Source organism: Saccharopolyspora spinosa NRRL 18395, assembly GCF_000194155.1.
GTDB lineage: Bacteria > Actinomycetota > Actinomycetes > Mycobacteriales > Pseudonocardiaceae > Saccharopolyspora > Saccharopolyspora spinosa.
This window is the reverse complement of record NZ_GL877878.1, coordinates 2199704-2243496: the sequence shown is the minus strand read 5'-3', so window position 1 is coordinate 2243496 and position 43793 is coordinate 2199704. Positions and strand designations below refer to the sequence as shown.

The following is a 43793-nucleotide window of genomic DNA, read 5'->3' as shown; positions in this document are numbered from 1 at the left end:
GGGGTTCGGGGTTGGGTGGGTGAGGTGAACGGACTGTTCGTGTCGTCTATTGGCGTGAAGGGTCCGTTCGCTTCGTGTGGTGGTGGTCTTGGGGTTCGGGGTTGGGTGGGTGAGGTGAACGGACTGTTCGTGTCGTCTATTGGCGTGAAGGGTCCGTTCGCTTCGTGTGGTGGTGGTCTTGGGGTTCGGGGTTGGGTGGGTGAGGTGAACGGACTGTTCGTGTCGTCTATTGGCGTGAAGGGTCCGTTCGCTTCGTGTGGTGGTGGTCTTGGGGTTCGGGGTTGGGTGGGTGAGGTGAACGGACTGTTCGTGTCGTCTATTGGCGTGAAGGGTCCGTTCGCTTCGTGTGGTGGTGGTCTTGGGGTTCGGGGTTGGGTGGGTGAGGTGAACGGACTGTTCGTGTCGTCTATTGGCGTGAAGGGTCCCACCACACAAGTCACCCAAAACGACCTTGCACCCGCCGCTTGACATCTATAGGAGCATCTGTTCGTGTCGTCTATTGGCGTGAAGGGTCCGTTCGCTTCGTGTGGTGGTGGTCTTGGGGTTCGGGGTTGGGTGGGTGAGGTGAACGGACTGTTCGTGTCGTCTATTGGCGTGAAGGGTCCGTTCGCTTCGTGTGGTGGTGGTCTTGGGGTTCGGGGTTGGGTGGGTGAGGTGAACGGACTGTTCGTGTCGTCTATTGGCGTGAAGGGTCCGTTCACTTCGCGCCACCGACGCCAGGCCAGGTGCACCACCGTCGCACATCGAGTTCCTGAGCGGCCTCTATCGCGTTGAAAAGTGCGCGCGGGGACTTTGTTCCCAGGGGTGCACCGGGTTGTTCTGTCTCGCTGGCAGGATGGGTTCTGTGTTGTTGATGGGACTCAGCGGCGGGATCGGTTCGGGGAAGTCGACGGTCGCTCGGCGGTTGGTGGAGCGCGGCGCGGTGCTCGTCGATTCCGACGTGCTGGCCAGGGAGGTCGTGCAGCCGGGCACCCCGGGGCTGACCGAGCTCGTCGAGCGGTTCGGGGACGACATCCTGGACTCCGACGGCGCGCTGAACCGGCCGGCGTTGGCGGCGAAGGTCTTCGCCGACAGCGACGCCCGCGCCGACCTCAACGCGATCACGCACCCCAAGATCCGCGAACTGACCGCCGAGCGGATCGCGCAGGCGCCCGCGGACGCGGTCGTAGTGCACGATGTTCCGCTGCTGGTCGAGGCCGGTTACGCGGCGAACTACCACCTGGTGGTCATCGTCGGTGCGCCGGAACCGGTCCGGGTGCGGCGGCTGATCGACCGCGGTCTGGCGGAGGATGACGCGCGTGCCCGCATCGCCGCGCAGGCCACCGATGAGCAGCGGCGCGAGGTCGCGGACGTCTGGCTGGACAACAGCTATTCGGTCGAGGAGATCAACGTTCAGGTCGATGCGCTGTGGCAGGACCGGCTGGTGCCGTTCGAGGAGAACGTTCGGCTGCGGAGGCCTGCACCGGAGCGGGCCCCGAAGCTGGTCGATGCGGATCCGGACTGGCCGCGGCAGGCGCGGCGGCTGATCGCCCGGATCGAGCGGGCGGCGGGCGACAAGGCGGTGCGGGTCGACCACATCGGCTCCACCTCGGTGCCGGGCCTTCCCGCGAAGGACGTCATCGACCTGCAGCTGACGGTGCGGTCGATGGACGACGCTGACGCGCTCGCCGAACCGCTGGGTGAGGCCGGTTTCCTGGTGCATCCGGACATCCGCAGGGACAACCCGCACACCTTCGCGCCGGACCCGGCGCTCTGGCAGAAGCGGTACCACAAGTCGGCCGATCCGGGCCGCTACGTGAACTTGCACCTGCGTGTCGACGGCTCCCCGGGGCAGCGCACCGCGCTGATCTTCCCGGCCTGGCTGCGCGCCGACCGGGCGGCCCGCGACGAGTACTTCGAACTCAAGCGGAAGGTCGCCGCAGAACACGCCAACGACGCAGACCACGGCGCATACGCCGACGCCAAGGAGCACTGGCTCGTCGAAGCCGTCCCCAAGGCCTGGCAGTGGGCCGAAACCACCGGCTGGACCCCGTGATCCGCAAAAGGTGGAGGGTGCCTCCGAGCGACGTGCTCGAAGGCACCCTCCACCCGGCATGGTGGGGCCATTTCGGGGGCTCGTCCCTTCACTGTCAGGATGCTGAGCGGACGACCTCGGCGATCTCGGTGTAGCCATGCTCTCGGCGTGCTAAGGAGCCGTTGCGGTCGCGGATGTTCACATCGGTACCCGCGTTCACGACCAACTGCGCGACTTCCTGGTAGCGCTCGCCCCCGCAGCTCAGGGCCTGCGAGTGGTTTCGGGTGCCAAAGCGCATCCGAACGCGCTCAGGGGTGCTGACCGGCTCCGGTCCTGGTCACCAGATCTGGAAGATGCCCCGGTGGGCGAGCCATTGGTTGATGTCCCGGTGGCGGGTGACCTCGTCCAGCGTGCGGTGCACCGTGCGCAGCGCGTAGTCGGCCTCGCTGAGCCGGATCACGCCGCCGCCCACCGCTGCGGCGAACTCGGTGGCGTGGGTGATCCGCGCGCGGCCGTGGTCCCCGACCTCCAGGCCGAGCAGCAGGTCGGTCGTCGTCCACGACCGGGTCTCGCGCTCGATGTGGACCGCGGTGAGCATGCTCGGCCCCGGGCGGGAATGCCTGCGGCGCGGGCGGTAGCGGGTCAGCCGCAGCCCGAGGTCGGGCAGCAGCCAGGTGATCTCGGCGTCGTGGTCCGGGGCCTCCGGCGTCGGGCACTCCACTGCGAGTCCCCAGCGCTCGACGTGGCAGACCTCCAACTGCGCGACGCTGCCGGAAGGTCGCCTGCGCTGCGAGCTGAAGACGTCGATAACTTCAACCAATTGGGGAGAAAACGCAGCGGTCACGACTTCAGACAGTAATGGCAAAGCCGGCCCCGAAGATCGACAGCACCGTTATTTGACGTAACTTTTCGGAGCTCATCGAGTATCGATTCGGTGCGTGCGCGGACTGTCACCGAGATGGCGGTAGCTTCCGCTGGTCGGGTGCGGGATCTTCGACGGGTTGCCCGCGCCACGACAGCTCGATCCCGTTGTCGTGCAACCACTTCGGCAGGTCGTACCGGTGCCGGGCGAGCCCGTCGACGGCGTTGCACGCGCGCCGCATCGCGCGCTCCGCGGTTTCCGCGTCCAGCAGGTCCGCCTGCACTGCGACCACGAATTCGTCGACGTCCAACAGCTCCGCCGCGCGCCGTTCCCGCACCGCGATGTCGAGGTAGAGGTCGACCGTCCGCCACTGCTGTTCGCCCGGCTCGATGTCCGCCACGTCGAGGTAGAAGTCCGTGTCGCCTTTGTGCTCGGGGTGCCAGTACCAGCGGGTCACGCGCAACCCGAGCTCCGGCAGTAGCCAGGATTCGAGTGCGGCGATGCGGGGGTGCCCCGGGGTCGGGCGGGCCAGGTACAGGCCGAAGGGTGCGCGCTCGTAGCGCGTCACGGTGCGCACGTGGCCCTTGGGGTCGGTGTTGGTGTTGGCGACCAGGTCGAAGACCTCGACCTTGGGCGGGTGGACGGGAAGGCCGAGCTGTTCGGCGATCTCGCGCTGGGTGGTCACCCTGCCACTGTATTCGGGCGGGCGCGACGTCCGAAGGTCGTCGCGCCCGCTATTCCTTCACCACTTGTGATCCTTCACCTCCGATCGGTCGGGGTCAGGTCGTCGCGCGGGTGGCGTAGGCCGGAGCCATCGTGCCGAGACCCGCGAGGATCAGGACCGCACCGCCGATCACGTTGCACAGCACGCTGCTGGTCGTGACGGCGGTTCCGCTCATCACGAACACGGCCACGATCGTCCACACACCCAGCACCGGAACGGTCCAGGCGATGCCGTGCGTGCGGTGGTAGGCGGCCGCGAACGAGAGCCCGAGAACGGTCGCGGTCAGGCCGGTGACCAGGTTGTTCACCATCAACGACGGCGTCACTGCGTGAAAGCCGGTGATCCACGGCGACAATGCGACGAACAGGCCACCAAGCACGGTGAAGCCGTCCGCCACCTGAGCGGTGGGAGTTTCCGCGGCCCGCTCGTAGCGCAGGCGCATCTCGGTGAGATCCGGATGCCCAGCGATAGGTGCGCTGCTCGACATCACACCACCTCCTGCACTGGGGTGACGTATCCCATTATCGGCCCTGGTGGCCGTTTGGGCACCCCGTGACGGAGCACGATGTCGGGGCGGGCTCGTACATTGGTTGTCGTGGCATTCGCGACTGAGCACCCCGTCCTGGCCCAATCCGAGTTCCGGCCGGTCAGCGACATCCCGCGGATCGATGGCCGGTTCCGCATGGTCAGCGACTACAAGCCGGCTGGCGACCAGCCGCAGGCGATCGAGGACCTGGAGCGGCGAATCAACTCCGGCGAGAAGGACGTAGTGCTGCTGGGCGCCACCGGCACCGGCAAGTCGGCTACCACCGCCTGGCTGATCGAGCGCATCCAGCGGCCCACCCTGGTGCTGGAGCCGAACAAGACGCTGGCCGCCCAGATGGCCAACGAGCTGCGCGGCTTCTTCCCGGACAACGCCGTCGAGTACTTCGTCAGCTACTACGACTACTACCAACCCGAGGCGTACGTCCCCCAGACCGACACCTACATCGAGAAGGACTCGTCGATCAACGAGGACGTCGAGCGGCTGCGCCACTCCGCCACGTCGAACCTGCTCAGCCGCCGCGACTGCGTGGTCGTCTCGTCGGTGTCCTGCATCTACGGCCTGGGCACCCCGCAGTCGTACCTGGACCGGTCCATCCCGCTGGAGATCGGCGGCGAGATCGACCGGGACGTGTTCCTGCGCGCGTTGGTGGACGTGCAGTACACCCGCAACGACATCGCCTTCGCCCGCGGCACCTTCCGGGTGCGCGGCGACACCGTGGAGATCATCCCGGCCTACGAGGAGCTCGCGGTGCGCGTGGAGTTCTTCGGCGACGAGATCGACCGGCTGCACTACCTGCACCCGCTGACCGGCGAGATCGTGCGTGAGGTGCGCGACCTGCGGATCTTCCCGGCGACGCACTACGTGGCCGGCCCGGACCGGATGGAGAAGGCCATCCGCGGCATCGAGGCCGAGCTGGAGGAGCAGCTGGGCAAGCTGGAGAAGCAGAACAAGCTGCTGGAGGCGCAGCGGCTGCGGATGCGCACCCAGTACGACATCGAGATGATGCGCCAGGTCGGGTTCTGCTCCGGCATCGAGAACTACTCCCGGCACATCGACGACCGCCCGGCCGGTTCGGCGCCGGCGACGCTGATCGACTACTTCCCGGACGACTTCCTGCTGGTCATCGACGAGTCGCACTACACGGTGCCGCAGATCGGCGGCATGTACGAGGGCGACGCGTCCCGCAAGCGGACCCTGGTCGAGCACGGCTTCCGGCTGCCCAGCGCGCTGGACAACCGGCCGCTGACCTTCGAGGAGTTCAGCGACCGGATCGGCCAGACGGTGTACCTGTCGGCGACGCCGGGGCCGTACGAGATGGCGCAGGCCGGCGGCGAGTTCGTCGAGCAGGTGATCCGCCCGACCGGGCTGATCGACCCCGAGGTGATCGTCAAGCCCACGGAGGGCCAGATCGACGACCTGGTGCACGAGATCCGGGAGCGCGCCGACCGCGACGAGCGGGTGCTGGTCACCACGTTGACCAAGAAGATGGCCGAGGACCTCACCGACTACCTGCTCGAACTGGGCGTCCGGGTGCGGTACCTGCACTCCGAGGTCGACACCCTGCGGCGGGTCGAGCTGCTGCGGCAGCTGCGCCTGGGGGAGTACGACGTGCTGATCGGCATCAACCTGCTGCGGGAGGGCCTGGACCTGCCGGAGGTCTCCCTGGTGTCGATCCTGGACGCCGACAAGGAGGGCTTCCTGCGCTCCGGCACCAGCCTGGTGCAGACGATCGGCCGCGCGGCCCGGAACGTGTCCGGCCAGGTGCACATGTACGCGGACCGGATCACCGACTCGATGCAGCACGCCATCGACGAGACCAACCGGCGCCGCGCCAAGCAGATGGCCTACAACGAAGAGCACGGCATCGATCCGCAGCCGCTGCGCAAGAAGATCGCCGACATCCTGGACCGGGTGTACTCCGAGTCCGAGGACACCGAGGAGTCGGTGGCCGTCGGCGGTTCCGGCCGCAACGTCTCGCGCGGCAAGAAGCCGACCGGGGAGGCCGTGGTCAGCGCCGGGCTGCTGGCGGACCGCGACATCAAGTCGATGCCGCGCGCCGAGCTGGCGGACCTGGTCCAGCAGCTCAACGACCAGATGATGAACGCGGCCCGCGAGTTGCAGTTCGAGCTGGCGGCGCGGCTGCGCGACGAGATCCACGACCTCAAGAAGGAAATCCGGGGCATGGACGCCGCAGGCATCAAGTGATGGTCATGCCTGCGTGACCGCCGCGAGCTCGCGCCACTCCTCCGATTGCCGCGTCTCGGTAAGGGAGCCCGCCGCCCGATCAGAATTCGACTTGGCGCGGTGTCGTCGGCGATCTGGACTACGGTGATCGCAGTCGTGCATTCGGTCAGGTCGACAACTGGGGAGTCGTCGTGCGAGTCGTCATCATCGGTAGCGGGATCGCAGGCACGGCTGCCGCATTGGCGCTGGACAAAGCCGGGATCGAGGTGAGCGTGCACGAGGCGCACCCGTGCAGCGGGGCGGACATCGGGGCGTTCCTGACGGTGGCGGCCAACGGGATGTGGGCGCTGCGCCAGATCGATGTCGTCCCGGAAGTGGGCTTCCCGTTGACGTCGCTGCGCCTCACCGGCAGCGACGGGGCGGAGTTGGGTTCGTCAGCTTTTGACGATGGCTATCGCTGCGTTCGCCGCGCCGAGCTGTGCGACCTGCTGCGCTCGGAGGTCCACCGCCGAGGTCTCCCCGTCGAGTACGGCGCGCGCTTCGTCGCCGCGGAGCACGACGGCGACCAGGTTGCGGCGCGGTTCGCCGATGGGCGGGCGGTCGCGGGCGATCTGCTCATCGGCGCCGACGGGCTGAACTCCGCGGTGCGCGCGTTGATCGACCCCGTGCCGAAGCGCTACGTGGGCCAGCAGGTCTTCTACGGCTACTCCGACAGCGCCGAGCCACCGCACGAGCCGGGGCGCATCGACATGGTCCGGGGCAGCGGCAGCGCATTCGGCTACGCGGTCTCGCCGCAGGGCCGGACCTTCTGGTTCAGCAGGTTGCCGGCGCCGCCGCTGGACGGCACGGAGGGCCCGGACGCCATGCGCGACCGGCTGCTTGCGGTCCTGCGGCCGGACGCAACCCCGACTGCGGACATCGTCGCGGCCACCGATGACGTGCTCGCCACGAATGCCCACGACCTGGTGCCGACGCCGCGCTGGCGCAAGGGCCGCATGCTGCTCATCGGCGACGCGGCGCACGCAGCGTCGCCAGCGACGGGCCAGGGCGCTTCGATGGCGTTCGAGGATGCGGTGGTCCTGGCCAAAGCATTGCGTGACCACGGCAGTCTCGACGCCTACGAGCGTCAGCGCAGGCGAAGGGTCGAGCGCAACACCGTCCGCAGTGCGCAGCAGAGCACCGCGCTGACGCCCGACCACGCGGAACGCCCTGACGAGGTCGAGCGACTGGGGCAGCGCCACGCCGAAGCGCCGCCCGACGGCGACCCGGCCGAATGGCTGGACTGGAACACCGAACTGCCTGTGTGAAGGCACTGCTGGCAGTCGCGCCATTTGTGGGGACGGAATCAGTGCAACGCCGATTTCGCCGGTTCGATCAATCGTTGCAGGTCGGGTTGGCTTGCGGTGCGATTGCGGCGCCAGATCATCCCGGTTGCGAGGTTCGGGTCGAAATCATCGAAAGGCAGCACCACAGTGTTCTCGACGCGATGCTTGTGCATTCCGCTTTCCGGTTCCGGTATCGAAATGGAGAATGCGTCCCCATTCGAGACCAATTCGCTGGTGCTGCCGTAGTTCGCCGTTGTTGAGCGTGATGCGCCGGTGGATTCCGGCCGCTTCGAGCCGGGCCAGCAGCTCTCCGCAATACGTCGGCAGCATCAGTGACGCTGCGCTGAGGTAGGTGTGGTCGACCAGTTCGGTGAGCGAGACCGAGCTGCGGGAACCGAACTCCACCGCTGCAGCACCGCGCCGAGCGGCTCGCGCACCAGTTCGAACACCTTGATGCCCTCGGCGTGCACCGGCAGGTGCGCCAGCGTCATCGCGAGTTCGCCATGCTGCACGTTCGCGAGCAGGTCGTTGCTGCCGTTCGGCCAGCACTTGATGTCGCACACGGCGGCGCACTTGTCCTCGAACGCCTTGAGCCGCAGCCGCATCGACGAATGCAGGCCGGGCCGAGCACGTCCTTGGCGGTCGGCAGCAGAGGCGCACCGGCGTCGGTCAGCCGCACGTGGTGCGAGTCCTGATCGAACAGCGCCGCGCCGAGGTCGTGTTCCAGGTCCCGAACGCTGACTCAGCGGCGAGGTCGCCATGTGCAGCTGCCGGGCGGCCTTGGAGAAGGACAGATTCTCCGCAACCGCCACGAAGTACCGCAGGTGGAACATTTCCATCGACCTGCAGGTTGCCCCGCCGATCGTGCGGTCGAACGCGGCCGGATTGGGTGGCGGATCTTCGAGGTGATAATCACCTAGACTTGATTGCTCGCTTGCCTGCACGGCAGAATGTTGCGCTATGTAACGGAATTTGCCTAGAACACGTGTCCTGTCACCTCAAAGGTGGTACCCATAAGAAGTAAGGAGGGCTAGTTTATCCTTACTTTTCGTAGTCAAACGGAAGCAATGGGTCACCGCAGATCGGAGATGCGCATGAACGCCGCCCTGCCGCTTCGGGGCCCCGTCCTCGATGGTTGTCGGCCTGGTCGCGTCAAGGTCGACGGATCTCCGGTGTCCGATGTGGTGCCGCCGCCGGCGCTTCCGCCTGCTGGCTGGGGATCGCTGGGGATCGTCCCCCCCGTCGTACCGGCTCGGCTGCCGGCAGCCGTTCACGGGCCGAGCGGTCGTCGGCCTTGGAGTCGCCTTTACGCCGTAAGACACTTCGCAACTCACCCGCGTGGAATCCGTCCTGCCGGGAATTTTTCGCGCCCCGACTTCTGGAAACCGACGAGCACCGAACCCCAGCCTGGTCGGCTCCCTCGTCGTGGTGCCTTGAAGATCGTGTGCTGAGCGGTCCTCAAAGGAGGGATCTATGGACTCGACCGACAAGGGCGCACCGCCCCACGATGCCGTGTCGGGAATGCTGGAGTTCCTGCGGAGGTACAGCCGGGGAGGCGTCGATTCGCGGAGGGTGGACGAGCGCCGTTCGTTCTCGACCTCCCTGGTGCCGGGCTTCGCGTCTGCCGGGCTGTTCGGCCTGCGGACGCACTCCGAGTGATGGCGCAGTTCGTTGCGATCGACGCGGGTCGAGTGGTTGTGACCATTGTGCACAACACCATTGGGGTTCCGCTGGTTCGGCACTTCGCTCCCGAGGCTCTGAAGATGGCCGCCCTGCCCTGGTTAGCGCAGGGCGAGCAAGCGGCACGTGACCCGCCGGCACCACGCCACCTGAGCAGCGCTGCACGGCTTATCCGGCGCAAATCGCCGCTTTCTATAGTCGTCGAACATTAAATTATTACTTGGGTTCGACTCAGGCAGGAGAATCGCGTCCATTGGCTCCGCCCCGTGACGAACTCCGGGAGCGGCATTTCCACGGGCCGGTTCTCTCGGGACATATTCTGACGTAATGTGTGCGCCCATGTACACCTTCCGGCGAGGTCGCACCAAGTCCACTGGAGGAGCAGTGACTTCAGACTTAAACGAACGCGCTTTCGATGGGGCCTCGAATGAAGAACTATCTTGGAATCCCACTGTTGAAAACGCAATGCTGTCCAGCAAGGCCGTCGAAATACTAGAGTTCCTGCGTTGGTACGCACGGGAACGACTAGATTCGCGACGAATGGACGAGCGTCGATCCATCGACCTCGGCGTGGTGCCCGATTTCGCCAGTGCGGGACTGCTGGGACTTCAAGTCCCACGCCAGTACCAGGGGCTGGAATTAAACTACCGAGACACCTTCCGGATCATGGAACAACTCGGGGCGATCGACTGCAACCTGTTCGTCATGACCGCTGTGCAAAACGCGGTGGGCATCCCGCCGATCATGCACCACGCTTCTGAACAGGTCAAAGCGGACGTCCTCCCGTTGCTCGCCCAGGGGAAGAGCCTGACCACGAGCGCGGCCAGCGAGCCGGGTATGGGTTCGAACCTGCGTGGCATGACCACCTACGCGACCAGGAACTGGGACGGCAGTTACACGATCAACGGCACGAAGCGGTGGATCAGCCTCGGGGCCGCTTCCAGGTACCTGAATGTGTTCACCCGGCTCTGCGACGAGCAGGGCAGGGAACTGGGATACACCGGCTTCGTCGTCGACACCGCCACCCCGGGCTTCACCGCCGGCCCCGAGCTGCTGACCTTGGGCCTGAAGGCCGTGCCGCAGAACATCCTGACCTTCAAGGACATGCGAGTACCTGCGGAGTGGATGCTCGGTACTGAAGGCGAGGGGATCGAAGCCGCGAACGCGGCATTCATGCTCGCGCGGCTCGTTCTCGCTGCGGGCAGCCTCGGGGCGATGAAACGATCACTGGAGGTAGCGGCGCGGTACGCCGCGCGTCGCACCGTCGCCACGGGCCTGCTGGTGGAAAATGGCCGGACCCAGCAGATCCTCACCGACGCGGTGGCCGCGACGCAGGCGGTGGAGACACTGCTCGACCACATCACTTCCCAGCTCGACATGGGCGAGCAGCCGCCGGAACTGCTGTACTTCGTTGCGAAAATCGTCGCAACGGAAGAGATGTTCACGGTCGTGGACCGCAGCTTGCAGACGCTGGGAGCGCGAGGCTTCCTGGACACGAACATCGTCGGTCCGTTCTTCAGAGATTACCGCCTCTTCCGGATCTTCGAAGGAGCGACCGAGGCCATTACCGTATACGTCGGGAAGATGATCCACCGCAATCCGGCGGGCTTCGGTGAGCTCGTCCACGCCCTGCCCGCATCCCCGCAGGTGACCTACCTCGTCGAGGAGGCCGCCTCGTTCACCGCCCGCCGCGCCGTCACCGAGCAGGAGCAGCACATCCTCTTCAACGTGCTCGGAGACCTGCTGTGCTGGTCTGTTCTAGCAGCGTTAACGAGCTCGACGGCTTACCGTTCGGAGATGCACGAGTACACAGCCCAGTGGTGCGAGCACAAGCTGCGCCAGCGGCTGACGGAAGCACGGCGCGACGTGAGGCTGGAGCTTCCGAACGTGCCGACGCTGATCAACCACATCGCTGGATATGAGGAGACGATCGGCAACGTCGACCAGCGCAGGCCGGACGAAGAACACTGCGTGGATCCGCTGCTCATGCGTTGACGGCGACCACGCGGCGGTGGCCGGCCGTCGACGCGGCCGTGATCCCACCCGCGGAACGACGAAATGAATGCGGTGCAGCTCGCGTGGACTGATGCACTACATCAGTCCACGCGAGCTGCACCGAAGGGTCGGCGATCAGGGCAACACAATTCCACCTTGCCGATGGTAGATCCCCTGCACCACGTTTCTGGCGAACGTTTTGATGGTTTCCACGTCAGATAGATTCCAGTCGCGTTCCACGATGTCTACCACGCAGACCGTGCCCAAAGCGGTGCCAGTGTCGTCGATCAGTGGTGCCCCGAGATAGGACTTCGCGCCCATCTCGTCTACGAGAACGTTGCCTGCGAAACGTGGATAGGCCATGACATTGCCGAGTGGAAACGCTTTTTTCCGTGCTAGCGTGTGCGGGCACCAACCAGCGTTCTTCGGCATGGTCGTGAGGCTTGAAGTATCTCCTCCCGCTTGCATGTGGGCGCCGACGAAATTCTGATTCTTGTCATCGAAGATGTTGACCACCGCAACAGGAGCATGAAACGCCTCGGTGATCTTCGCCGCGAAATCGCTGAACTGTTCGTCCCGCTGCAGGCCCAGCAAACCAAGCGCCCGTAGCCGGGCGACCCGTGACCGCACGACGCTGTCGCTCTCTTGAGGCTCCAGCATGCGATTGCCTTGGGCGTCGAAGGTGGTCCCTTGGGGATCGTAGGTACTCAAGAAGAACTCCATCCCTGTGTGCCGTTATCGTGCAAAAAACGGAGTGGACGGGTTGTCACCGTCACGTCCGTCCCTGCCGGTGTCCGCCGGGACGCGGATCGAACACCTCCGCACAAACCTGCGGAGTGGCCATTGGATCCACGGCCCGACGACAACCCGCGTGGTTCGACAGGAGTGCACGGTCACCTCCACTCGCCGCCGTTTCCGCTGTGCGTATTTCGTCTACAAAGGACGGTTGACGAGAACGTGCTTGGTCAGGCAAGCGAGCACCGACGCCGCTGAGCGCCGGTCGCGTGCGTCGCACGCGACGATCGGCACGCGGGGCTTGATGTCCAGTGCCTCCCGAACCTCTTCGGGCTCGTAGCGGAAGCCGCCGGCGAAGTGGTTGACCGCGACGAGGAAGTCGATCCCTCGTTGTTCGAAGAACTCGACCGCGGCGAAGCAGTCCTCCAACCTGCGGGTGTCGGCGAGCACGACCGCGCCGAGCGCCCCGTTCACCAGGTCGTCCCACATGAACCAGAACCGCTCCTGCCCGGGGGTGCCGAACAGGAACAGCACGATGTTCTGCGGGTCGAAGGTGATGCGCCCGAAGTCCATCGCGACGGTGGTGGTGGTCTTCTCGCCGACCCCGGCCAGGTCATCGGTGCCGATGCTGGCGATGGTCAGCGTTTCCTCGGTCGTCAGCGGTTCGATTTCGCTGACCGACCGGACGAAGGTGGTCTTCCCGACGCCGAACCCGCCCGCGACGAGAAACTTGAACGCGGTCGGGAACAGTTCAGAGTTGTTGGAGACCAAGGAGCAACGCCTCCAGCTGTGCTCGGTCGGGCATGTCATCGGGCAGTCGGGTGGTGACGGCTCCCCAGTCGATGAGGTCGGAGAGCAGGACCTTGGTGACCACAGCGGGCTGGTGCAGGTGCGCCGAGACCTCGGCGACCGACGTGGCGAACCGGCAGAGCTCGAGCATCTTGGCGTGCATCGGCTCGATTCGCTCGGGCGTCACCCGACCGGTGGACCGGACCATCGACTGCAGCGTCAGCGTGGCGCTTGGCTTGGTCCGGCCGTTGGTGAGCGAGTACGGGCGCAGCAGCGGCCCGGCCTCGTTGTCGAGCCAGGGTTTGTCTGGCGGAATCGGCATCATCACCCACCCATCTCGCCTGCGCGTGACGCGGCGGTGGGCTGCCGCATGGGTGTGGCGAGGTGGGACGGGACCTTCTTGACTAGCTGCGCGATCTCGTAACCGAGCACGCTGGCGTCGGCGTCCTGGTAAGCGAGGACGACGAGAACCGCGCCGGGACCAGCGGCCGAGACGAAGAACACGACGTCGTCGAACTCCACCACGACCTGGCGCACCCCGTCACCCGCGCCGAAGCGCATTCCGCCGTTGCGGGCGAGGGAGGACTGCGCGGCGGCCCACGCGGCGAGCGCGTCCGCCTCGTCGGCTTCCAGGCCGTGGTAGTACCGCTTGAGCCCGTCCGTGGACGCCAGCAGGGCACAACGGGTGTGCGGAACCCGCCGGAGCAGGTTGGCGAGCAACCAACCGAGGTCCGATGTCTGGCCAGCGGGCAGGTCATTGGCCATGAGTAAAGGTCTCCTTGAGATCAATGCGGTGCGAAGGGGTGGCGGTGCACCCCTGCGGGTCAAGCGCTGTGGTCGCCCGGATCGTCGCCGTCACTGGTGCCGCCCTGGATGCCTTTCCGGTAAGCCGCCCACAGCCCAGGATTCGGGCCGCCACGCGGTCCGTCGGAGTTCTTGGGCCCGCCGGCGAGCTGGGGCACCACGTACGTCTTGGAGCGGTCGCGCCTGGGCAGCGGGGGACGCTCACTATTGGCCGTGTTCTGAGCGGGCGCTTCCCTGGTCGCAGCGGTCTCGGGCACGACTCCCGTGTGCCGTCCGTACGGCGCACCGTTCAAGGCACCGTTCGAGGCACCGTTCGACGCGGCGGGCGGGTCCACGTCGAGGTGGCCGAGCAGGCTGTGCTGCTCCGTGCGAGGGGCCCGGTGCACCCCGCGCCGCCCGCTAGGGCGATCCCGGTCGAACGTCTCGAAAGAGTTGAAGGTCGCGAAGGTCTGCGTGTCCGCCCCGGACAGTGCTGGAACGGCGGCACGGCTCGGCGTCGGTTCCAGTAGGGGCTCCGCCTGCAGTTCCGTCTCCAGCTCCAGCTTCGGCTTCGGCTGCCGCTTCGGGGTGGTGGCCAAGGTCGGTGCGGCAGTGCTCGGAGCGGACTCCGCCGCAGCGGGAGGCTGCTCCGGTTCCTCTTCTTCATCGCCCAGCAGGCTGCTGGGGATCACGACGTGGGCGTCAGTGCCGCCGTACATGTTGTTCTCGAGCTCGACGGCGACGTGGTGCCGCTCCGAGAGCTGGGCGACCACGTACAGGCCGATTCGCCCGTCCTTGAGCCGCTCGTCGCGGTCGACCGCGCTGGGATCGGCGAGCAGGGCGTTCAACGTGGCCCGCTCGCCCTGCTCGATGCCCAGCCCGCGGTCCCGGATATCGATGGCCAGCCCGGCGGTGACCCGCTGGGTGCTCACCGTGACCTGAGTGTCGGGCTCCGAGAAGGCGGTGGCGTTCTCGACGAGCTCGGCGATCAGGTGGATCACGTCGGCGACGGCGTGGCCGTGGAGGGTGCCGTCGACCGGCGGCAGCACCTTGACCCGGGCGTAGTGCTCGACCTCGGCGACGGAAGAGCGCAGGACGGTGTACATCGGCACCGGTCGGCTCCACTGCCGTCGCGGCATCGAACCACCCAGCACGGCGAGGCTTTCCGCCTGTCGGCGCATGCCGGTCACGAGGTGGTCGACCGCGAACAGGCCCTTGAGCAGGTCCGGGTCCTCCACCTGTTGCTCGAGCTCGTCGAGCCGCTGGATCGCCCGGTGCGCGAGGGACTGGACGCGTCGCGCGATGTTCGCGAACACCGCGACGCCGGGGTCAGTGCCGGCGGCTGCATCGAAACCGGCACCGGAAACCTGCTGCATGCGGGCCACGGCGAACTCCGCCGCGGCCTGTGCCTGCCGGATCTCGTAGGAGAGCTGCTCGAAGGGATGGCTGCCCGCGGCGGGTTCGTCGGCCGGCCACCGCGGCGCGGGATGCTCGCCCGCGCGCACTTGCTCGACCAGTTGGGGGAACTCGGTCTTGCCCTGCTCGACGGTGGAGCGCAGGTCGGTGATCCACTGCTGCGTATGCTTCGTGGATTCGTCGAGCCGCCGTTCGGCGAGTGCGACGGCATCGTTGGCGTGATCCTCGATCGCGTTCGCCGTGGCGCGGGCACGGAAGACGGCCGTGACCAGAATGATCACGCAACCCGCGAGCCCGCCGCCGAGCACCGAGTACTGGAGCGCGGGCTCGGGATTCGTGGTCAGTATGGCTGCGGCGGCGATCCCCAACGCGGCCAGGGCACCCAAGTGCACCATGACCAGCCGCAACAACCGACTCCGCAGGTCGTCGTCCGTGCTGCGCCCCGAAGCCGGCGACAGCTCGGAATCCGTGGCGGGTAAAGGGAACTCAGACATCAGCGTCCTTGGTACGGGGGGATGATTGGTGACGGGCACGGGTGCCTGTGGTTTGGGGGCGTCACCGCTGGGACTACTGGAGCTCACTCATTGATCAACTAATCACCGATGGTGATCCTAGCGACATCAATGGCGGCTGAATAGGTAGGGGGTTTGACCCATTGGTGCTCCGCGTATTACCGGCCGTGACGTGGTGAAACTCTTTGTCGAACTGGCGGAATGTCCCGCCCCGGGAGGTTCGGTCGCGGCTTCCGCCGGAGGCTCGCGCGGTCACCACGCGGCCCGGTCGAGCGAGTTTCGGCGATGCTTCGGATGCTCCGCCGAGACATGTCCTGACCGGCGGAGACGAGCGTTCAAGAGATCATCCCGGCCGGGTTCGGCGGAGCGACCGCCCGACGATGACGATCTTGCGTTACTCCATTCGGGTGTAACTTGATGTCGCGCCTGGGTCAACCGGCGCGCGGGCGGCTCAATCGGAATGATCTTTTCCCGAATCGCAATTGATCCGATCCTTTTGGCCTCCTGACAACACGCGAGTCGAGGTCGATTCCGGCTGGTCGGCGTGTGGTCTGCGCCAATTGAAGCCAATCCGGGCCGGATTCTTTCCGGGCCGGTTCGGTGCCGAGTGAGATACATCCCGTCGACAAGCGGCAACCCGACGACTCCGGTTCGCCCAACTCTCGGTGCTTAGGCGCTCGCACTCGGTAGCGTCCTCGTCCGATCAGCGCTGCTCGGTGGAACTTCCTGATGATCTCCGCCGGGTACCGGGCCGTTCGCCTCGTCCTCAGCCGTTCCGGAGGCGTTCCGCTGAGCTGAGCGGTGACGTGCGCGCTGCGGTTCGACGGAGCCGGTCGGAGGCCGGTTCCAGCCCGGCGGTCAGCTGGTGATGTCCTTCTTGTGGAAGCGCCAGATCGCGAGGGCGGTGAAGACCGCCGCGTAGGCGACGGCGGAGAAGGCCCCGTGCGCCATCGCGGTCCAGTCGACGTCCTCGCTCAGCAGGTCCGAGTAGGCCGTCGAGTAGTGCGTCGGCAGGTAGTCCCGCAGGTCCCCGAGGGCCGTGATCTGGTCCAGGATCTCCGACAGGATCGAGACCACCACCGCGCCGCCGACCGCGCCCAGCGGTGCGTCCGTGCTGACGCTCAGGAACAGGGCGAGCCCGGCGATCCAGGACAGGTGCACCGCCAGGTACGCGGTGGCCACCGCCAGGTTCACCACCGCGCCCGGGAACGGCACCGCCTCGCCGGTGGTGCTGATCAGGTCACCGCTGCCGAACCACACCAGCCCCACGCCCAGGGCGACCGCGGACAGCAGGATCAGCCCGAAACCCGACAGCAGCGCGGAAACCACGGCTTTCTGCCGCAGCAGCCGGGTGCGCGGGACCGGCGCGGCCAGCAAGTACTTCAGGCTCGACCAGGACGCTTCGCTGGCCACCGTGTCGCCGAAGAACAGCGCCACCACCACGACCAGTAGGAAGCCGGTCGACGCGAACAGCGTGAACACCACGAAGTTCAGGCCACTGGCGGTGGCCATGTCCGCGAGGGTCCGGCCGCCGCGCCTGCCGTCGTCACCGATCTCGAAGGCCAGCAGCAGCAAGAAGGGCAGCACCACCAGGAAACCCAGCGCCAGCCGGGTGCGGCGCCGCCGCAGCTGGCGGGCCAGCTCCAACCGGACCGGCAGCGTCCGTTTCGCGCGGTAGCCCTCGACGCTGCCGTCGGGCTGGGACGAGTGGCGGCGGCCGGAGCGGACCATCGCCGTCTCGGCCATGTCCAACTGCCCGGCCTTGGGCCCTTCGGCGTCGTCGGTCACCGGTGATCCTCCCCGACCAGCTGCAAGAAAGCATCTTCCAAACGCCGTCGCGGCCCCACCTGGTGCACCGCGATCCCGGAGGCGACCAGCACGTTCACCGCCACCGCAGCCGAGTGCCCGGCGAGGTCGGCGTGCACCAGGTCGCCGTCGGTCTCCACCGGGCCGAGCCCCTCGATGGTGCGCAGCGCCTCGGCTGCCTGCTCCGGCTCGTCGACCCGGAAGGTCGCCTCGCCGTCGACCGACACGATGTCGGCCACGCTGCCAGCCGTCACCAGCTGGCCGTTCTGCATGACCACCACGTGCGTGCAGGTCTGCTCGACCTCGGCGAGCAGGTGGCTGGACACCAGCACGGTGCGGCCGGTGGACGCGTAGCGGCGCAGGATCTCGCGCATCTGGTGGATCTGCGGCGGGTCCAGCCCGTTGGTCGGCTCGTCGAGCACCAGCAGCTCCGGCAGCCCGAGCATCGCCTGCGCGATCGCCAGCCGCTGCTTCATTCCCTGGCTGTAGGTGCGCGTCGGGCGTCGGGCGGCCGTGCCGAGCCCGGCGATCTGCAGCACCTCGTCGAAGCGGGCCTGCAGCATCGGCCGCCCGGTCGCCGCCCAGTAGTACCGCAGGTTGTCCAATCCGGACAGATGCGGCAGGAAACCGGCCGTCTCCACCAGCGAACCCACCCGGGACAGCACCGGAGCCCCGGGGACCAGCCGGTGGCCGAACATCCGGATCTGCCCGGAAGTCGGGGTGAGCAGCCCCAGCAGCATCCGCAGCGTGGTCGTCTTGCCCGCCCCGTTGGGTCCGAGCAGCCCGACGATCTGGCCGCGCTCGACGCGGATCGACAGGTCCTGCACCGCCGCGGGCTTGTCGGGGTACGACTTGGTAAGCCCGGCGATCAGCAGCGGCGTGTCGGCCAGCAGCGGGTCGACGTCATCGGTGCTCTTGCGGCGGATCAACGAAAGCGCCCACGCCACCAGGGCCGCCGCGATGATGACGACGATGCCGACCAGCGGCGCCACAGGCACCGTGTTGGCGGTCGTCGTCGCGCCGCGCACCGACGGGACCGACACCGAGCTGTCGCCGGCCAGGCCGATGCGGTGCACCGCCGGTTCCCTCGGCACCGCGTACGCCTGGTCGGTGGTAGCCACCGCCAGTTCCAACCGGTGACCGGTCTCCAGCGGGTGCACCACGCCCGGCAGGGCCACGTCCACCTCGACCGGTGTGCCGTCCGCGGGCAGGTCGACGACGTGCAGCGGGGACACGGCGTTGCCGATCAGGCTGCGCTGCCGGTCCGGGCCGACGTCGTAGAGCTTGGCGAACAGCACCGCGTCGCCGGTCGCGGGCTGGCCCGGCACCGACGCCACCGAAAGGCGGGTCCGCGCCGTGCCGGAGATCAGCAGCTGGCTGGCCAGCGGATCGGTGCGGAACACCGCTACCTGTCCGGGCAGGTCGCGGGCCAGCGACCGGCCGAAGCTGCCCGCGGCGTCCAGCACCTCGCCGACGCCGGGCAGCGAGCTGGTGGCCGCCGGGCTGCCGCCCGGCGGGTTGACCACCTGCGTGACCGGGCCGCGCAGCTGCAGCGCGAAACGCGGTGTGCGCTCGGCCTGCACGCCGGGGTAGGCGGGCGCGGACACGGTGCGCACCGGGATCTCGCCGTTGCGCTGCGGCCGCCCGGCGATGTCGTACTCGAAGCCGGTGCCGGGGTCGGGCACCGGTGGAACCCCGCCGAGGTGGAAGGCGAACCAGTCCGCGATGCGTTCTCGCAGCGCCAGATCGGGCGAGGCGCCGTCGTGGCCGCCGGCGAACCAGATCGTCTTGACCTTGCCGCCGGCGGCGGAAATCTGCCGGGCGTTGGCATCAGACTGGTCCAGGCCGAACAGGGTGTCGCGTTCACCCTGCACCAACAGCGTCGGCACTTTGATGTTGGCGGTGACGGACTTGGGGGAGATCCGGTCGAGCAGGTCCAGCGTCGCCTGCCCGGCCTGCCCGGTCTGCGCCACCTCGGTGTAGGCCGCGCACACCTGCGGCGTGAAGTTCCCGCAGGTCAAGGGCTGGTTGATGGTCTCGCTGCGGAAGCCGCCCGCGCCGCCGTCGGATGGCGGTGGGGCCTGCGGACGCGGGTCGGAGCGCTGCTGCGGCGAGCTTCCCGCCGAGAACAGCATGCCCGCCCAGGCCTGCTTGAACACGCCGTGATTCGCGGTGGCGCCGTCGGCCGGGGTGCTGCCGCCGATCCGGTCCCGCGAGGCGGCGTTGGGCAGCAGCGCTTGGCCGAGGTCGTTGTAGGTCATCAGCGGTGCGATCGCGTCGACCCGGGGGTCGGTCCCGGCCAGCAGCAGGCTCAGCGCGCCGCCGTAGGACCCGCCCGTCACACCGACCCGAGGATCGCCCTCGCCGTCGCGCAGCACCTCTGGCTGGCGCGCGAGCCAGTCCAGCAGCTGGCGCGCGTCGGTCACCTCGTAGGAGGGGTCGTTCAACGCGATCTCGCCGGTGCTGCGGCCGAAGCCGCGGGAGGAGAAGGTCAGCACCGTGAACCCGCGGCGGACCAGTTCCTTTGCCTGGGCAGCGGTGTCGTCCTTGCTGCCGCCGAACCCATGCGCGAGCAAGATCGCGGGCGCCGGGGTGTCCGCCGGGGCGAAAAGTGTGACATCGATCTGCACCCGCTCGTTGCCGCCGGGGCCGTCGAGCACGTCCACCAGCGCTTCTCGGGGAGCTTCTGGGGCGGCTGCTGGTTTTTGGTCACCGGACCAGAGGAAAGCTCCGAGCACCACGAGGGCTAAGCAAAACAGGGCGATCGGGACGAGGCCCTTGCGGCGACGGGGGGATGCGGACACGCATTCGACAGTAGGGGAAGACGAAGGCACCGGTTTCGATCCAGACGCGGGCGAAGACAAGACGCTATGAAGCAGAGACCAAACAGCAACCGGACACGTCGTTGTGCCCGGAGCCGAGGCCGTGCCGCATCCCCGCGTGCGGTCCCGGGATAGCCGGATGGGGTGATCATAACGATGATCGGGTGAGGCGCAATGATCTCGGTCCCGCCGTCGGTGTGACCGCTGGTCGTTCCCATTGCCGCCCAGAAAGGCTCACCGTACGGTTCGCCACGTGATGTTCGTTGCTTGTGCGACCCCGGGGTGGTGCGCGGGACCGTGCATAAGTGACAATCTTGGCAACGGGAGGGGAGTATTCCTTCGCGGCGGTGTCGTCATCACGGAACTTGCTCGGACAAGCCCGGTGCCGTCGACCGGTCTGAGACCGGTGGAAGAGACCTCCGGTCCCTGGCGCATGCCCTGAACCGGAGGTGACAAATGGGTGCCGACTTGCTGCTGCTCGCCCAGCAGACCCAACCCGCGGTTGACCGACTGGATGTCCCGTGGTGGATCTGGGCGGCTACGCTCGGTGGCCTTGCCCTCCTGCTGCTGCTCGACCTCGTGATCGTGGACCGCAAGCCGCACGAGGTGACCACCGCGGAGGCCGCCAAGTGGGTCACCTTCTACGTGGCCTGCGCGATCATGTTCGGGCTCGGGGTCTGGTTCTTCGGCGACGCCCACTTCGCGATCGAATACTTCACGGGCTACATCACCGAGTACTCGCTGAGCGTGGACAACCTGTTCATCTTCATGGTGATCATGTCCAGCTTCGCGGTCCCGTCGATCCACCAGCACCGGGTGCTGCTGATCGGCATCCTGCTGGCGTTGGTGATGCGCGGCCTCTTCATCGCGGTCGGCGCCGCGCTGATCGCCCAGTTCGTCTGGATCTTCTTCATTTTCGGTGCGTTCCTGATCTGGACCGCGGTCAGCATGGTCCGCAAGAAGAACGACGACGAGGAGTACCACGAGAACGCCGTGGTCCGCTGGGTCCGCAAGGTGTTCCCGGTGACCGACGACTACCACGGTGCCAAGTCGAGCGTGAGGATCAACGGCAAGCGCTACCTGACCCCGATGTTCGTGGTGATCGTCGCGATCGGCAGCGCCGACCTGCTGTTCGCGGTCGACTCGATCCCGGCGATCTTCGGCATCACCCAGGACCCGTTCCTGGTCTTCGCCGCCAACGCGTTCGCCCTGATGGGGCTGCGGCAGCTGTACTTCCTGCTCGGCGGCCTGGTGGACAAGCTGGTCTACCTGTCGGTTGGCCTGGCGGTGATCCTCGGGTTCATCGGCATCAAGCTGATCTTGCACGCGTTCCACGAGTACCACCTGGTGCCGGAGTGGCTGGAGATCACCAACTGGATGTCCCTGTCGGTGATCGTCGTGGTGCTGGCCATCACGACCTGGGCCAGCCTGGCGAAGTCGAAGAAGGACGCCGAATCCCAGGAAGAGGAAGCGGCCGAGAACGCCTGATCCGCAATGGGAGTGCCGGGAGTTCCGAACGGGAATTCCGGGCACTCTCGTTGCATATGGTGTGGATACCGTTCAAAAGCGCCGGGCCGAGCTGCGAACTCGACTTGCACTCCGTGGTTTCCGCAGCCGATGCCGTGCTGTTCGACGCCGGATGCTCCATAGCTATCGCGCATTGGTAGTGCGCAAGCCGGGGATCCCGGTGTCAGGGTGGCGTCTGAGGTTTCGCCACCTGCACCCCCGCGCACGATGAGCTTGGAATCAATCCAACAGCGTGTAGCTGAGTTCTTTGCACACCCGTCCCAGGGGCACGTCCAGGCCCGGGTGGCTCAGCGGGAGAAGGACGTCGGGGGAGTCCGGGAGGGCCGTTGCCGCCGGTGGATCCCAGAGGCACAGCGACGGGTTGCCCGCGTCCATCGACGAGCGGTACCAGAGGCCGTCGAGCTCCGGGTAGGCCGCGCGGATCCCGCGCGCCCACGCTTGGGTGCGCAGCTTGGGGCCGCTGCTGATCGCTTGCGAGGCACCGGCGCGGGTGGGCCACAGGCCCGTCAGGTCCAGCAGCCGGAGCGTCCGACGTGGACGGAACAGGACCAAGTGCGGGCTGCGCGTCCGGCGGTCCACTGTGGAGGTTGCCTGGTAGACCTCGGCGATGCAGGTCTGCACCGACAGTGAGAAGTACAGCACGCCGTGCTCCCGGGTGACCGTCGGGCCGCCCTGGGTGTTGGGCAGGTGCGGGTCGAACCTGGCGTGCGGCAACGGGCCGGCGTAGCGGAAGCTGTTCCACTGCTGGGGGTGGTTGCCCCCGGAGGTGAACACGCGCACGAGGCGAGTACCGGCGGGCACCGCGATCACGTCTTCGGTGCGCCGGAGCATTGCCTGCAGCGAAGCGGGCGCAGGCGGCTGTGGTAGCCGTGCCATGAACGTCCTGGGTTGGGGTCTCGAAGGTTGGGAACGGGGCTCAGGCCGGGGTGCCGATCGTGGCGGCGAGCTCGGCCACCCGCTGCGGGTCGCCACCGGCCAGTAGCCACTCGCGCGGGCTCGCCGGCCGGTCCCCGATTTCGAGGTCCTCCTGTGGCGTGGTCATGAAGTTGGCCAGCACGAGCGCCGGTTGGTCGACGGGCATCAGCGCGAGCACGACGTCCAGCCCGGGCAGCACGTCGGTGTCGCTGAACTGCCACGCGGGCAGCCGCCATCCGCCGCGGTCCTTCCAGCCGATCAACCGGCGTTCGCTGATGCGGTGCCGGATCCGGCTGCTGTCCACTCCCACCCGGTCCGCGGCCTGGTTGACCGACAGCGCGGTGTCGCGCAGCACGGCCTGTTCGGCGACGGTCCGCGCGCGGGCGTCGGCTTCGGACTCGCTCAACGGCGTCAGGTCCAGGCCTGCTTCGGTGAGCGCGAGTCGTTCCGCTTCGGTGAAGTGCGCGCCTGGGTCCACCTGCGGGGAGGTGAGCTTCTTGGCGGCGTCCTCGACCAGGGTCAGGAATTCGTTGGCGGTGACCTTTAAACCGGCCCGTGCCAACACGGTTTCCAGCGCGGCTGACATGGCTCCAGGGTAGCGCGGTATAGCGGAAATGTGTGCGCGAACGTGCGCGTAGTGCGAAGTATCACTTTTCGTAGCATGTGGATTGCGCACCGTGACGAACTTGCAGCTCCGGTCGGGGTGTTCTTTGGCGTGATCGTGGATCTGAAGACCCCGACCGGAGGCGGAGTCGGCTACGGCAGGCTGTCCAAATGGGTCCGAACCGGATCCGAGAAAGCATTGCCACTGCTGGCGTCCCAGTTGATGGACCAGGTCATCACGCCGCTGATCTCGGGGTGCGGCTGGTCCGGGGTGTACTGGCCGCAGTCGGTGGCGGCCGCCAGGCAGCTGAGCGCGTTGTTGACGATCGACGGATCGACGTACCCGCTGCCGGCCGCCGCGGCCGCCGCCGGCAGGCCCAGCGAAACCTGGTCCGGGCGCAGCACCTTCAGCAGGCTGCACGCCTGTGCGGTTATGAAGTCGACCGAGCCCTGGCTGTAGACCTGGCCGTCGCAGCCGCTCATCGAACCCGAGTTGTAGTACTGGGTGTGCACGACCGTGAGGATGTCCTTGACGTTGTCGACCAGCTGCAGGTAGGAGCCGCCGGGTTGCACGTCGAGGGTCTGCGGCGCGACGGTCAGCACGAAGTCATCGCCCACGCGTTCGCGCAGCTGACGGATCGCGCTGGTCGTGTTGGGGACGTTTAGCCCGTGCTCCAGGTCAATGTCAAACCCATTTATTCCATAATCAGTTAAGATTTTTCCAACCGAGTCGACAAAATTTGCGACGTTCGCTTCGCTGCCGAGGTCGACATTTCCTTTTTCGCCGCCGATTGAGAGCACGAATGTCTTGCCCTCGGCCCGCTTCGCGGCGATGTCTGATTTGAGCTGCTCGTCGGTGTAGCCGCCGAGTGCGGTGGACAGCTCCGGGTCGACGTTGAAGGTGACCGCGCCGGGTCGGGCCGAGTCGGCATTGCCGAATGCCAGTGCGATGACGTCGTAATTCGGCGAGATGTCGCTGATCTTCAGCGGCTTGGCGTTGTTGACGAAGTTCTGCCAGTACCCGGTGAGCTGGTGCTTGGGCAGCGCTTGCCGGGTGGTGGCGGAGCTGGCGGGGGCGAACGCGAGCGCTGCGGCGAGGACGGCCGCGGCGAGCGCGGCCATTCGTCTGGTCATGCGGGCCTCCGTGGGGTGAGAGCCGGATGATGTCCTCGCAAAATGGACTGGACCAGTTGGGTGGTCAAGGTTTTGGCGATGTTGCGAAGCGGGAGTTGCGCCGGTCGGAGCACGGCGGTGCCACCGAGGCTTGACGAGACCGGGCGTGGGTCGTTGACTGGACGTACCGACTGGTCGGTCTCGATGTGGAGGTGGCGCGTTGGCCAGCGCGTACGACGAACGACTTTGGCTGGCGCTCTACGGCGGCGAGGTCGCCGCCGAGATCGAGCCGCGGTTCGACAGCATGCTCGAACTGTCCTCCGCTGCCCACCGGGAAAACCCGGACCACGTGGCCATCACCTACTTCGACGGCCGGATCAGCGACCGGGAGCTCGACGAGCTCAGCGACGGGCTGGCCGTCCACCTGGTCGCACAGGGGGCCGGCCGGGGCGACCGGCTGCCCCTGTACCTGCAGACCCGCCACGCGCCGCGGCTGTTCGTCAAGCTCGAACGCTGTCCGGCCGCCGGGTGCGTGGACCTGCTGGCGGTCGCGCGGGCGAACGCCGGACGGCGACCCCCGGAGATCGAACTGGCCAGTTCGGACGTCGCGCTGCTCGTCTGCACCTCGGGGACCAGCGGCGTGCCCAAGGGCGCCACCAACGCGCACGGCAACGTCGTGTTCAACGCCGAAGGCACGCAGACCCGGGTACAAGGAGCTCGGCGGCAACGGGATCTTCGGGCTCGCACCTCTGTTCCACATCACCGGCCTGGCCTGCCAGCTCGGTGCCGCACTGGCGCTGGGGCGGCAACTCGACCTGGTGTGCGGCTTCGAGCCCGGCGTGGTGCTCGACGCGCTGGCCGGACACCGCTCGGATTCATGGACGCGCAGGGCTGGTGCTACGTGGACGAAGGACATGATCAACGCCGCCAGCTTCAAGGTCCGGCCGCGCGAGGTCGAGGACGTCCGCTACGGACACCCGGCGGTGCGGGAAGTCGCCGTCGTCGGCGTGCCGGACTCATACCGGGGCGAGACCGTGAAGGCCTACGTCGGCCTGAGCACCGGTGCCTCGGCCACCGCGGCGGAGCTCGTGGCCTACTGCAAGCAGCAGCTCGCCGCGTACAAGTATCCGCGCAGCATCGAAATCCTGGACGAGCTGCCGAAGACCGCGACCGGCAAGATCCTGCGCCGCCAACTGCCGGACACCGCCCGCGACGCGTCCGAGGTCCCGCGCTGACAGCGGCTGCCACCGCGTGAAAACGCCGTGAGAGAAGGGAAACCGATGAGCAAGCGTTTCGACGGGCGGGTCGCGATCGTGACCGGGGCGAGCCGGGGCATCGGCCTGGCCATCGCTGAACGCCTGGTGGCAGAGGGCGCGAAAGTCACCCTGACGGCGCGCAAGCCCGAGCCGCTGGCCGAGGCGGTGCAGGGCCTCGGCGGCGTCGAGAACGCGCTCGGCATCCCCGGCAAGGCCGACGACGAGGAGCACCAAGCCGAAGCGGTCGCCAAGACAGTGGAGACCTTCGGCCGGGTGGACATGCTGGTCAACAACACCGGCATCAACCCCACCTACGGCCCGCTGATCGACCTGGAGCACGGGATCGCGCGCAAGATCTTCGAGGTCAACGTGCTGGCCGCGCTCGCGTGGACCCAGCAGGTGTACCGCACGTGGATGAAGGAGCACGGCGGCTCGGTGCTCAATGTGTCCTCCGTGGCCGGTCTGCGCCCCGCGCCGGGGATCGGCTTCTACGGCGCGACGAAGGCGACGCTGGCGTACATCACCAAGGAACTCGCGGTGGAGCTCGGCCCGGACATCCGGGTCAACGCCATCGCCCCGGCCGTGGTCAAGACGAAGTTCGCCACGGCGCTGTACGAAGACAAGGAGGACGAGGTCGCCGCGGGTTACCCGTTGAAGCGCCTGGGAGTTCCCTCCGACATCAGCGGCGCGGCGGCGTTCCTGCTCTCCGAAGAGGCGTCCTGGGTCACCGGCCAAGTCCTGGTCCTGGACGGCGGCGTGACCCTGAAGGGCGGTGTGTGAGCTCGTGGCGATTGCACGCGAAATCGCCGCTGTCGAAGGCGGAACCAGACTCGGGGAAGGGCGGTGTGCGAGTTGCAGCTCGCCGATTCGGTCGTGGTGGTCACCGGTGCCGGCAACGGCATCGGTGCGGCGATGAGCCGGAAGTTCGCGTCATCCGGGGCGAAGGTCGTGCTGGGCGACGTGGATGCCGAAGAGGTCCGGCGGGTGGCCGCCGAAGTGGGCGGGGTCGCGGTGCCCGGTGACGCGGCGAGCGAGGACGGTGTGCGCGCGCTGGTCGACGCCGCCCTCGGCGAGCACGAGCGGATCGACCTGTTCTGCGCCAACGCCGGGATTTCCCGCAGCGGCGGGCCGGAGGCCGACGAGGACGCCTGGGCCCAGTCCTGGGAGGTCAACGTGATGGCGCACGTCCGCGCCGCCCGAGCGGTGCTGCCGCACTGGCTGGAGCGGGGGCAGGGGCACTTCCTGGCGACCGTGTCGGCCGCCGGCCTGCTGACGATGCTGCAGGCGGCGCCGTATTCGGTGACCAAGCACGCCGCGCTCGGTTTCGCCGAATGGCTGGCGATCACCTACGCCGATCGCGGCATCACGGTGCAGGCCCTCTGCCCGCAGGGGGTGCGCACGAACATGCTCGGCAGCAGCAGCAACGCCGGCGAGGTGATCCTGGCGAAGGGCGCGCTCGAACCCGAGCAGGTCGCCGACGTGGTCGCCGACTCGCTGGACGGCAGGGAATTCCTGATCTTGCCGCACCCGGAGGTCGCCGACTACTACGCGCTGCGGGCCGCCGAACCGCAGCGCTGGCACGCTGGCATGCGGAAACTTCAGCGCAAACTGAAGTAGGGCACGCGTCGCCGCCGGTCCGCGCGAAGCCGGACCGGCAGGTCGATACGCTGAGTGGGCATCGACAGGGGAGGTTGACATGGCGCGGTCGGCGAACGGTCGCACTACTGCCGGACCGGCGGCGGGCGCCGAACCGGTTCCGCAGCGGTTGCTGGCCGTGGCCACGCGGTTGTTCGCCGAGCAGGGCTTCGAGATGACCTCGGTGCAGCAGATCGTGGACGCCGCCGGGGTCACCAAGGGAGCGATGTACCACTACTTCGGCTCCAAGGACGACCTGCTCTACGAGATCTACGCGCGGGTGCTGCGCGACCAGCACGCGCGGATGGAGAGCGCGGCGGCCAGCGACGCGCCGGTGCAGGAGAGGCTGCACGCGGTGGCCGCGGACGTTGTCGCCACGACGGCCGCCAACCTCGACGACACGGTGATCTTCTTCCGCTCCATGCACCTGCTGCACGCGGACAAGCAGGCGGAAGTCCGGGCGGAGCGGCGGCGCTACCACGAGCGGGTGCGGGCGTTGATCGAGGAGGGCCAGTTCTCCGGGGTGTTCCGGTCGGACAAGTCGGCGGACCTGGTGGTCGATTTCTTCTTCGGCGCGGTGCACCACCTCGGCTCCTGGTTCCGCAAGGACGGCAAGCTCACGGGTGAGGAGGTCGGCGAGCAGTTCGCCGACCTCCTCATGGCCTCCCTGCGCCCCTGAGCAGGACGGGGCGCGACGGGCGCTGTCTTGTCCTGTTTGGACAGCGGATTCGCGGGGCGCTGGGCCCCGGTATGGGCATCCACATCGCACCCTTCCCCGGAAAGGGGTGAAGTTCGAAGGGCACCTCTTGCCGGCGTACCTGACTGACGTACTCGGCAAGAAGGTGCCCTTCGCGCGGGAAATTCGTCAGAAGATCACTCGGGTGAGGCCTTCTGCCACGCAGGCCGGTTTGGTGCCGCCCTCGATCTCGATGGTCGACTTGACCGTCAGCTGGAGCCCACCGTCCACTTCGGTCACCGCCGCCAGCTCCGTGGTGGCGCGGACTCGCGAACCGACCAGGACCGGGCTGGGGAAGCGGACCTTGTTCAGGCCGTAGTTGATCCCCATCTTGGCGCCCTCGAACTTGTAGGTCTGGGAGTTCAGCTTCGGCAGCAGGCTCAGGGTGAGGTACCCGTGCGCGATCGGTCCGCCGAACGGTCCCTTCTCGGCACGCTCCACGTCGATGTGGATCCACTGGTGGTCCAGGGTGGCGTCGGCGAACTGGTTCACCTGCTCCTGGGTGATGGTCAGCCAGTCGCTGGTGCCGAGCTTCTCGCCCGTCGCCGCGATGATCTCTTCCTTGCTGCTGAATACCCGCAATTCAAAACCTCCTTGAGCGACAACGAAAAGCTGGGTCTTCTTGTCATCTCAGGGCGTGGGCAGGTCGGCTAGTTCGGCGATGCGCTGCCGGTGCGTCTCGGCGATGCCGAAGGAGAGCTGGGAGCTCTTGGCTCGGCCCAGGTACAGGTGCGCCGAGTGCTCCCAGGTCATCCCGATGCCGCCGTGCAGCTGCAGGTGCTCCTCTGCGGCCCGCACCACGAGGTCGGAGCAGAAGGACTGCGCGATGGCCACCGCGAGTTCCGACTCCTCGTCGCCGCGCGCCAGGGTGTCGGCGGCGTTGCGGGCGACGGCCCGCGCCGAGCTCACCCCCGTCCACAGGTCGGCGAGCCGGTGCTTGACCGCCTGGAACGAGCCGATCTGGCGGCCGAACTGGTAGCGCGTCTTGGCGTACGCGACGGTGGCCTCCAGGCACTGCTCGGCCAGCCCCACCTGCTCGGCGGCCAGCAGCCCGGCCGCGGTTACCAGCGCCTGCCGGAGGATCCGCTCGGCGCCGGCGCCGGAGGCGATCCGCTCGCCGACCGCACCGTCCAGGGTGAGCGTGCCGAACCGCCGGGTGAGGTCCAGCGGTGTCGTCGAGGCCCGCGACACCCCGGACACCGAGGTGTCCACCAGATACAGCGCCGCGCCGTCGGCGTCGGTTGCGGGCACCACGACGTAGTCGGCGACCTCCAGATCCACCACCGCCGACACCGAGCCGCTCAGCGCGGACCCATCGGCCTTGACCGACTGCGGGAATGCGCCGTATGGCACGGTGGTCAACCCGACGGCGACGGTGCAGAGCTGGGAGCCGTCGATGAACTGCGGCAGGATCTCCCGGACTAGCGGCTGCCCGGCGCAGGCCACCAGGGCGGCGGTGGTCAGCAGGTTGCTCAGGAACGGCACCGGGGCGACGGACCGGCCGATCTCCTCGGCCACCACCGAGAGCTCCCGGGCGCTGGCCCCGGCGCCGCCGAGCTCCTCGGGCACCAGCAGCGCGGCGAGCCCGAGTTCCCCGGCGAGGGTCCGCCACAGCGCGAGGTCGTAGGGCTCGTCGGTTTCGCAGCGGGCCAGCACGGCAGTCCAGTCGCACCGGTCGCGCAGCAGCCGGCGGACGTTGGCGCGCAGGTCCTCTTCCACTTCGCTGTAGAGCAGATCTGGGGCGCTCATCGCGGCAGCTCCTTCCACGGCCGGTCCTTGTCGGTGCGGATCTCCGGCGGCAGGCCCAGCACCCGCTCGGCGATGATGTTGCGCAGGATCTCGGTGGTGCCGCCCTCGATCGAGTTGCCCTTCGCCCGCAGGTACCGGAACCCGGGATCGCGCTTGACGAAGTCTGTGTACTCGGGCTGGCGGAACGTCCAGTCGTCGTAGGCCAGCCCCGGTTCGCCGAGGAACTCCAGCTCGAACCCGGTGATCGCCTGGTTCTGCTCGGAGTACGCCACCTTGACCGCGGAGCCCTCGGGGCCGGGTTCGCCGATGGCGAGCTGCTGGCGCAGCCGGATGCTGGTCAGCCGGATCGCCTCGGCCTCCACCCACAGCCGCAGCAGCCGGTCGTGCAGGCCGTGCGTGCGCTTCTCCGGGTGGTTGCGCCAGGCCTCGGCGGCGAGGCCGATCATGCCGCCTTCTCGCGCGGGCGTGCGCCCGCCGATCGCGACCCGCTCGTTCATCAGGGTGCCCAGCGCGACCTGCCAGCCCTGGCCGACCTCGCCGAGGCGCTGCGAGTCCGGGATCCGCACCCCGCTCAGGAACACCTCGTTGAACTCGGCCGCACCGGTGAGCTGCCGCAGCGGGCGGACTTCCACGCCCGGCGCGGTCATGTCGCAGATGAAGTAGGACAGGCCCTTGTGCTTTGGCTGGTCCGGGTCGGAGCGGGCGACCAGGATCCCCCAGCGGGCCTGGTGCGCCAGCGACGTCCAGACCTTCTGCCCGTCCACCACCCACTCTCCCTCGCTCGCGGCTTCGCTCGAGCGGGAGGTACCCCCCTTGTCGCGCACCGCCCGGGTGGACAGCGCGGCGAGGTCCGATCCGGCGCCGGGTTCGCTGAACAGCTGGCACCAGACCTCCTCTCCGGTCCATAGTGGACGGAGGTAGCGGCGGCGCTGCTCGTCGGTGCCGAAGCGCAGGATCGTCGGCGCTGCCATGCCCAGCCCGATGACGTTGAGCTGAGGCTTGTTGTCCGGCGCGCCGGCTTCAGCGAAGGCGGCGTCCACCACCGGCTGCAGCTCCCGCGCGGCGCCCAAGCCGCCGAGACCGGCGGGGAAGTGCACCCACGCCAGCCCGGCATCGAAGCGCGCCCGAAGGAACTCCAGCCGATCCAGCTGCGCGGGGTCGTTCGCGGCGAGGAATTCCCTTACCTTGCTGCGGAGTTCGTCGGCGTCCACGGTCATCACACCTTCGGTCCGCCGGCCACGTAGATCACCTGGCCGGAGACGAAACCGGAGCGCTCGTCGACGAAGAACGACACCGTGTTGGCGACGTCCTCCGGCTGGCCGGCGCGGGCTACCGGGATCTGGCTCGCCGCGGCCTTGGCGAAGTCCTCGAAGTCCATCCCGACCCGCTCGGCGGTCGCCTTGGTCATGTCGGTGGCGATGAAACCGGGGGCGATCGCGTTGGCGGTGACGCCGAACTTGCCGAGCTCGATGGCCAGCGTCTTGGTCAGGCCCTGCAACCCCGCCTTGGCGGTGGAGTAGTTGGCCTGGCCACGGTTGCCCAGCGCGGAGGTGCTGGAGAGGTTGACGATCCGGCCCCACTTGGCCTCGACCATGTGCTTCTGGACCGCGCGGCTCATCAGGAACGAGCCCCGCAGGTGCACGTTCATCACGGTGTCCCAGTCGTCCTCGGACATCTTGAACAGCATGTTGTCCCGGATGACGCCGGCGTTGTTGACCAGCACCGTGGGCCCGCCGAGTTTCGCGGCGATGCGGTCCACCGCGGACTCCACCTGCCCGGCGTCGCTGACGTCGCAGCCGACGGCCAGCGCCGTGCCGCCGCCGGACTCGATGGCCGACACCGTGTCGGCGCATTGTTTCTCGTCGAGGTCGATGACCGCCACGGCGAAGCCGTCCTCGGCCAGACGCTTGGCTGTGGCGGCCCCGATACCGCGAGCGGCACCGGTGACGATCGCGACACGACTGTCTGCCATTTGATCTCCTTGCGGGTTGTGGTTGTGGATTTGAGATGGGCGGCGGCCGTTCAAACGACGATTACGCCCCCGAAGCCCTCGGCATTGGTGGTGCTGTGTACGTGGCTGCGAGTTCGCGCCGGGCAAACAGCGTCAGCCACTTTCTCCTTCGCCACCCCTGCGACTCGCACCCCTGCGACTCGCACCCCCGCGGGTACTCAGACGTCTTCTCGGGAGGACATCCCCAGCGTGGTGGACGGTCGGATATCCCGGAGCCGAGAAGGCGTCCGAGGTTCCGCTCCCCGCACTGCTGCGCGAACCAGCCCGCGAACATTTACTTGTACTTCTTCAGTTCGCGGCGGGCCAGGGAGCGCCGGTGCACCTCGTCCGGCCCGTCGACGATGTGCAGGGTGCGGGCGTGCGCGTACAGGTGGGCCAGCGGGAACTCCTGGCTGACGCCACCGCCGCCGTGCGCCTGGATGGCCCGGTCGATGACCCAGGTGGCCATCTGCGGCACGCCGACCTTGATCGCCTGGATCTCGGTGTGGGCGCCCTGGTTGCCGGCGGTGTCCATCAGCCACGCGGTCTTGAGCACCAGCAGCCTGGCCTGCTCGATCTTCACCCGGGACTCGGCGATCCAGTGCTGGACCACGCCCTGGTCGGCCAGCGGCTTACCGAAGGCGATCCGCTCGTTGGCGCGGCGGCACATCAGCTCCAGCGCGCGCTCGGCCATGCCGATGGCCCGCATGCAGTGGTGGATGCGGCCGGGGCCGAGCCGGGCCTGGGCGATCGAGAAGCCCTCGCCCTCGCCAGCGATGATGTTCTCCACCGGCACCCGAGCGTTCTCGAACACGATCTCGGCGTGTCCGCCGTGGTCGGCGTCGGTGTAGCCGAAGACGTTCATGCTGCGCTTGATCTGCACGCCCGGCGTGTCCTTGGGCACCAGGATCTGGCTCTGCTGGCGGTGCCGCTCGGCGTTCGGGTCGGTCTTGCCCATCACGATCAGGATCTTGCAGCGCGGGCTCATCGCGCCGGAGGAGAACCACTTGCGACCGTTGATCACGTAGTTGTCGCCGTCGCGTTCGATGCGGGTGCCGATGTTGGTGGCGTCGGAGGAGGCGACGGCGGGCTCGGTCATGCAGAACGCGGACCGGATCTCGCCGTCCAGCAGCGGCTGCAGCCACTGCTTCTTCTGCTGCTCGGTGCCGAACAGCGCCAGCACCTCCATGTTGCCGGTGTCCGGCGCGGCGCAGTTGGTGGCCTCCGGGGCCAGCCGGCCGACCCGGCCCATGATCTCGGCCAGCGGCGCGTACTGCAGGTTGGTCAGCCCGGCGCCGTGCTCGCCCTCGCCCGGCAGGAACAGGTTCCACAGGCCGCGGTTGCGGGCCTCGGCCTTGAGCTCCTCGATGACCGGCGGGTGCGCCGACCACGGGTCGTCGGCCTCGGCCAGCTGCTCCAGGAACACCGGTTCGGCGGGGTAGACGTGCGAGTCCATGAAGTCCAGCAGTTGCTTGCGCAGCTCCTCGGTGCGTTCGTCGTAGCCGAAATCCACCTCATACCTCCTTGAGGGTGGCGAGACCCTGCTCGACCAGTGGTGCCACCAGTGCGCCGACGTGTTCGAAGCCTTCGCCGACCGTCTGGTTGTGGATGAAGCGGTAGTGGATCCCTTCCAGGATCACGGAGATCTTGAAGAACCCGAACGCCACGTACCAGTTCATGTCGGACAGATCGGTGCCGCTGCGTTCGGCGTAGCGGTCCAGCAGTTGTCGTGCGGCCGGGAAGCCGAAGTCGGGGCCCACGCCCTTGGCGATGGGGTTGCGCTCCACGCCGTTGAAGCCTTCCCAGTACACGGCGAGCAGTCCGAGATCGGTGAGCGGATCGCCGATGGTGGCCATCTCCCAGTCCAGGACGGCCCGGATGCGCTGGTCGTCGCCGACGATCACGTTGTCCAGCCGGTAGTCGCCGTGCACGATCCCGGTGCGCGGCGTGCTGGGGACGGTCTTCGCCAGCCGGGCGGCGAGCTCTTCGACGCCGTCGATGTCGCGGCTGTGTGAGGCGGCCAGCTGCTTGCTCCAGCGGCGGACCTGACGTTCCAGGAAGCCTTCCGGGCGGCCGAATTCGCCCAGCCCGACGGCGTCCGGGGCGATCGAGTGCAGATCGGCGAGCACGTCCATCAGCTGCCAGGCCAGGTCGACGCGCTGCTGCTGGGCGAGCCGTTCGGTCAGCTGCGGTGTGCGGTAGACGGTGCCCGGCACGTACTCCATGAGGTAGAACGGGGCCCCGAGCCCGCTTTCGTCCTGGCACAGGAGGTGGGTTTCCGGCACCGGCACCGGCGTTCCGGCCAGCGCGGACAACACCCGGAACTCGCGGGTCATGTCGTGCGCGGTGGCCAGCACGTGACCCAGCGGCGGGCGGCGCACCACCCACTGGTGCGCGCCGTCCCCGACGACGTAGGTCAGGTTGGACCGTCCACCTTGGACGAATTCGCCCGTGAGCGGTCCGCCGACCAGGCCGGGCCGCTCGGCGTCGAGGTGCGCCCGCAGCCGGTCGAGGTCGAGGCCCGGCAGCTCACCGGCCGGCGGTTGGGCGTTCAACGGCGCTCCTTGTCTTGCGGGAGGTCCTGGCGCAGGGCCGGGACGAGTTCGGCGAGCCGGGCGCGGGTCGCGGCGGCGTCGGTGTGCAGCACCGCGTGCATCCCGAGCCGCTGGGCGGCTTCGATGTTCGGGGCGCCGTCGTCGACGAACGCCGCTTCGTGCGGCGGAAGCCCGAGGCGGTCCAGGGCCAGTCGGTAGATCTGCGGGTCGGGCTTGCGGAGCCCGACCTCGCCGGAGATCACCGTGCACTCGAAGAGCCCGTCGAGCAATTCCCAGGGGTAGTTGTTGCCCCAGCTGTTGGACAGCAGCGCGGTCCGCACGTCGCAGGCCCGCAGCCGGCGCACCAGGTCGAGCATCGCCGGTTCGCTGCGCATCTGCGCGAACAGCCGCTTCAGGAGCCCGTCCGGCGGGACAGGGCCGTCGTCGAAGGTGCGCAGCCGCGCCGCGAGGGTGCGGTCGAACTCGGCGGCGGTGATCTCGCCGGTCTCCAGCCGGTGGATCGGGGTGCCCTCGGGGGCGCTGCGCGACAGCCAGTCCTTGAGCGCGGCGGAGAACGTTTCCGGGCGGATCCGCTCCTGCTCGGTCCACGCGCGGATGGCGGCGCGGCCGGAGATGGTCAACACCCCTCCGTAGTCGAAGATCACCGCCCGGATCGCGTGGATTGCGGGGGCCGCGTCGATGGAACCCATGCCCAGGACCGTACCGACTAGACGGTATGTGCGCTAGACCCCGCTGCTCACCTCGGGTGGACCCCGCGAAATCCGGGCGGGCGCCACGGGCCGGATCTAGGGTGGCGGCATGGACTGGCGGGCGGAAGTTCTCGATCAACTCGACTTCTACTGGACGATGTGGCGGCCTGGCCTCGACGGCCTGACCGACGAGGAGTACTTCTGGGAGCCGGTCCCCGATTGCTGGTCGCTGCGGCGGGTCGACGACGGCTGGGCGATGGACTTCGCCTTCCCCGAGCCGGTGCCGCCGCCGTTCACCACGATCGCCTGGCGGCTGGGCCACATCTCCGGACACGTCTTCGCGATGCGCGCCAACAACCACTTCGGCGACGCCTCGTACCGGATGGACGCCCCCGGCTACCCGGGCTCGGCGGCGGCTGCGCTGGCCTACCTCGACGAACAGAAGACGTTGTGGCGCAACGGTATCGGTTCCCTCGACGTCGAAGGGTGGGAGACGCCGGTCGGCCCCGCCGAGGGCCCGTTCGCCGACCGCAGCTACGCCGCGCTGGCGCTGCACCTCAACCGCGAACTGTTCCACCACGGCGCCGAGGTGAGCCTGCTGCGCGACCTCTACCGAGCCACGGCCGGACGCAGCCTCGCCTGATCTCCCGGGGTGCGGGTCGTCAGGTGTTGAAGGAGTTCCGGATCCGGGCGGCGAGGTCCAGGAGCTCGGCCGGGGTCGAGGTGGTGAACTGCAGGTCGACGAACGCGTCGGCGACGCCCAGTTCGGCCACCTCGCGCAGGTAGCCGACGAGCTGCTCGACCGGGCCGGTGCCCGGCGTCGCCGTCGGGATTGCCTGGACCACGGGGTTGATGCGCAGGGCAGTGGCGATCGGTCCGCGCCCGGCTTCCCGCGCCTGGTCGGCGATGCTCGTGAGCGCGCCCCGCAGCGCCTGCACCGGCAGCGCCACGCCCAGCCAGCCGTCCGCGCGGCGACCGATGCGCCGGAACGCCGCAGGGGAGAGCCCGCCCAGGTAGATCGGCAGGTGCTGCTGCACTGGCTTGGGCTGGAAGTCGCCGGGGCTGATGGTCCAGAACTTGCCGCTGTGCCGCACCGGGTCGGCCGCCCAGAGGCTTGCCAACACGTCCAGGGTCTCGTCCAGCCGTGCGCCGCGCTCCCGCCAAGGCACCGCGACCGCGTCGTACTCGTCGCGCGACCAGCTCAGCCCGAACCCGGCGATGACCCTGCCGCGGCTGAGCCGGTCGAGCCCGGCGAAGCTTCGGGCGAGGTGGATCGGCGGGTGCAGCGGGGCGCTGAGCGTGCTGGTGCCCAGCCGCGGGCGCGTGGTGGCGTTCGCCGCGAGTGCCAGTACCAGCAGCGGGTCGAGGCCGCTGCGGAACTGCTCGGGCATGGTGCCGCCCGGGTACGGCGTGCTCGGGGCGGTGGCGGCGTGCACGCGTTCGCCCGCCCAGAGACTTTCGAAGCCGAGCGCTTCGGCTTCGGCGGCCATCGTCGGCACCAGGGTCGGATCAGAGAAGGGGCCGAACTGTGGAAGGCTCAGTCCAAGGCGCATGGGAATCATCGTGTCGATCCGGGATCCCCGCTGACAACTCTGGTCGGAACGGGTGCACCGGGTCGGCGTTCGGACGGGCGTGCACAGCAGACTGCGGCCGTTGCTCCGGGTGAGCGTGCAACTACCACCAACGGCAGGCCGGCGATCACGCCGGATTGCGATCTCGGGCGGCCCGGGCTTGCCGAAACCATTTTGCCACAACGTCATTCGCCTGATCGGTGGTTGTGCGCGACATGCGGTCGACTTGCCGTGGCGGTCGGTGCCCGTGTGAATTATGGGGAAACGTGGTCGCGTTGACGCCGAGTTTACTCGCCAGTAAGTTTTCGGGTCGCCGCGCGGCTCGCACCTTTCGTTCACCGATTCCGCGAGGTGAGGCGAACGAAGTCCGGTCTTCGTGCAGCCGCGCCGCATCCGCTGCGGTCATCGCCGCGGCCACGGCGCAAGCGCTGGCGCCGCAAGCCTCGGGCGGCGGCACCCAGGCCACCGCCGAGCGGCTCGACACCCACCGCGACACCCCTGAGAACATCGGCACGGCCCTGTTCGACACGGGCTACTTCAGCGAGGACAACCTGCGAGGACAACCTGCGAGGACAACCTGCGAGGACAACCTGCGAGGACAACCTGCGAGGACAACCTGCGAGGACAACCTGCGAGGACAACCTGCGAGGACAACCTGCGAGGACAACCTGTCGCCTGCCAGCCTGAAGGGACCACCGGTTTGCCATGAGCATGGGACCGGGTTGCGTCCGGTCGCGGGCCGTGTGCTGATGGTGTCCGACGACCGGGCTGTTGGTCAATCCGAGCTGGCTGGTGTGCCGATCTGTGGCTTCTGCCTCTGCCGGTAGGACTCGCCCTCGACGACGAGTTCGTAGGCAGCCGACTGGAGCCGGTCGATGGCGGATTGGGCGAGTAGCGGGTCGGCCATCATCGTCAGGATCTCCGGTGGCTCGCGGTTGCTGGTGATCATGGTGGAGGCGCTGCGGTGGCGCTCGACGATGAGTTCGTAGAAGTCGCTGGTCTCGGTCGCCTCGAGTCGTTTCAGTGCGAGGTCGTCGATGATCAGCAGGTCGACTCGGTGCAGCTTGCGCATTTCCTCGTCGTAGGAGTTATCCAGCCGGGCGGCCTTAAGCCGTTTGAACAGCTTGTCGGCGCGTTCGTGGTGCACGGTGTGCTTGCGGCGCACCGCGATGTGTCCGAGCGCGTGGGCCAGGAACGTTTTCCCGACGCCCACCGGCCCCATGATCAGCACGTTGTGCGCGTCGGTGAGGAACCGCAGTGAGGTCAGCTCGGCCCATAGTTCCCGGTCGAAGACGGCCGGGGTGTTCTCGTCCCAGGCTTCGAGGATCATCTCTGGGTCGAGGTGGGCCTTGCGGGCGCGCTGAGCGATGGCTTGGCGGTCTCGGCGGTTGACTTCGTCGGCGAGCAGGAGTTCGAGGAAGTCGTGGTGCGGCAGGTGGTTCTGCCGTGCCAGCGCGAGCCGTTCGGGCAGGGTGTCCAGCAGCCGCCCGAGCTTGAGCCTGCGCAGGAGCGCCTTGAGCTCCGCGGACGGCTCGATCGGTTTCGCGTTCGCGCCCTGGGCGCGGCGGGCCGTGTTCATGAGCTCCTCCGGACCGCGAAGTCGCCGGTATCACGGACAAATCGCGATGCCGTGCCGGGCTGCGGTGTGGTGGCCGGAGGCGCCTCGGTGAGGCCGCGGGTGAGCATGCGGTCGATCAGGCCGACGTTGACCGCTTCGGCTTCCAGGGCGCGGCGGCAGGCTTCGTCGACGGCCTCGGCGTTGTGTCGGCGGATGAGGCCGAGCAGCCGGTAGACCTGCCGCATCTTGGTCCAGGGCAAGGGGTGTTCCAGCACTGCCGCCGCGTAGGCGCCGATGTGCGGGCCGTGGACGGATGCCTTGCGCTGCAACGCTTCCAGGTCGCGGGTCGCATAAGCGGTCAGCTCGGCGGGCAGGTCCGCGGGATCGGTGTGCCGGCGGCCGGGCTCGACGACGGGGTGGACCTTGATCAGCTCGCCTCGCCAGTAGAGCTTCACCGTCCTCGTGTCGACGCGGGCGGTCAGCCGCTGCCCGACCAGATCACCGGGAACGCTGTAGAGAGCCCGGTTCAGCTGGACGTGGCGATCAGGGGCGACCTTGGGGTGGGCCCAGGCCGGGATGTCGAACTCGGTGTCCGGCAACGGTTTCAGCTTCGGATGCTCGTCCGTGGCGAACACCTCGGCCGGGTGTAGCCGGGTGGTGCCGTGCACCCGCATCCCCGCGACCTCCCGACACCACCGTGCCGCCCGTTCGCGGCAATCATCGAGGTCCCGGAATTGTTCTCCGGCAAAGAAGTTCGACCTCGCGTAGGGAACGCAGCGCTCGACCCTCGGCTTGTCCTGCGGGCTGCGGATCCGGGCCGGATCCACCACGAACCCGCGAGATTCGGCATATTCACGGAACGAGTCGTTCAACCTCGGCTCGGTCGCGTTCGCACGGTCGACGATGGCCTTCATGTTGTCCGGGATCACCACGGCGAACACGCCGCCGAAGAACGTCCACGCCGCCTCGAACCCGGCGATCACCTCGCCGAGGGTCTCCCGATGGGTTGGATAGACGAACATGTGCCGCGAATACACCGCGGTGAAGATCAGCCCCTTCACCACCCGGCCGCGCCCCTCGGCATCGGTCAGCAGGCCGAGCCGACCGAAGTCGACCTGCACTTCGCTACCGGGTTCGCAATCGGCCACCCGCACCGTCACGCGCCGCTTCCCGAACCCCAACTCCGTTCTCGCGTAACGGTTCAACGTCCGATACGACACCACCACACCACGGCGCCCGAGCAGAATGTGGATCTTCGTCAGGGTCAACCCCTGATCCAGCCACGCCGTGATCTGCCCGGACTGCGCCGCGATGGTCTCCCACGCCTGGCTCTTGCCGTTCGGACGCTTCCTGCGGACGCCGGCGATCACCGCCGTCAGCAGCTCATCGGTCAACTGACCGGCACCACCCTCACGGTCCACCCCGCACGATTGCGCCCTCTCCACATACCGGCGCACGGTCTTGCGATCGGTGCCCGACAACCGGGCCACCTCCCGCAGACCTCGACCCTCCAGCCACAGCCGGAGCATCTCCCTGATCTCGATCACCGAAACCTCCCGGTAGCTCATTCCGCCAATACGAGCGGCCGAGCGACCGGAAACCCCGCAGCCACGCCGGGCGGTCCCATAACTGGCAAACCACCAGCCCAGACGGTCCCATCAGTGGCAAACAGGTGGTCCCATGCTCCTGGCAAAACCGGCTCTGAGGTGGTCCCTTACTCCTGGCAGCCGACAACCACGCCGGGCGGTCCCATAACTGGCAAACCACCAGCCCAGACGGTCCCATCAGTGGCAAACAGGTGGTCCCATGCTCCTGGCAAAACCGGCTCTGAGGTGGTCCCTTACTCCTGGCAGCCGACACCGGGGGTCAGTGATCCTCCAGTCACGCGATGCGACAAGATAGGCGCGTATCAACTGGGAGTTCGAGTCCAACTGGCGTCCTTGTCAGTAAGGAAAAGTACTGTCGCCCACATGAACACTGGAGGAGACCATCAGCACTCAGCGCCCACACCCCAGCCGCACGGTTACCACGCTGCAAACATGGCTAATCGCCATTGGGGCATTAATACTAGGAATATTGATACTAATCATTGCAAACAACTTGGAATGGGCAATAAAAAGACCCGGGATCCAAGGGGTTGCCAATAATGTGGCCGGAACACTGATTGCGTCAGTAGCTCTCGTGGCAATATGGGAATTAATAGGAAAAAGATCGTTCCGAAGAGAGATTCTAGAAACATCGAAGTATGCATCCGACATGGACCTGGCTGCCGTTTCCCACATCGGAACTAACTACCTCCGCGAGCCAGACTGGGACGAACTTTTCAAAGGAGTTGATCGATTTGACGTTTTCCTTGCTTATGGCAGTACCTGGCGGCAATCAAATTTGACAAACCTAGAAAATTTGGCCAGAAAAAAGGGCGTCAAGATTCGCGTCTTCTTGCCGGACCCTGACGATCAGCACACAGTAAACACCCTAGCCACAAGATTCAATTACACACACGAAAAACTGATCAACCACATCAATGAAGCGAAAGAGGAATTTTCCGCTCTTCCTGCATCCAAAGACGGAAGCTTGGAGATTTTCTTCCGAAAAGGAGATGCGCTTTTCAGTTGCTATAGATTCGGATCAGTTGCCGTCCTCACCCTGTACTCGCATCAAAAGAGGAGAACAGGAGTGCCTACCGTCGTTTGTCAGCAGGGCGGCTCGTTGTACGACTTCCTGGTGCAGGAGTTCGACTCGATCCACCGTCAAAGTCGTAGGGTTTTCCCAGTTAGCAGCGATACCTTGGAGAAACCTTCAAAGGAGGCGATATGACTCAGACACGCCTAGCAACAAAGGACATTGATTTCCCACTTCTTGAGTTCTATGCAGCATCAAGCCATGTAGCATGCGACATAGAGACTACAGGACTCGACTGGGATAGCGACCGTATTGGGACCTGTCAGCTGCACTCGCCCGAGGCGGGGACCACAGTTATCCAGATTGGACAAAATCGACCAGATAACCTATGTAAGCTACTAGAGAACGAGAATGTTGTAAAGATCTTTCACCATGCGCCATTCGACCTCAGGTTCATGATTAACAAGTGGTCATTAACGCCGACTAGCATTGAATGCACCAAGGTAGCATCCAAAATGCTGAAGCCAGATGCTCGTCAAGATAGGCATAGCCTCCAGTATCTACTAAGAGACGAACTTGGCGTCAACATTGATAAGACCGAGCGCATGAGCGATTGGACAACCTCCAACCTCACCGAAGCCCAGGTCGCCTACGCCAGCAGTGACGTATTACATCTGATTCCACTCGCAAGAACACTCAAAACAAAACTAAATAACGCCGGACTGTTGGAAATATATAAAAAGTGTTGCTCATTTCTTCCACTGCATGCGGAGATAAAGATCAGACGCTGGCCCGACCTTTTTTCTTACTGAGAGACTATCGGAAAATTAATTATTGTTTTTCGGCGACCATTCTCACAGCGTCCGGCGCCCCTGACGGCCCTTTTCGATAAGCTTGTTCATGCCCTGCGCTATCTCACGATCACGCTCATTGGTGGCGTGCAGGTAGATCAGTGCCGCACGCTCGCTGGCGTGGCCATCCGGTGCATCAGCTCCGCGTACTGGTGCCTGCCGACGACGCGAGGTGATCACCGGTGTGCCGGAGGTCGTGAAAGTGGAAATCATCGGGGAGCCACGTGGCCTCCTTCGCGTCGTCCCACTTTACCGCGCGCCGGAAGTTGCCCCGCCGGAGTCGACCACCCGGCTTCCCCAGGAACAACAGCGCGGCCGGATCGGCATCGACCCAGCGCCCCAGGTGCTGACGCAACTCGGGGATCACCACAGCGGGGATCGCTACCGTCCGGAATCCAGCCGACGACTTGGTCGGCCCTTCGTCGCCCGGCCAACAGCAGCAGCTTCCAGCGGCAGACGTCCGACTAGCGCCGAGCCTGCCGGGCTTGGTGCCGCTGGTCTTGGTGCTCGCTGCCGCACCGCTTCCGGTCCTCCTTTACGACGTTGCGGAGGCTGCGCCGAACAAGGGCTAGCCAATGTAGCGCAGCGGAGGTCGTGCGATCAGCGTGCAATAAGCAAGGGTCAACAGCGGTTATCCGCAGACATGACGGCCACTATGCGTGTGCCGCTCAGCGGCCGTCCATCCAGGCCCCCGCCCTATCTCCTGAAGCGGGTGTCGCAGGTTCGAATCCTGGCCGCGACGCCCACACGCGGGTGGGAGGGTCGCGCGTGCTGGTCGTGGTCACGGGACAATCGTCGACACGGCGGACACACACCAGCCGGGGCACCCGCATCCCTTGCCTCGTGGGCTGATCGGGTTGCCGGCACGCGCCATGACGCGCTGTGGGGGCCGGCGGTGTCGGCGTACTACGGCCGGTGGCTTCGGCTCCCTGCATAAACCGTGGCCGGCGCACAAAAGGAGACCTGGTGGTTGGACCATTTGAGTGAGATTGTCCGCTTAGAGAGAGGTTGACGTTCGACTCGCCCACGGTGGAGCCTGTTCGGGCCACTCTGGTACGGCGCAGGACTCGCACAACAGGGGAACGGCGAGGAACGCCTGGTCTCGCCCCCTCGACTGCTGCAGTACTTCCCCGACCTCGGAGAACCCGACAATCACGTCGCCGAATGGGAAAAAGCCCAGGGCAAGGCGCGAGCGCGCGGATGGATCAACCGCGCCGGCGAAGCGGTTGGGTGGGTCGCCGATACCATGCGACTGTTGGCGCATGCTTCGACCGAGGCCGACACGCGATTCGCGCCGAAGCGCGGCAAACACGTCCGCGGGCTGGTGTCGATCTCCGATGATCAGGCCGTCCGGACCCGGGTTGAGGGCCGCAAGGTCCGTATTGATCCCGTGTGGCCGATCTCGGCATACAGCGCTCTGGTGGGTCTCTGGCCAGAGATCACTCCCGCACCCGGGTCGGCAGTAAGCATCCGGCTGGAAGACGCCGAAGCAGCCAGCAAGGCAGCCGCCGAACACAAGGGTCAAGAGCAGGTCAGGGCGACGATCCGCGAACTACGCGCCCGCAAGGTACGCAGTGACGACGCTCGCGAGTACGCCCGCATGGTTTCCGGAGAACGCGTCCACGACGGGGAATTCTCGATCGCGGTCCGCAACAGTCGCGGCAAGCTGCAGACTCCCGACAGCGTCGTGCTTCTCACCGGCACCACCCAGGGTTCTTACCTGCAGTACCTGCGCGGCGAATTTCTCGTCACCGCACCAGCCGACCCGCCACGGGTGGCACGCACACTTTCCGAGCTCATTCAGAAACTACGGCGATGACGCGACCGGACAGCGACGATCACCGCCGGACTTCGCCACTGAGCCACACGAGAGGGGAGCCATGACCGCACCGAATGACCCGGCGGCACAAGCCCAAATTGCCCAAGCAGTCGCCCTGAACCCCATGACGGGGATGTTCCAGATCCCCCTGATCATGGCCGCCGGCGCCGGAACAGCAGCAAGCGGTTTCGAAGTGGCACCTGAAGAGCTCAACGCCGTCAAAGCAGATCTCGATGCCGCGCTCGAAGAACTCAAGCTTGCACGCGAAGACGCGAACGCCTTCCGAGACATCCTGCCTCCGGGTGATGACGAAGTCAGTGTCGATACGACTAACAAGATCATTGAGCACCTGACGACAGGCCCTGGCTCTGCACTGCAAACCGTTGACGACATGGCCCGCTGGGTGAAGG

43 protein-coding genes and 1 pseudogene (1 of these 44 cut by a window edge) are annotated in these 43793 nt (G+C 67.0%); 16 read left to right on the top strand and 28 right to left on the bottom strand.

What is annotated here, in order from left to right; translation table 11 throughout:
• Positions 1 to 468 (top strand): hypothetical protein (locus SSPN_RS54570; RefSeq protein WP_237710513.1); only part of this gene is annotated, 468 nt, incomplete at its 5' end.
• Positions 469 to 844: 376 nt separating this feature from the next.
• The gene (gene coaE / locus SSPN_RS0111200) at positions 845 to 2035 is read left to right on the top strand and encodes a dephospho-CoA kinase (RefSeq protein WP_010694527.1); all 1191 of its coding nucleotides are present in this window, start codon (positions 845 to 847) and stop codon (positions 2033 to 2035) included.
• A 94-nt stretch (positions 2036 to 2129) separates the two neighbouring features.
• On the opposite strand, the gene SSPN_RS0111195 is transcribed toward coaE, so the two are convergent.
• From SSPN_RS0111195 to SSPN_RS0111180, 4 genes are all read right to left on the bottom strand, one after another.
• Positions 2130 to 2312: a hypothetical protein gene (locus tag SSPN_RS0111195; protein WP_010694525.1), complete on the bottom strand. Its 183-nt coding sequence runs from the start codon at positions 2310 to 2312 to the stop codon at positions 2130 to 2132.
• A gap of 39 nt (positions 2313 to 2351) precedes the next feature.
• Entirely contained in the window at positions 2352 to 2834 is a 483-nt protein-coding gene (locus SSPN_RS0111190; protein ID WP_010694524.1) for a hypothetical protein, read from the bottom strand.
• A 130-nt stretch (positions 2835 to 2964) separates the two neighbouring features.
• Positions 2965 to 3561 (bottom strand): ribonuclease FAU-1 family protein, encoded by a 597-nt coding sequence (locus SSPN_RS43405; RefSeq protein WP_010694523.1) that lies wholly within the window; start codon positions 3559 to 3561, stop codon positions 2965 to 2967.
• Positions 3562 to 3655: 94 nt separating this feature from the next.
• Entirely contained in the window at positions 3656 to 4087 is a 432-nt protein-coding gene (locus tag SSPN_RS0111180; RefSeq protein ID WP_010694522.1) for an SPW repeat protein, read from the bottom strand.
• 108 nt (positions 4088 to 4195) lie between these two features.
• Here SSPN_RS0111180 and uvrB point away from each other — a divergent pair, with 108 nt between their 5' ends.
• Positions 4196 to 6352 (top strand): excinuclease ABC subunit UvrB, encoded by a 2157-nt coding sequence (uvrB, locus tag SSPN_RS0111175; protein WP_010694521.1) that lies wholly within the window; start codon positions 4196 to 4198, stop codon positions 6350 to 6352.
• A 170-nt stretch (positions 6353 to 6522) separates the two neighbouring features.
• Entirely contained in the window at positions 6523 to 7638 is a 1116-nt protein-coding gene (locus SSPN_RS43400; RefSeq protein ID WP_010694519.1) for an FAD-dependent monooxygenase, read from the top strand.
• A gap of 38 nt (positions 7639 to 7676) precedes the next feature.
• On the opposite strand, the gene SSPN_RS61560 is transcribed toward SSPN_RS43400, so the two are convergent.
• From SSPN_RS61560 to SSPN_RS61555, 3 genes and pseudogenes are all read right to left on the bottom strand, one after another.
• A complete protein-coding gene (locus tag SSPN_RS61560) occupies positions 7677 to 7802 on the bottom strand; it encodes a hypothetical protein (RefSeq protein ID WP_272941736.1) in 126 nt (41 codons plus the stop codon).
• Positions 7803 to 7985: 183 nt separating this feature from the next.
• Positions 7986 to 8261, bottom strand: a complete 276-nt coding sequence (locus SSPN_RS59560; RefSeq protein ID WP_010694515.1) for a type 2 periplasmic-binding domain-containing protein — start codon at positions 8259 to 8261, stop codon at positions 7986 to 7988.
• A gap of 141 nt (positions 8262 to 8402) precedes the next feature.
• Positions 8403 to 8489: pseudogene (locus tag SSPN_RS61555) on the bottom strand (LysR family transcriptional regulator); the annotation flags it as partial.
• Positions 8490 to 9129: 640 nt separating this feature from the next.
• Here SSPN_RS61555 and SSPN_RS0111155 point away from each other — a divergent pair.
• Entirely contained in the window at positions 9130 to 9315 is a 186-nt protein-coding gene (locus SSPN_RS0111155; protein WP_010694509.1) for a hypothetical protein, read from the top strand.
• 348 nt (positions 9316 to 9663) lie between these two features.
• Positions 9664 to 11331, top strand: a complete 1668-nt coding sequence (locus tag SSPN_RS0111150; RefSeq protein WP_101376522.1) for an acyl-CoA dehydrogenase family protein — start codon at positions 9664 to 9666, stop codon at positions 11329 to 11331.
• A 135-nt stretch (positions 11332 to 11466) separates the two neighbouring features.
• Here the strand turns inward: SSPN_RS0111150 and SSPN_RS0111145 are convergent, their stop codons facing one another.
• The 7 genes from SSPN_RS0111145 to SSPN_RS0111115 form a co-directional block, all read right to left on the bottom strand.
• The gene (locus SSPN_RS0111145; protein WP_158309550.1) at positions 11467 to 12042 is read right to left on the bottom strand and encodes a GAF domain-containing protein; all 576 of its coding nucleotides are present in this window, start codon (positions 12040 to 12042) and stop codon (positions 11467 to 11469) included.
• A gap of 222 nt (positions 12043 to 12264) precedes the next feature.
• On the bottom strand, positions 12265 to 12837 hold the full coding sequence (locus tag SSPN_RS0111140; RefSeq protein WP_010694503.1) for a GTP-binding protein: 573 nt from the start codon (positions 12835 to 12837) through the stop codon (positions 12265 to 12267).
• The gene (locus SSPN_RS0111135; RefSeq protein WP_010694501.1) at positions 12818 to 13180 is read right to left on the bottom strand and encodes a DUF742 domain-containing protein; all 363 of its coding nucleotides are present in this window, start codon (positions 13178 to 13180) and stop codon (positions 12818 to 12820) included. Before SSPN_RS0111135 ends, SSPN_RS0111140 begins: the two co-directional genes overlap by 20 nt.
• Positions 13180 to 13620, bottom strand: a complete 441-nt coding sequence (locus tag SSPN_RS0111130) for a roadblock/LC7 domain-containing protein (protein ID WP_010694500.1) — start codon at positions 13618 to 13620, stop codon at positions 13180 to 13182. The genes SSPN_RS0111135 and SSPN_RS0111130 overlap by 1 nt, the downstream gene beginning before the upstream one ends.
• 59 nt (positions 13621 to 13679) lie before the next feature.
• Positions 13680 to 15548, bottom strand: coding sequence for a sensor histidine kinase (locus SSPN_RS43390; RefSeq protein WP_010694496.1), 1869 nt, complete (start codon positions 15546 to 15548; stop codon positions 13680 to 13682).
• An 876-nt stretch (positions 15549 to 16424) separates the two neighbouring features.
• Positions 16425 to 17312 (bottom strand): ABC transporter permease, encoded by an 888-nt coding sequence (locus SSPN_RS0111120; protein WP_044573794.1) that lies wholly within the window; start codon positions 17310 to 17312, stop codon positions 16425 to 16427.
• 38 nt (positions 17313 to 17350) lie between these two features.
• Positions 17351 to 20038 (bottom strand): alpha/beta fold hydrolase, encoded by a 2688-nt coding sequence (locus SSPN_RS0111115; protein ID WP_010694493.1) that lies wholly within the window; start codon positions 20036 to 20038, stop codon positions 17351 to 17353.
• Positions 20039 to 20704: 666 nt separating this feature from the next.
• Here SSPN_RS0111115 and SSPN_RS0111110 point away from each other — a divergent pair.
• A complete protein-coding gene (locus SSPN_RS0111110; protein ID WP_029535209.1) occupies positions 20705 to 21682 on the top strand; it encodes a TerC family protein in 978 nt (325 codons plus the stop codon).
• 258 nt (positions 21683 to 21940) lie between these two features.
• Here the strand turns inward: SSPN_RS0111110 and SSPN_RS0111105 are convergent, their stop codons facing one another.
• The 3 genes from SSPN_RS0111105 to SSPN_RS0111095 all read right to left on the bottom strand — a co-directional run bounded on the left by SSPN_RS0111105 (position 21941) and on the right by SSPN_RS0111095 (position 24361).
• Positions 21941 to 22597: an RES family NAD+ phosphorylase gene (locus SSPN_RS0111105; RefSeq protein WP_029535208.1), complete on the bottom strand. Its 657-nt coding sequence runs from the start codon at positions 22595 to 22597 to the stop codon at positions 21941 to 21943.
• A gap of 40 nt (positions 22598 to 22637) precedes the next feature.
• Positions 22638 to 23222, bottom strand: coding sequence for a hypothetical protein (locus SSPN_RS0111100; protein ID WP_010694490.1), 585 nt, complete (start codon positions 23220 to 23222; stop codon positions 22638 to 22640).
• A gap of 170 nt (positions 23223 to 23392) precedes the next feature.
• The gene (locus SSPN_RS0111095; protein ID WP_010694489.1) at positions 23393 to 24361 is read right to left on the bottom strand and encodes a chitinase; all 969 of its coding nucleotides are present in this window, start codon (positions 24359 to 24361) and stop codon (positions 23393 to 23395) included.
• 809 nt (positions 24362 to 25170) lie between these two features.
• Between SSPN_RS0111095 and SSPN_RS59550 the strand changes: the two genes are divergently transcribed.
• From SSPN_RS59550 to SSPN_RS0111070, 4 genes are all read left to right on the top strand, one after another.
• The gene (locus SSPN_RS59550; RefSeq protein WP_237710512.1) at positions 25171 to 25587 is read left to right on the top strand and encodes an AMP-binding enzyme; all 417 of its coding nucleotides are present in this window, start codon (positions 25171 to 25173) and stop codon (positions 25585 to 25587) included.
• 45 nt (positions 25588 to 25632) lie between these two features.
• Positions 25633 to 26388: an SDR family oxidoreductase gene (locus SSPN_RS0111080; protein ID WP_010694481.1), complete on the top strand. Its 756-nt coding sequence runs from the start codon at positions 25633 to 25635 to the stop codon at positions 26386 to 26388.
• A gap of 63 nt (positions 26389 to 26451) precedes the next feature.
• A complete protein-coding gene (locus SSPN_RS0111075) occupies positions 26452 to 27225 on the top strand; it encodes an SDR family oxidoreductase (RefSeq protein WP_010694480.1) in 774 nt (257 codons plus the stop codon).
• Between the two features lie 79 nt (positions 27226 to 27304).
• Positions 27305 to 27922, top strand: a complete 618-nt coding sequence (locus SSPN_RS0111070) for a TetR/AcrR family transcriptional regulator (protein ID WP_010694479.1) — start codon at positions 27305 to 27307, stop codon at positions 27920 to 27922.
• Positions 27923 to 28108: 186 nt separating this feature from the next.
• On the opposite strand, the gene SSPN_RS0111065 is transcribed toward SSPN_RS0111070, so the two are convergent.
• The 7 genes from SSPN_RS0111065 to SSPN_RS0111035 form a co-directional block, all read right to left on the bottom strand.
• A complete protein-coding gene (locus SSPN_RS0111065; RefSeq protein ID WP_010694478.1) occupies positions 28109 to 28561 on the bottom strand; it encodes a MaoC family dehydratase in 453 nt (150 codons plus the stop codon).
• A gap of 48 nt (positions 28562 to 28609) precedes the next feature.
• A complete protein-coding gene (locus SSPN_RS0111060; RefSeq protein WP_010694476.1) occupies positions 28610 to 29728 on the bottom strand; it encodes an acyl-CoA dehydrogenase family protein in 1119 nt (372 codons plus the stop codon).
• Positions 29725 to 30945: an acyl-CoA dehydrogenase family protein gene (locus SSPN_RS0111055; RefSeq protein WP_010694474.1), complete on the bottom strand. Its 1221-nt coding sequence runs from the start codon at positions 30943 to 30945 to the stop codon at positions 29725 to 29727. The genes SSPN_RS0111060 and SSPN_RS0111055 overlap by 4 nt, the downstream gene beginning before the upstream one ends.
• Complete coding sequence (gene fabG, locus SSPN_RS0111050) at positions 30945 to 31700, bottom strand: 3-oxoacyl-ACP reductase FabG (protein WP_010694464.1); 756 nt, start codon at positions 31698 to 31700, stop codon at positions 30945 to 30947. Before fabG ends, SSPN_RS0111055 begins: the two co-directional genes overlap by 1 nt.
• A 313-nt stretch (positions 31701 to 32013) precedes the next feature.
• Positions 32014 to 33231: an acyl-CoA dehydrogenase family protein gene (locus SSPN_RS0111045; RefSeq protein ID WP_010694462.1), complete on the bottom strand. Its 1218-nt coding sequence runs from the start codon at positions 33229 to 33231 to the stop codon at positions 32014 to 32016.
• 1 nt (position 33232) lies between these two features.
• Positions 33233 to 34273, bottom strand: a complete 1041-nt coding sequence (locus SSPN_RS0111040) for a phosphotransferase family protein (RefSeq protein ID WP_010694460.1) — start codon at positions 34271 to 34273, stop codon at positions 33233 to 33235.
• On the bottom strand, positions 34270 to 34962 hold the full coding sequence (locus SSPN_RS0111035) for an HAD family hydrolase (protein ID WP_010694458.1): 693 nt from the start codon (positions 34960 to 34962) through the stop codon (positions 34270 to 34272). The genes SSPN_RS0111040 and SSPN_RS0111035 overlap by 4 nt, the downstream gene beginning before the upstream one ends.
• Positions 34963 to 35071: 109 nt before the next feature.
• Here SSPN_RS0111035 and SSPN_RS0111030 point away from each other — a divergent pair, with 109 nt between their 5' ends.
• Positions 35072 to 35605, top strand: coding sequence for a DinB family protein (locus SSPN_RS0111030; RefSeq protein WP_010694456.1), 534 nt, complete (start codon positions 35072 to 35074; stop codon positions 35603 to 35605).
• A gap of 19 nt (positions 35606 to 35624) precedes the next feature.
• Here the strand turns inward: SSPN_RS0111030 and SSPN_RS0111025 are convergent, their stop codons facing one another.
• The 3 genes from SSPN_RS0111025 to istA all read right to left on the bottom strand — a co-directional run bounded on the left by SSPN_RS0111025 (position 35625) and on the right by istA (position 39638).
• Entirely contained in the window at positions 35625 to 36452 is an 828-nt protein-coding gene (locus tag SSPN_RS0111025) for a TIGR03619 family F420-dependent LLM class oxidoreductase (RefSeq protein ID WP_237710511.1), read from the bottom strand.
• A gap of 856 nt (positions 36453 to 37308) precedes the next feature.
• Positions 37309 to 38112, bottom strand: a complete 804-nt coding sequence (istB, locus tag SSPN_RS0111020) for an IS21-like element helper ATPase IstB (RefSeq protein ID WP_010694453.1) — start codon at positions 38110 to 38112, stop codon at positions 37309 to 37311.
• Entirely contained in the window at positions 38109 to 39638 is a 1530-nt protein-coding gene (istA, locus tag SSPN_RS0111015) for an IS21 family transposase (RefSeq protein WP_202798806.1), read from the bottom strand. Before istA ends, istB begins: the two co-directional genes overlap by 4 nt.
• A 601-nt stretch (positions 39639 to 40239) precedes the next feature.
• Here istA and SSPN_RS54560 point away from each other — a divergent pair.
• Together SSPN_RS54560 and SSPN_RS50780 are read left to right on the top strand one after the other, a co-directional pair.
• The gene (locus SSPN_RS54560) at positions 40240 to 40908 is read left to right on the top strand and encodes a Rossmann-fold NAD(P)-binding domain-containing protein (protein ID WP_143539473.1); all 669 of its coding nucleotides are present in this window, start codon (positions 40240 to 40242) and stop codon (positions 40906 to 40908) included.
• Positions 40905 to 41525, top strand: coding sequence for a ribonuclease D (locus SSPN_RS50780; protein WP_010694450.1), 621 nt, complete (start codon positions 40905 to 40907; stop codon positions 41523 to 41525). The genes SSPN_RS54560 and SSPN_RS50780 overlap by 4 nt, the downstream gene beginning before the upstream one ends.
• A 42-nt stretch (positions 41526 to 41567) precedes the next feature.
• On the opposite strand, the gene SSPN_RS54555 is transcribed toward SSPN_RS50780, so the two are convergent.
• Complete coding sequence (locus tag SSPN_RS54555; RefSeq protein ID WP_101376403.1) at positions 41568 to 41777, bottom strand: hypothetical protein; 210 nt, start codon at positions 41775 to 41777, stop codon at positions 41568 to 41570.
• An 823-nt stretch (positions 41778 to 42600) separates the two neighbouring features.
• Between SSPN_RS54555 and SSPN_RS0111000 the strand changes: the two genes are divergently transcribed.
• Positions 42601 to 43383, top strand: a complete 783-nt coding sequence (locus SSPN_RS0111000) for an ESX secretion-associated protein EspG (RefSeq protein WP_083821669.1) — start codon at positions 42601 to 42603, stop codon at positions 43381 to 43383.
• 61 nt (positions 43384 to 43444) lie between these two features.
• A protein-coding gene (locus tag SSPN_RS0110995) for a PE domain-containing protein (protein ID WP_029535207.1) crosses the window boundary here: on the top strand, positions 43445 to 43793 show its 5' portion. The gene runs 77 nt beyond the window's last position; 349 of the gene's 426 nt are visible here — the first part of the coding sequence; its start codon is at positions 43445 to 43447; the stop codon falls past the right edge of the window.

Coding starts and splice junctions, on each gene's coding strand:
- SSPN_RS0111195 (WP_010694525.1), bottom strand. CDS start 2,312: ATGCGCTTTGGCACCCGAAACCACTCGCAGGCCCTGAGCTGCGGGGGC.
- SSPN_RS0111180 (WP_010694522.1), bottom strand. CDS start 4,087: ATGTCGAGCAGCGCACCTATCGCTGGGCATCCGGATCTCACCGAGATG.
- SSPN_RS59560 (WP_010694515.1), bottom strand. CDS start 8,261: ATGCGGCTGCGGCTCAAGGCGTTCGAGGACAAGTGCGCCGCCGTGTGC.
- SSPN_RS0111155 (WP_010694509.1), top strand. CDS start 9,130: ATGGACTCGACCGACAAGGGCGCACCGCCCCACGATGCCGTGTCGGGA.
- SSPN_RS0111150 (WP_101376522.1), top strand. CDS start 9,664: ATGTGTGCGCCCATGTACACCTTCCGGCGAGGTCGCACCAAGTCCACT.
- SSPN_RS0111135 (WP_010694501.1), bottom strand. CDS start 13,180: ATGATGCCGATTCCGCCAGACAAACCCTGGCTCGACAACGAGGCCGGG.
- SSPN_RS0111130 (WP_010694500.1), bottom strand. CDS start 13,620: ATGGCCAATGACCTGCCCGCTGGCCAGACATCGGACCTCGGTTGGTTG.
- SSPN_RS43390 (WP_010694496.1), bottom strand. CDS start 15,548: ATGTCTGAGTTCCCTTTACCCGCCACGGATTCCGAGCTGTCGCCGGCT.
- SSPN_RS0111120 (WP_044573794.1), bottom strand. CDS start 17,312: ATGGCCGAGACGGCGATGGTCCGCTCCGGCCGCCGCCACTCGTCCCAG.
- SSPN_RS0111105 (WP_029535208.1), bottom strand. CDS start 22,597: ATGGCACGGCTACCACAGCCGCCTGCGCCCGCTTCGCTGCAGGCAATG.
- SSPN_RS0111100 (WP_010694490.1), bottom strand. CDS start 23,222: ATGTCAGCCGCGCTGGAAACCGTGTTGGCACGGGCCGGTTTAAAGGTC.
- SSPN_RS0111095 (WP_010694489.1), bottom strand. CDS start 24,361: ATGGCCGCGCTCGCCGCGGCCGTCCTCGCCGCAGCGCTCGCGTTCGCC.
- SSPN_RS0111080 (WP_010694481.1), top strand. CDS start 25,633: ATGAGCAAGCGTTTCGACGGGCGGGTCGCGATCGTGACCGGGGCGAGC.
- SSPN_RS0111070 (WP_010694479.1), top strand. CDS start 27,305: ATGGCGCGGTCGGCGAACGGTCGCACTACTGCCGGACCGGCGGCGGGC.
- SSPN_RS0111060 (WP_010694476.1), bottom strand. CDS start 29,728: ATGAGCGCCCCAGATCTGCTCTACAGCGAAGTGGAAGAGGACCTGCGC.
- SSPN_RS0111055 (WP_010694474.1), bottom strand. CDS start 30,945: ATGACCGTGGACGCCGACGAACTCCGCAGCAAGGTAAGGGAATTCCTC.
- fabG (WP_010694464.1), bottom strand. CDS start 31,700: ATGGCAGACAGTCGTGTCGCGATCGTCACCGGTGCCGCTCGCGGTATC.
- SSPN_RS0111035 (WP_010694458.1), bottom strand. CDS start 34,962: ATGGGTTCCATCGACGCGGCCCCCGCAATCCACGCGATCCGGGCGGTG.
- SSPN_RS0111030 (WP_010694456.1), top strand. CDS start 35,072: ATGGACTGGCGGGCGGAAGTTCTCGATCAACTCGACTTCTACTGGACG.
- SSPN_RS0111025 (WP_237710511.1), bottom strand. CDS start 36,452: ATGGCCGCCGAAGCCGAAGCGCTCGGCTTCGAAAGTCTCTGGGCGGGC.
- istB (WP_010694453.1), bottom strand. CDS start 38,112: ATGAACACGGCCCGCCGCGCCCAGGGCGCGAACGCGAAACCGATCGAG.
- SSPN_RS50780 (WP_010694450.1), top strand. CDS start 40,905: ATGACTCAGACACGCCTAGCAACAAAGGACATTGATTTCCCACTTCTT.
- SSPN_RS54555 (WP_101376403.1), bottom strand. CDS start 41,777: ATGATTTCCACTTTCACGACCTCCGGCACACCGGTGATCACCTCGCGT.